The organism is Streptomyces aureus (assembly GCF_000725495.1).
In the GTDB taxonomy this organism is placed as follows: domain Bacteria; phylum Actinomycetota; class Actinomycetes; order Streptomycetales; family Streptomycetaceae; genus Streptomyces; species Streptomyces aureus_B.
Genome location: NZ_JNZD01000030.1, coordinates 113,404 through 170,158, shown reverse-complemented (window position 1 = coordinate 170,158; position 56,755 = coordinate 113,404). Strand labels below are relative to the sequence as shown.

Sequence of the window (56,755 nt, the reverse complement as noted above, 5' to 3'; positions counted from 1 at the left end):
CGCCCTCGGCGGCCCATGGCGACGGGGCACCGGCGCACGAGACGAGGACGGCGCGGCCCCGGACCTCTGACGAGCGGACTCCGGAACGAGGGGCACACCCGGCGGACGACCAGGCCCCGCGGCCCAGGCCGGCCGATCCCGTCGAGTCGTCGGCACCGGACCGGCCCGCCCGGGCCGCCGCCGAGCCCCCGCGGGCCGCGGTCCCCGCGGACGCCGGCACCGGCCGGGTGCACGGGGCGCACGGTCTGCGGACCACGGTCCCCGCGCACCCTTCCCATGTGCCCGGGGTGCGGGCCCTGGTCGCCGAGCACCTCGCCCTGCTGCGGCTTCCGGCCCATCGCCTCGACGACGCGGTGCTCGCGGCCGGGGAACTCTTCACCAACGCCCTCAGACACGGCAGCCCGGAGCGCGGGGACACCATCACCGTCGGCATCGAGTGCGGCCCGTACGAACTGCGGGTGTCCGTCGCGGACCGCTCCCCGGCGCTGCCCGCGCGGCGGACGGCGGACGGTCCCGAGGAGTCGGGACGCGGACTGACGATCGTCGCCGCGCTGACCGACGACTGGGGCGTCGCTCCGGCCGACCCCGGCACCACGGGAAAGAAGGTGTGGTTCTCGATGCTGCTGCGCGGCCTGCGCTGATCGCGGGCCCGCCGCGTCCGGCCGCGGACACCGGGTCGCGACCGGCGGACGGCCGCGCGACGACGGATGGGGCCTCCGGGGAACGTGATGTGCAGCACGCCCGGAAATACCCCGTTCGGGTGGCGCGGAAAGATAGTGGCTGGGCACGGCTTGATCACCGATCAAGAAAGGAGAAATCGCTGGCCAAGGTACGTTCGGCGCATTTGACACTTCGTTGAGGGCACAGATAGGAACGACCTCTGAAGTGGAGAGGTGGACTGTGCGCGAGCCCAACGTGGTCGGGGACTGGCAGGAGTACGACGAGCAGGCCGGCCTGCGTGTTCGGGTTCATGGGGTCGAGAAGGCGGAGCCCCCGAAGGGACGCGACGAGGCCGCCGACGAACTCACGTACTTCCGGTTTCGGGTGACCGTGGAGAACCGTTCCACGGAACACATCGGCATCCACCTCGAAGACGGCCAGATCGACATCCGCGTGGGCGCCGACGGCGAGAGCGCCTTCCTCGACTGGCGGAATTCGCAGTTCATCGAGGGTTACGACGTCTATCCGCTGCGCCGGGCCACCGCGGTCCTGTTCGCGGCCGGCCCCGAAGCGGCCCTGCACCGGATGGACATCCAGATCGCACTCAAGGTCGACGACGAGTGGACCGAGCGCTTCCTCTGGGCGGGCGGTGTCGATCACGACGCGGCCGTCGACGCGGGCGCGCGGCCCGACGCGGGCCGGGACAGTCTCGCGTGCCAGGTGAGCAACTTCCTCCGGCGCGAAGCGGAGTCCTGAGCCCCACCCCCGGTCCGGGCGACGGGAACATCTCGACCGCCCGTGCGAACCACCCGAAAGGTGACGGGGCGGACGAACGCCTGATATCGCCGCGGCGGGCTATGGTCGCCGGGTGAGTCGAACCGAAGCGCGCTCCGAAGGGGCGGGTCCCTTCACGACCCGGCTGACCTGGCGTCTCATGGACGGGCGCATCGCGGTCTGGGAATCACGCCGGGCCCGCAAGCGCGGTCTGCTCACCGTGCGCGCTCCGGGGGAGGCGGAGGCCAGTGCCCGGCGCGCGGACATCGTGTCGATCGCCCGGCTGCGCCGGCTGAACGCCGTCGCCGCCACCGCGTTCACGGTCGGCGGGCTGCTGTTCGCCCTCGGCGCCGGGTTCGCCCAGTTCGGCTCGCGGGGCGTGACCGGCGTCTGGATCTACTTCGCGGGCGGTCTGTTCTTCAACACCGGGGGCTACGCGTCGCTGCTCCAGGCGGTGAACGCCCCGCGCCGCGACAGCGAGTCCGACACGCTGGCCGGGCGGCGCTGGAGGTGGTGGAGCTTCGAACCGGGCCGGATCGACTGGCTGAGCACGCTCCTGCTGTTCGCGGGAACCCTCGTGTTCGGGGTCAACCTCGTCGACTCGCTGATGAAGGGGCTCTCGGTCCAGCAGGTGGACCGGCTGATCTGGGCCCCGGACCTGGTGGGCTGCGTCCTGTTCCTGGTCTCCGGCCATCTCGCGATCGTCGAGGTGTGCCACGGGCGTCCGCGGGTGCTCGCCGACGACCTCGGCTGGTGGATCGTCGCGGTCAACCAGTTCGGATCCGTGCTGTTCTTCGTCTCGGCGCTGGCCGCCTACACCCGGCCGGCGACCGGCAGCCTCGTGAACGTCGACATCGCGAACTGGGGCACCCTGGCCGGTGCGCTCTGCTTCGCGGCCGGCGGAGTGATCCAGTACTTCGAACGCCCCTGACCCGAGCCTCCGGCCCGCGCCGCTGATCCGCGCGCCTGTCCCCGGCTCCTGACCCGTCGCCGCTGATCCGCGCGCCCGGCTCCGGCCCCTCACCCGTCGCCGCTGATCCGAGCCCCGCCCCGCCGCCGATCCGCGCAGGGCCCCGGTGGGACTCCTACCGCTCGCTGGCCTGGTTGCCCTCCACCCACTGGATGAGCAGCTGGCGTACGTACGGATTGCCCTCCTGGGCGGCGTGCGCCAGCTTCTCGGCGCTCGCTCGGGCCGCCCGCCAGCCCGCGGGCGTGTCCTCGGTGTTGGCCTGGTCCGCGGCGGCCAGCGCGTCGGCGGCGAGGAGCCTCAGGTCCTCGGCGAGATCGTCGTCGGCGGCGGCGCGGTACGCCTCCAGCCGCAGGGCCGCGAGCGCGGAGGGGGAGGGTGCGGGCTGCGCGGGCGGCTGGGCGTAGCCGCTCACCGCTATCACCACGCAGAACGTGGCCACGTCCCGGCGGCTCTCCGACTGGCCCTTGGCGACGGCCGGCGCGAGCCACTTCGGGGCCCGCCAGTGCGAGACCGCGGTGGCGATGACGAGGGCAACTGCCAGCAGCGCGAAGGGAATCCAGCCACCGAAGAACCAGCCGAGCGGCCCGAGGACCAGGAAACAGACGGCACTGCTCATCCATATCCGGCGGCGGCCGAGTCTCAGGTGTCGTGGATCCATGTGTCTCAGTGTCGCAGGGGCGCCCGGGACGTGCCGAGGGGGCGGGCGATTCGCGTGTTCCCGCCCCGGCCGTCCCCCGCCCGGACCCGGTCCCGGGATGCGGGGGCGAGGGCGCGCGCCGGGGGAGGGCCGCCCCGTGACGGGTGTGGATGGCGCGCATCGCGGTGGACCCGGGCCGGTGACCGTGGCGGCGGGTGTGAACGGCGCGTATCGAATGGCCGGAGATGGCCCTGTCCAGCGCGACCCCCCGTACGTACGATTTCGTCGCTCCCGGCCTTCACAGCTCCTTCACAGCCAGGAGTGGACACGTGCTGCGTATTTGTCATGCGCATGCACAAATGAAGCTCAGCCTTGATCCAACGCACTGGTCCGCGACGGTTCCCCGTCCGTTCGGGGAGCCGCACCCCCCATTCATGGCGGCATGCGCCCGCGCGGTCGCCGGAACACCGACGCAACGGATTGGAGCACCATGGCCGGTGGCCTGTTCATGGGTGGCGCGATCGCCGCCCTGTTCGCCACAGCGCTTCCCCTGTCGAACTCGAACCCGGTGTTCGACAACCCGCCTCCGGACAAGATCGTCATCAGTGTCGCCACGGTCAACGGGTCCGGCTGTCCCCAGGGAACGGCGGCCGTCGCCGTGTCCCCGGACAACACCGCCTTCACCGTGACCTACAGCGACTACCTCGCCCAGGTCGGAGGCAACGCCGACCCCACCGCGTTCCGCAAGAACTGCCAGCTCAACCTGAACGTGCACGTCCCGCAGGGCTTCACCTATGCCATCGCCAGCGCGGACTACCGCGGTTTCGCCTCGCTCCAGACGGGGGCCAGCAGCACGGAGAAGGCCTCGTACTACTTCCAGGGATCCCCGAACACGGCGTCCATCACCCACCCCTTCCGCGGCCCGTACGGCGACGACTGGCAGGCCACGGACACCACGGACTGGGCCCAACTGGTCTGGGCCCCCTGCGGTGTTCAGCGCAACTTCAACATCAACACCGAACTCCGCGTCAACGCGGGCACGTCGGCGCCCGGCAGCTCCAGCTTCATGACCATGGACTCGACGGACGGCGACATCAGCACCGTCTACCACCTGGCCTGGAAGGAGTGCCCCGCCGCCTGACCCGCCTCCCGTGACGCGGGTCCTCGGCCGGCTCCGCCGCATCGGAGCCGGCCGAGCCGGCCCATGACGCCGTCCAGCGGACGTGCGTCAGGGCAGCAGCTTGTCCACGGCCGCGGAACCTTCCCGCTGGAGCTTCGCCTCGGCCCAGGCGAGGTTCTGCGGTGTGACATCGCGACCCGAGCCGAGAACGAGGTCCTCGGCCGTCACCGGGCCCTCGGTCCCGGTGTGCAGCAGCGCGTCGGGGGTCGCCCTGTCCTCGGAGGGCAGGGACGCGTCGGGCTGGCTTGTCGGCATTGGCTTCTCCCTCTTCCACCGGATGTACTCACGCTACGGGCATTCCGTACGCCCCGCGCGACACGCCCGGTGCCGGGCCCCGGCCACGCCCGCCGGAGAGGGCGAACCCCCGTTCGGGTGCGCTGGAATGTCGGCTTTTGTTCGCGGAGGTGATGGTGGAGGAGCTCGCACCACTGCGAATGAACGGAGCTTTGGAATGCGTATTCGTCTGATGGCCGCCGCCGGCCTTGCCAGTGTGGCCATGCTGGCCACCGCCGGGACCGCTGCCGCCGCCGACCCCGTACCGGTCGTCGGTGCCGCGGCGAACAGCCCCGGAGTCCTGTCCGGCAACGTCATTCAGGTCCCCATTCACATCCCCGTCAACCTCTGCGGCACCACGGTCAACGTCGTGGCGCTGCTGAACCCGGCGGCGGCGAACAGCTGCTCCAACAGCTGACGGTCCGCGGGTCGGGGCGGCATCGCCCCGACCCGCAGCGCGGCCCGAGCCCGGCGGTCCCCTCTCCCTCCCGAGTGGACCGCCGGGCTCGGCCGTGTCCGGGGAGCCGCACCCGGGACCGTGGCGGTGGCGCTCCCTCGGCGAGCGGGCGGAGCGGCAACGTTGTCACGCCTCCTTCCCGCGCGGCCCTATCGCTTCGCCCGGGGTTGAGCACACACTGATCCCGGGACCCGGGGCGGGCACCCCGGAGGGGCCGTCGACCGACGGGGGGCGTGCGGGACCCGAAAAGGCTGGGTCTAAGGTCAGAGGCAGATTCAGAGTGATGGGGGGTGGCCGACTGTGGTGCAGGACGATGCCGTGATCGGCTGCACGGGGGAACTGCTCATCGGCACCCGGGGAACCGCCGGTCCCGGCGAGATCCTGGTGCGCGTGAGGGGCGGATCCGAGACCTTCCATGCCTGGTCTCGGGAACCCCTGCCGAAGGGGGCGACCGTGCTGGTGATCGAATCCAGGGGATGTCGCGAGGTCGACGTCATCGCGTGGGTCGATCCGCTGGACGCGCTGGACGGCGACGCCGTCGGCGCCGGTTGAGAAGGAGAAGCATGTTCGGTTATCGCGTACCCGCTCCCGACGAGGCGATGTTGATCTCGGGCGGCAGGCGGGGACTGGGGGGCGCGCCGTTCCGAGTGGTGACGGGGCACGGCAAGTTCGTGCTGCCCGTCTTCCGTAAGACCCGCTTCCTGACGCTGTCCATGTGCGAGGCGGAGGTCACCGAGACCTGTGTCACCAAGCAGGGCATCTCGCTGCACGTCCGCGCCGTGATCGCTTTCAAGGTCGGCAACGACACCGAGAGCATCATCAACGCGGGTCAGCGCTTCCTGTCCGACCAGGACCAGATGTCGGTCCTGACGGGCCGGATCTTCGCGGGCCATCTGCGCGCCATCATCGGCTCGATGACGGTCGAGGAGATCGTCACCGAGCGCCAGAAGCTGGCCGCCGAGGTCCTCGACACCTCGAAGCTGGAGATGGCGAAGATCGGTCTGATCGTCGACTCGCTCCAGATCCAGTCGATCGACGACGGCGACACCGGCTACATCGACGCCATGTCCGCTCCGCACAAGGCCGCCATCCAGCGCCAGGCCCAGATCGCCCAGGCCCAGGCCACCCAGGCCTCCGTCGAGGCGGAGCAGGTCGCGGCCCGGAACCAGGCCGAGTACGCCCGGCAGACGGCGATCGTGAAGGCGGAGTACTCCGCCGAGGTCGACCGGGCGCAGGCGCAGGCCGCCCAGGCGGGTCCGCTCGCCCAGGCCCACGCCCAGCAGGAGGTGCTCGCCGCGCAGACCGAACTCGCGCAGCGCGCCGCCCAGTTGCGTCAGCAGCAGCTGGTCGCCGAGGTCGTCAAGCCGGCCGAGGCCGAGGCCGAGCGCATCAAGGTGCTGGCCATCGCCGACGCCGAGCGCATGAAGATCCAGGCCGAGGCGGCCGCCTCGCACGACCGGGTCGCGCTCGACCGGATGCTGATCGACCAGCTGCCCCTCATCGTCAAGGAGGCGGCCGGCGGTCTCGCCGGTGCGAACGTCAACGTCCTCAACGGCGCCGACGGCCTCGGCGAGATCGCCGCCGGCCTGGTCGCCCAGGGCCTGACCATCCTCGACTCCGTCCGCCAGAACCTGGGCGGACAGAACTCCGAGGGCGGTGCCGCGAAGACGAACGTCCCGCTCCAGCTCCAGGGGTACAGCCGTACGCCGGTCGACGTCGACGGGGACGAGCCGGAGGGCTCGTCGGCCAACTGACGTTCCCCGGAACGGTCCACCGCGTCCGTCGTCCCTCCCGGGGCGGCGGACGCGGCCGTTTCCGGCGCCGGCGGCGCACCCGGCGGCGCGTTCGGATCAACCGGCCCCAGGGGCACTCAAGTCCCTTACACTCGGCCCCAGTTGATCTCGAAGCGGCCGCCCCTGGAGGAGCGCATGCCCCGGACACCCTCGCGTCGTACCGCACTTCAGGGCCTTGCCGCCGCCGGCGCGGCGGTCGTCGGGTTCGATCCCTTCACCCGCAGCTGGGCCGCCGAGGCGACGTCCGCCGACGGCCGGGCGCTCGCGGGCCTGCCGCGCCTGGACGGCAGCGTCCACACCGACGACGCCTCGCTCACGGCGGACTCCGACGACTTCGGCCACATCGTCCACCGGCGTCCGGCCGCGGTCCTGCGGCCCGGCTCCGTCGGCGACGTCGTCGCCATGATCCGCTTCTGCAACAAGCACGGCGTGCCCGTCGCACCCCGCGGCCAGGGCCACGCCACCCAGGGACAGGCCCAGGTCGACGGCGGCCTGATCATCGAGACCACGCCGCTCGCCTCCATCGGCCCGGTCCGTCCCGGCGCCACCACGGTCACCGTCGGCGCCGGCGCCCGCTGGAGCCAGGTCGCCCGGGCGGCCCTGGCCCACGGACTCACCCCGCCCACCTTCACCGACTACCTCGAACTGTCCGTCGGCGGCACCCTGTCCGTCGGCGGCCTCGGCGGTCAGACCCACCGGCAGGGCGCCCAGGTCGACAACGTGACGGAACTCCAGGTCGTCACCGGCGCGGGCGACCTCGTCCGCTGCTCCCCGGCCCGCCACGCCGACCTGTTCCACGCCGTGCTCGCCGGACTCGGCCAGTGCGCGGTCATCGTCGGCGCCACCCTGCGTCTGGTGCCCGCGCCCGAGACCGTACGGCACTACCTCCTGCCCTACACGGACCTGCGCACCTTCCTGGACGACCAGCGCCGGCTCGTCCAGGAGGGCCGGTTCGGCTATGTCGAGGGCCAGGTGAACGCCGACGCCGACGGGGCCTTCCGCGGCTACGTCATCGAGGCCGTGGCCTACGGCCCGCCCGTCGGCCCCGCGCCCGACGACACGGCTCTGCTGCGCGGGCTGCGGCACGACCCCGCGGGGGTGCAGACGAGCGACCTCGGCTACTTCGACTTCCTCGACCGGCTCGCGGCCTCGGTCGCCGCCCTCAAGGAAGCGGGCCTGTGGGCCTTCGCCCACCCCTGGCTGAACCTGCTGCTCCCGGGCCGTTCGGCGGCCGCGCTCACCGAGTCCCTGCTGGCCGACCTCACCCCCGCCGACCTCGGCCCCGGTGTCGTCCTGCTGTACCCGGTGCTCCGCGAGAAACTGCACGCCCCGCTCCTGCGCACCCCCGACGACCCGGTGGCGTACCTGCTGGCCGTCCTGCGCACGACCCCGCCCGGTGACACCGCGACCGTCGACCGGCTCCTCGCCGCCAACCGGGCCGCCTACGACACCGTCCGCGCCGCGGGAGGCACCCACTACCCGGTCGGCTCGGTCCCCTTCGACGCGGCCGACTGGCGCGAGCACTTCGGCCCCGTCTACCGGCGCCTGGCGACCGCCCGCCACACGTACGACCCCCGGGGGATCCTGGTCCCCGGGCAGGGCGTCTTCTGACCGGGAAGGGCGTCGGCACCGGCACCCGGCGTACGGCCCGGTCCGCCCGCCGTCCGGCTCACCGGGGCCCGGGCCGGCGGGCGTCGCGGCCGCTCACCAGCGTCCCGGCTCGCTGCCGGTGATCGGCGCCGACGGCTCACCGTCCACCCCCCTCGGGACGTCACCGGCCAGCATCACCCGGTGCATGACCCGGGGGTGGTCGAGGTGGGCGGTGTCGCCCGGCGCCAGATGGATGGTCGCCCGGTTGTCCCAGAAGGCCACACTGCCCGGCTCCCACCGGAAGCGGACCGTGTACTCGGGCCGGGTCGCCTGCTCCAGCAGCATGTCGAGCAGCGCCCGGCTCTCCGGCCGGGACACCTCGCGGATCTGCTCGACGTAGTAGCCGTTGACGAACAGCAGTCGCTCGCCCGTCTCGGGGTGCACCCGCACCAGCGGATGTTCGGTGGCGATCTGACGGTCCAGCAGATGACGGACGTACGCGTCGTCCCCGGGCCGGCTCTGGTACCCGACCCCGAGCCGGTGCTCGGCGCGCAGGGTGTCGACGAAGGCGCGCACGGGAGCCGACAGACCCGCGTAGGCGGCCGCCAGGTTCGACCAGGTGGTGTCGCCGCCGTACGGGGGTACGGTCTCGGCGCGCAGGATCGTGGCGGCCGGAGGATCGATCCGGGCGCCGTGGTCGCAGTGCCAGCCGCGCAGCAGGGAGTGACGGCGTCTGCGCAGCCACTCGTCGTGGTCCATGCCGTAGCGCCCGCCCAGTTCCAGACGGTCGGCGGTCGTCTCGACCTCGGGGAAGTCCCCGGGGGACGCGCTGCCCCGGGACCGGAGCCGTACCGGGGTCCCGAACCGGCGGGCGAAGGCGACGTGCGCGGTGTGGTCGAGCCGCTGGCCGCGGAAGAACAGTACCTTCCAGCGCAGCAGCGCCGCCCGGATCGCGGCCACGGTCTCGTCCGTCGGCGCCTGCGCCAGGTCCACTCCCGTGATCTCGGCGCCGATGTGTCCCGCCGCCGGCCTCACGTCGAGGGGGGTGACCTGGTCCGTCATGGGGCCTCCGTGGTGCGTGGGTCCGTTCCGCCGGCTCCAGCATGACCGTTCGGCCCGGGACCGGACAGGGCGCCTCGCCCTCGGAAGCGGTTCCGGGCCCGGCGAGCGGGTGCCGGGGGAGGGGGCGCACACGGGAGGCGCGCGGCGCGCACGGGGTGTGCGCGGTGTCCCCACGCCGCCGTCCCGCACTCCCTGTCGGCGGACGTGGAGCGTGCCGACAATGGGCGCAGTGAACGGGACCCGCCCTCCATCCGCATAGGGGCGGGGCCCGTTCACTGCGTTCGGGGCCGGTCCCGGGGACCTCGCTCCCGGTGCGCCCGCAGGGGAGTTCCCCGTTCTGGTGTACGCGGGCGGAGCTGTCAGCCCCGGTGCGCCCGCAGCGCGGCGAGGGCCCGGTCGGCGTGGACGCTCATCCGCAGTTCGCTGCGGACCACCTCCAGGACGGTGCGGTCCTCCCCTATGACGAAGGTGACCCGCTTGGTGGGGGCGAGGGTGAAGCCCCGCTTCACCCCGAACCGCTCCCGGACGGTCCCGTCGGCGTCGGAGAGCAGCGGATAACCGAGCGTGTGCCGGTCGGCGAACTCCTGCTGCTTCTCGACCGCGTCACCGCTGATCCCGACCAGTCGGGCGCCGGCGGCCGTGAACTCGGTGGCCAGATCGCGGAAGTGACAGGCCTCGGCGGTGCAGCCGGCCGTCATGGCGGCGGGGTAGAAGAAGAGCACCACCGGTCCGTCGGCCAGCAGCGCGGACAGGCTCCGCGTCGCCCCGGTCTCGTCCGGCAGCGCGAAGTCCTCGACGCGGTCGCCCACGGTCACCTGAGTTGTCATGACTGTCCCTTTCCGGACCGGGCGACTCCGCGCGCCCACAGTACGAGCGGCACCTGGAGCGGGAGCCGGGCGAGGGCCGCGGCCCTGAGCGGCGCGGGGCGACGGCGCCAGTCCACGGCCATCTGGACGTTGGCGGGGAAGACCCCGACGAAGAACGCGGCGGTGGCGAGCGCGCCGACCCGGCGGGTGCGGGGGAGTGCCACCCCGGCCGCCAGGGCGAGTTCGACGGCGCCGCTCACATAGGTCCAGGTCCTCGGTGATCCGGGCAGCGCGCGCGGGACGATGGCGTCGAACTGCCGTGGTGCGGCGAAGTGGGCGACGCCCGCCGTGGCCAGCAGGCCCGCGAGCAGCAGGGGTGATCGGTCGGGCCGTGGCACGGTTCCTCCTCCAGGAAGCCTGCCGCGGATATTACTGCAGAGTAAGTGCCGGTGGTACGGGTGGGTCTCGTTGTGCGGATGTTCCGCCTGTGGCGTCCGTCCCGGAAGAGGTGTCAGGCCGTCAGGGCGGCGCGGAAGGCGCCCGGGTCCATCGCCCCGGTGCGGCTCCTTGCTCCGCTCCGGCCGTCCGTCCCGGTCCGGCTGCTCACCCGGCTCCGGTTCTCCGGCTCCGTCCGCCGGACCACGTCGTCACGGCCGGTGGCACCCGTGCGGGCCGCCGCCTGGACGGCGTACGTGGTCTTCGCGGGGTCGACGAGCGGATCACCGAGGACGATCCGGCCCGCGGCGTGCAGCGCGTCGCACTCGCCGGTGGGCAGGGCGACATAGCAGCCGCCGCGTCCCGTCGAGGGATCGAACGGAAGCCAGTAACCGTACCGGCGGCGGCCGTTCGCGTGCACGGTGAGACGGACGGGGAAGCGGCGCTGGGTGATCAGACGCAGAACCTCGGCGCCCTCGGGCCCGAGCGGCGCACGGGTGCCGGGCAGGGGCCGCAGCATGGTCACCGGCCTCCGATCGGCGCTCGCGGCACGGCACGGAGGTGCGAGGTCGGCGTCATGTGCGGGCGGCCTTTCGACGGACGGACGGGATCGTGCGGCACCGGTGCGGTGACGTTCCTGCTGATCGGCATTCTTCCGCAAACCACTGACATCGCGGGAGGGGTGATGGTCAGTCATGTCGTACGGACGTCCGCGCGCTGCCGACGACGGCCGCCCGCCCGCGGTTGGAGCGGGCGGCGAGCTGCCCCTGGACGAAGGGGTCCGTGGCGGGGTCGTAGGCACCGGCGTGATCGGCCAGGGCGTCGGTGATCCGCTCCCACTCCTCCGCCTCCGTCCGCGCGTCGGCCGCGGTGTCACCGTCGTCCGGGGCGTCCTCGGCGGCCTTCCGCGCCTCGCCGAGGGCCTCCTTCGCCTGATGGTGGTTCATCCCGGTGGCGGCGCGGCGCACCCGGTCCCACACGGTGTGCTCCCGCTCCGACGGTTCCTGTTCGGACGGTTGCGGCTCCGGGCTCAACGCTCCACCTCGATCGTTCGGAGGGACGGCTGCCTTCACCGGGACCGAGTGCCCAGGCGGCGCGCGACGACACCTGCGCGTTTCGGGGCGTCCTCGGCGGACGCCGCGTTCGGTGCGGCCCCGGACGCGTCCCCTCACCAGGGCAGGAACGCGTGGACGTCCTTGCCGTCGGGCCGCACGATCACGCTGACCTGGTCGGAGAGCGCGTGGATGAGATGCCAGCCGATGCCGCCCCCGCCCTGGGAGGGGCGGAAGCGGCGGGGCGCCGGCGGGGTGGTGCTGCTGTCGTGGAGTGTCACGTGCACACCGTCCACCGTGGGACGCAGCTGGAGCTCGAAGGGGCCGGGAGCGTACTGGATCGTGTTCGCGGCGAGTTCGGTGACCACCAGCAGGATGTCGTCCCAGTGCTCGGGCGCCGAGGGCGGAGTCGATCTCGCGAGCGCGCGCAGATAGCCGTCCGCAGCCAGCCGCGCGTCCGTCACGTTGCGCAGTTCGCCGCCGAACGCGCTGGTGAGCGTGCCGAACTCCTCCACGGACGGCTTCCTGTTCCGGCTCGGATCGATGTCCATCGTGCCCTTCGTTCGGATCTCGTCGGCGGAACGCCTCCCGCCGCGTTGCGACCCGGTCACCTGCGCCCGGACCCGGCCCTCGGTGAGGGCCCGGTGCCGCACCCGTCCCCTTCTCACTTCTCTACGCGGAGGTGCCGTGGGAGCGGCGACGGGAGCGGCGGCGTGCCAGCGCACGTCGTTCCGCCTCGCTCGTGCCGCCCCAGACACCGACGGTCTGGCCGGTGTCCAGGGCCCAGCTCAGGCATTCCTCACGGACCGGGCAGCCCGCGCAGACCGCCTTCGCCTCCTGGATCTGCAGCACCGCGGGTCCGGTACTGCCGATGGGGAAGAACAGATCGGGGTCTACGGTGCGGCAGGACGCGCCTTCGCGCCAGTTCTCCATGCGAACCTCCTGATCGGGTCGAGCGCGTTCTCCGGAATCCGGTCCCTTCCCGGGTCACCCTTGATCCGCCGTATGAAACCGGTAAGTCGTGGACATCCGGTGGACACCGGAGCTTCCGCGCGGCACACAGCCGCCTCGGGACGGTCACGCGACCGGGCCGGGCGGGTGCGCCGGTCCCTGGAGACGGGGCGGGGGGCGGTGCGGAACGGGTTCCCCGGCCCCCGGGGCGGGAGCGGTCCGGGATGGCAAGATGGAACCCCTGGTGAAGGCTGGTTTTCGTTTCGACCGATGAACGGGATGGCCCATGACGCAGGAGTCCGGCGAGGTCTGGGAGAAGTTTGCCGTCGCCCTGGCGGACATGGCGCGCGACCTGCTGGCCCAGGACTCGGTGCAGGCCACCCTGGACCGGATCGTCGAGCACGCCAAGGTGCTGATCAACGGCTGCGACGAGAGCGGCATCCTCACGGTCCGCCGCGGTGAGGTCAGCGCGCTGGCCGCGACCAGCGACATCGTGCGTATGGCCGACCGGATCCAGCAGGACCTGCGGGAGGGCCCCTGCTTCGACGCGGTGACCGACCGCGAGCAGCTCTACGCCATCGAGGACCTGCGTCGGCCGCACGCGAAGTGGGCCCGCTTCGCGCCCGAGCTGAGAAAGCTGGGCATGGGCAGCATGATGGGCTTCCTGCTGTTCACCGACGAGGACGAGCTCGGCGCCCTCAACGTGTACTCGCGCCGGCCGAACATGTTCGACGCGTCGGCCCAGAGCGCCGGCTGGGTGCTGGCCTCCCACGCCGCGGTCGCCCTGTCGGCGGCCCGTACGCACCAGCAGCTCGGCCACGCCCTGGAGACCCGGCACGAGATCGGCGAGGCGATGGGCATCCTCATGGAGCGCCACGGCCTCGGCGAGCAGGAGGCGTTCGCCGTGCTGAAGAAGGCGTCCCAGGACCACAACATCAAACTGCGGGAGGTCGCCCGCAAGGTCTGCGAGACCGGCGAGCGCCCCCGCTGACCACCCGGCCCCGGGGACCTGGCCGACGGTTCGGCCGGACGGGTCCCCGGGTGCGGCGGGCGGATCGTTCGGACCGGCCCGCGGGCGGAGCGACTAGAGGAAGCGGCGCACCGGTGCGACGGCCAGTTCCTTGGCGCGCTGAACGGGGGACCTGCGCCGCCAGCGGCCCGGATCGATGCCCACGGCCCTCTCCCGGTCCTCGTCGAAGTCCCGGTCGAGGGAGGCGGTGAACGTCTCGTCGAGGACGGCCAGCATGACCTCCTCGTCGTGCTCCATAGAGCGGCGGTTGAAGTTGGTGGAACCGATCAGCGAGGCCACCCCGTCCACCGTCATGATCTTCGTGTGGAGCATGGTCGGCTGGTACTGGCGTATCTCGACGCCCGCGGCCAGCAGCGCGGCGTAGTGGTGCTGGCCGGCCAGCTGGCAGGCGCGCTGGTCGGTGTGCGGGCCGGGCAGCAGGATCTCCACCCGGACCCCGCGGCGCGCGGTCGCGCACAGCAGGTCCACGAAGTAGGTGTCCGGGGCGAAGTACGCGGTGGCGAGCCGGAAGCGTTCCTCGGCCGAGCCGAGCATCACCCGGATGAGGGTCTGCATGTCCTGCCAGCCGAAGCTGGCCGAGCCCCGCACCACCTGCACGGTGGCCGTGCCCGGCTGGTCGTGACCGGTGAAGCGGTCCCGGTCGTCGAAGAGCTCGTCGTGGCACTCGGCCCAGTTCTGCGCGAACGCCGCGGCGATGCCGTCCACCGCGGGACCGCGCACCTGGACATGGGTGTCCCGCCACTCGGCGGGACCGCGGGCGTCGCCGCACCACTCCTCGGCGATGCCCACACCGCCGGTGAACGCGGTGTGCTCGTCGACCACGAGCGCCTTGCGGTGACAGCGGTGGTTCTGCTTCAGGGGCGAGAGCCACAGCGGCTTGCGGAACCACGCCACCTGCACCCCGGCGTCGGTCATGGCCCGGAGCAGGTCCTCCTCGATCCGCTTCGCGCCGAAGCCGTCCAGCAGCAGGCGCACGCGCAGGCCCGCGCGGGCCCGCTCCGCCAGCGCGGCCGCGAACTCGCGGGCGATCTCGCCGCGCCAGTAGACGAACGTCATCATGTCGATCGTGTGCTCGGCGGAGCGCACCGCGGCGAGCATGGCGGCGAAGATCCGGTCGCCGTTGCGCAGGGGGACCAGTTCGTTCCCCTCGGTCGCGGCGATGCCGATGAGCCGCTCCAGCCGTCTGCGGAACCGCTCTTTGCGGCGCCGGACCTCCTCCGGGTCCACCGCCTCGTCCGTCTCGGCCCGTGCCGTGATGGTCCCGGACATACGCCGCCTCCTGCCGTCCGTGTCTGCTGCCTGCCGTGTTCCGTCCCGTCGCCCCGGGCGGGCCGGGAGAGGTGCCGGGGTGGCGGCCCCGCGGGCCCCTGCCCGGCGCGAGCCGCCACCCCGGCCGCTCGACCGCGCCGGATCCGGGGTCGCCCGGCCCCGTACGACCGTCGCGGGAGCGATGTCGCCGAAGCGCCCGTGGGCGTCCGGGACGCGTGACCTTGTGCCCCCGATCCGCGCCGGCAGTCCCCCCGGTCCGAGGACTTCGACGGGCTTGCGCGGCGGGCCCGGTGAGAGGGCCGACGGGACGCGTGTGACCGCGATGTGAAGGTGGGGGAACCCGTGACATGGCCCACCGAGGTCCGGGAAGAAGGGGTGACAGCCCGCCCGGCACACCGGACCTACACGGAGGGCGCCGCAGCGCGGCGCGGGGGCGGACGTACGGCAAGGGAGGCGAAGGCATGACCACCGTCGAACCGCCCTGCGACTTCGGATCCGGCCTCGGCGCGAGGCTGGAGAGGGATCCGCAGGCCGCTGTGAACGCCCGGCGGATGGTCCGCACGTTCCTCGGCGATCTGCCGCGCACGGTGCCGCGAGAGGCCGCCGAGGCCGTCATGCTCGTGGTGTCGGAGCTGGTCACGAACGTGGTCCGGCACGCGCGCGGCCGGCTGTGCAGCCTGGATCTGAGCGACGTGGGCCACGGCGTGGGCATCTCGGTGTCCGACGACGACCCCGAGCCGCCGCGTCCCCGGCGTCTGGACCTGACCGGTCAGGGCGGCCTCGGGTGGCCGCTGGTGAGCCGGCTCTCCTCCGAGCTGACCGTGCACTCGCGCCCGGACGGCAAGACGGTCCGCGCCGTCGTCCTGTTCTGACACCTCCCGAGGCCCGGCCCGATCCGCTTCCGACGATCCCGAGGAACGAGCATCATCCGCGATTCAGCTGCGACCGCCGGCCGCGACGGGACGCTTCGTCCGCGCGGCGGGGTTCCTCTTCCCCGTGGCGCGTGCCGTCCGCCGGGCCGGGACACACCCCGTCCCGGCGCCGGGCGGGTCCGGCGGAGCCCCGGGAAGCGTGGGACGAGGCCGTGACGCACGAAGGGGACCTCGATCCGGCCGGGGCGGCGGGGCCCCGTCCCGAGGTGATCGCCCGGCGGCTGGCGGACGCCGTCGAGGCTCTGGTGGAGCTGTGGACCTCGGCCGGCCGGTCGGTCGGACCGCCGCTGTCCGCACAGCAGTTGAAGGCCCTGACGGCCGTCGCCCGGCGCCCCGCGGCCACCCTCACCGACCTGGCCGAGAGCGTCGGCATCACCTTGCCGGCGGCGAGCAGACTGTGCGACCGGCTGGAGGCCGCGGGCCTGCTGCGGCGGATCCCGCACTCCCACAGCAGGCGCTCGCTGAGCCTGCTCCTCACCCCGCAGGGCGGACGGCTGCTCGCGGAGATCGGTGCGCGGCGGACGCGGGACCTCGCGGCGGTGCTCGCGGGGATGACCCCGCTCCAGCGGACCGCGCTGGAGGAGGGCCTGCGCGCCCTCCGGACGGCCCGGCCCGCGACACCCGCCGACCGCGACCCGGACGACGAGACGGGTAAGCCGCCCTTCGGGCCCCGGAGTTGACCCCGATCCCCTCCGACCGGCCGACGAGTGGACATCGAACTCGGCGCTCCCGGCCCTGAGTTGCTGCTGAGCCAGCCCCGATCGGTGCCGTTCGGGCACGGGCATCGTCCCGCCGGCCGGCTCGGGGGTGATGCCGAACGGGTGCGCCCAGTGGCCGAGTTCGTCCGGAATCCGGGCCGTCGGGCCCTGCGTCCCTCTGGTGGAGATCGAGTGTGCTTCCCCGGGCCCTTCCACCCTCTCGGCCCGCCCGAGGGCGGCACCGCGTCGGATCGCCCGGTGGTCGAGTCCGCGCGGAACCCGGCCGCCCGGCCCGCGTCCTGCCGGTGGACGTCAGAGAGGCGGTGCCCCCTCGGGGCCGTCTCCCCGTTCCGCGTCCGTGCGGTGGACGAGCAGCAGGCACACGTCGTCGTCGCGTTGGGAGTCGTGGAGCATCGGGTCCAGGATCCGGTCCGCCGCGCCCTCCAGATCGCCCTCCAGGCCGGTCGGGTGCTCGGCGGACAGCGCCTCGGCCAGCCGCCGGATGCCCGGGTCGATGCCCTCCCGCCGCCGTTCCACCAGGCCGTCCGTGTACAGGGCGAGCGTGGATCCCGGTGGGACCCGCACCGCGTGGTCGCGGATCTCCTGGTGCAGCGGAATGCCGAGCATCGCCCCGGGCTTGGCGTCCAGGACCCGCACCTGACCGTCCGGGGTGCGCAGCACCGGCGGCGGGTGTCCGGCGGCGGCCCAGGTGACCTCGGGCTCGTCCGGGTGGAAGCGGGCGATGACCGCGGTGGCGTACAGATCGGGCTGGAGGTGGTGCAGGAACGCGTGCAGCCGGGTGAGCAGCCGCCCGGGAGTGCCGCCGTCGACGGCGTACGCCCGCAGCGCGGTGCGCAGCTGGCTCATCATGACGGCCGCGTGCAGCCCGTGGCCGGTGACGTCGCCCATGACGGCGACCAGGCCCCCGTCGGGCTGCCGGAACGCGTCGTACCAGTCACCGCCGATGTTCAGTCCGTGGGTGGCCGGGAGGTAACGCGCCGCCAGGTTCAGCCCGGGGGTGGCGGGCAGGTCGGTGAGCAGAGCGCGCTGGAGGGTCTCGGCGATGTCGCGGTTGTGCTCGAAGCGCTGCGCGTGATCGACCGCGATGCCCGCCCGGCGCGCGAGTTCGACGAGCATCACGGCGTCGTCCGGGCTCCACCGCTCCCGTGGCGGAGTCAGGGTCACGACACCGAGGGGCGTGTGCCGGCTCGGCAGCGGGATGCACAGCAGCGGCTGGTCCGGGTCCAGTGCCGAGGGCGGCAGGTCGTCGACCCCGGGCAGCCGGCTCGGATGGTCGGCGGCGTACTGGGGGCGGCCGGTGCGGGCGGCGGCGACGGCGGCGGCCGGACGGGTGGTGTGCCTGCGGGCCGGGTCGTCGGAGGCGAAGAGCCACACGTCGACGCTGCGGGCGTAGTCCGGGACGAGCAGCCGGGGCAGATGGCCGAGGATCTCCTCGTGGTTGAGCGAGGCGGAGAGGGCCGCGCTGGCGTCGGCGAGGAAGGTGAGTCTGCGCCGGGCGCTCTCGGCCTCGGTGCGGGCCCGGCGTTCGGCACCGAACAGCTCGCGCTGGACCCGGCCGGCCGCGTCGAGTTCCGCGTGCAGCGCGAGGACGCCCTGGTTGGTCTGGTGCAGTTCCTCCCGGTGGAAGGCGACCAGCTGTTCCTGTTCGGCGAGCTTGTCGAGGACCAAGGCGGCGTCCTCGTCGGCGCCGAGCAGGGCGTCGGCGAGGGCGGCCCGGCTGCGCGGCACCCGGACCGGGCGGTCCACGGCCCGGCCGCCGTCGGCCGGCCCCGGGACGCCGGCGCCCGGACCGGCGGTGGCCACGCTCGCCTGCCAGCCCACGCCGCCGTCCGTCCCGCCGGCCCCCGTGCCTTCGCCGCTCGTTCCGGCGCCGGTTCCGACGACCCGGGTTCTCCCGGTCGCTGTTGTCTCCGACCCCGTTTCGTCGGCTCCCGTCCCCTCGGCTGCCGTCGCCTCAGGTTCCTTTCCCCCGACCCCCGTTCTCCCGACGCTCGTTCTCCCGACCCTCGCTCCCGCAGGATCCGTGCCCGAGTCCCCCGTCGCCTCCGGTTCCGCGTCGAGCGTGACGGTCAGCAGGCCGCCGCGCCGCTCGCCGGTCGGTGCGGTCGTCCGCAGGGTCAGCCGCCAGCCGCCCCCTTTGACCAGGCACTGCCGCAGCTGCGCGCTCAGCGCGGCGACCAGGCGGGTGCGCTCCAGCGTGGAGACGCCGTGCGACGCGGCGATCCGGGCGGCGGCGATGCGGGCACGGGCGGCGTCGTCGACCGTGGAGATCTGCCAGGTGCGCGTCATGTCCGGTGATCCTGCGGGGCGGGGGCCAGTACGGCCACGGTGGTGTCGTCCCGCGCAGGCCGGGCGGCACTGCTGGAGTCGCGCGTGATCACGGCGGCGGTGACGGCGGGGTCCCAAGAGGTGAGCGGGGCGTGCGGCGGGGGAACCCAGCGGCTGGGCAGGCCGTCGCTGTGCATCACGAGCAGGCTGTCCGGGGTCCAGGGCAGCCGGCTCCGCGGCAGCCGGGCCGGGCGGTGGGCGCCCACGATCCCGGGGTGGGACAGCAGCGGGCTCCAGGTGTCGCCGGACCGCAGCCGGGCACCGATGTTGCCGATCCCCGCGAAGTCGAGGTGCAGGTCCACGAGATCGAGCCGGGCCACCGCGACGGCCGCCCCCCGGGTGTGACGGAGCGCCGGGTGCAGCGCGCCGAGGAGTTCGTCCGGCGGCAGATGCGCGAGCCGGTGCAGTTCGGCGACGGCGGCCCCGGAGGCCTCCGCGGCGGCGGGGCCGTGGCCGAGGCCGTCGGCGAGCAGCAGGGTGACGCGGTCCCCGGAGCGGACGCAGGCCCAGGCGTCGCCGGAGTGCTCGGCCGCGGCGAGCGGGATGTTGACGCCGCCCGCGCGGACCGGGGCGCTCGTGTCGGGGGAGCGGTGGCCCGCCCGGTCCCTGCGGGCCGCGTGGACCCGGGCCAGGGCGACGGTGCCCCGGCCGGGAACGGTGTGCACCTCGAAGTGGTCGCAGACGCGCCGGCAGGTGCCGAGCCCCGCGCCGAGCGAGGCCGTCGTCGAGAATCCGTCGCGCGAGGCGGCCGCGAGGTCGGCGATGCCGGGGCCGTGGTCGATCGCGGCCATCTGCAGGGCCGGACCGCGCCCGGTGCCGGGGAGCGCGAGGTCGGTGTGCACGGTCTCGATGAGGATCCGGCCGCCGCCGCCGTGCTTGAGCAGGTTCGTGGCCAGCTCGGTGGCGACCAGCGTGGCGGCGGCGGCCCGGTCGCGGCCGAGTCCGGTGTGCCCGGCGGCGGCCTCGGCCGCGACCCGGACGTCACGGACCCGGGTCGAGTCGTGGACGGGCACGTCCCACACGCGGGTCATCGGCTCTCCTCACGCTGCCGCGGCGCGCCCGCGGTCCAGCAGACGACGGTCACGGCCGTGCCCTCGCCGGGCCGGGAGTCGATGGAGAACTCGTGGACCAGACGGCGGGCTCCGCCGAGGCCCAGGCCCAGACCGCCGCCGGAGGTGTAGCCGTCGCCGAGGGCCCGTTCGACGTCCGGGATGCCGGGACCCTCGTCGGAGAACGTCAGGCGCAGCCCCCGGGCCGCCCCGGCCCCGAGGACGGTGGACTCGACCTGGCCGCCCCCGCCGTGCACGAGGGTGTTGCGCGCGAGTTCGCTGGCCGCGGTGACCAGCTTGGTCTGGTCCACCAGTCCGAAGCCGAGTCCGGCGGCCGCCTGGCGCACGTGCTGGCGCACCCACGCGAGATCCATGTCGGTACGGATCGGCAGTGAGGCGGTGACGCTGCCGGAGGTGTCCGTCACGGGCTCTCCTGGCGTACGGGGCTGCGGTGGAGGTGAGGGGACGCGGGGGCGAGCAGGCGCATGGCCTCTTCGGCGTCGAGCGCGGTGCGCAGCCCGGGCAGGGTGAGTCCCAGTTCGACCAGGGTGATGGCGACGGCGGGGCGCATGCCCGCGACCACCGTCTGCGCGGCGAGCAGCTTGGCGTGCGCGGCCACCTCGGCGAACACCCGCCCCAGGAAGGAGTCGACGATCTCCACCCCGGAGATGTCGATGACCACACCGGCGGCGGAGCTGGCCGCGATGGCCTCGCCGATGTTGCGCTGCAGCTCCTCCGCGGCCTCGTCGTGCAGGTCGCCCTGGAGCGTGACCAGGAGGATGTTGCCGATCTTCAGTACGGGGACGTGGGGGCCCGAGGTGCCGGGGGCCGGGGCGCTCACCGCGCGCTCGGGCCGTTGCGGTCCTGGTCGACGACGGCGATGCCCTGCCGGTGCAGGGCGTACTCGAGCGCGTCGGCCAGGCTGGCGCGGGTGACCACCGATCCCAGGTCGATGCCGAGGTGGACGATGGTCTGCGCGATCGCGGGCCGGATGCCGGAGACGACGCACTCCGCTCCCATCAGACGGGCCGCGGCCACGGTCTTCATCAGATGCTGGGCGACCAGCGAGTCGACGGTCGGCACCCCGGTGATGTCCAGGATGGCGAACCGGGCCTGCTGGCTGACGACGGCGTCCAGCAGGCTCTCCATCACCACCTGGCTGCGCGCGCTGTCGAGGGTGCCGATCAGCGGGACGGCGACCACTCCGGTCCACAGCTTGATCACCGGCGTGGCCACTTCCAGCAGCTGGAGGCGCTGCCGGTCGATGAGTTCCTGCCCGGCGCTGAGCGCCGTCTCCAGGACGACCAGGCGCAGGGTGCCCAGCAGCGCGGTGAGCGTGACGGCGCACGACTCGGCGAACGCGCGGGGGGCGTCGGCGAGATCCGCCGCGAGCAGTTCGTACGCGGCCGGGCGCAGCGCCGCCACCTCGTCGGCGATCTGGACGGAGGCGGCGCCCGTGCGGGCCCGGGAGGCCGCCATGCGCGCCAGCTGCTCGCGCACGGTGGCGAATCCGGCCGCTCCGAGGTCCTCGGCCCGGTCCGCGGCCGCCACGGAGGCGAGTGCCTCCACGACGGCCCGGCCCGCCTCCACGGCCTCGTCCCGGGAGACGGTGAACACCGTGCGGAAGAGCGCCTCGTCGGCCCAGCGCTGGGCGATCTGTTCACTGCGGCGGCGCAGGAACGCGCCGACCTCATGCGCCGGCGACTCCTGCTGCTGTACCGCTGTCCGGTGGTCCGCCACGTGGTCTCTCCTCGGTCCGTGTGCCGGGCGGGATCCGCCCCGCCACGGTTTCTTGTCGTGCGACAACTGTAATCATGGCCCCGTCGCGCGCGGCATCCGCGCTTCCCGCGGGGACCGCGGCTCGGGCCCGGCCCGCCGGCCCGGGCCGGGCCCGGGGACCCTTCCGGAGCGGCCGGTCCGGCTACGTCCCCGGGTCCTGTGGCCCGTGCCAGTCGAGACACACCACCAGGGCGTCGTCCTCGGGCCTGGGCAGGCCCCGGTGTCCGCTGAGCTCCCTCAGCACGGCGCGGGGCACCTCCGTCGCGGGCAGCAGCCGGGTGGAAGTGATCGCCATGGCGAGGGCCTTCTCCCCGTACTTCTCCCCGCCCGGGCCGGCGACGGCGTGGACGCCGTCGCTCACGAACAGGAGCCGGTCGCCGGGCTCCACCCGGAACTCCTGCACGCGGTAGTCGGTCTCCTCGAACATGCCGAGGGGCAGCTGGGCCTCGAAGTCGACGCGCTCCACGGTCCGGCCGCGCAGCCGCAGCATCTGGGGCGATCCCGCGTCGATCACCCGCATCCGGCCGGTGGCCAGCTCGAAGTCGAGCATCAGCACCGACAGATAGCGCTCTCCCCGGTACTGGGCATAGATCGCCTGGTCGGCCAGCGCCGCCTGGTCGTGCAGGGGGATGCCGGCCCGCCGCGCGTTGCGCAGCGCGTTGATGCCGAGGTTGGTCAGCAGCGACGCCTCGATGCCCTCGCCCATGCCGTTGGTGACGTAGAGGGACAGCCGGGCGGCGTCGGCCGACCAGTCGAAGTTGTCGCCGAAGATCGCGTAGGCGGGCTCCAGCTGGGCGCCGAGCTCGTACTCCGGCCGGGAGCAGGAACGGCCGGGCAGCAGCTGCCACTGCATCTCGGCGGCCAGCGTCAGCCGGTCCTTGCGGCGCGCCTGGAGGTACAGGTCGGTGTCCCGCTCGGCCACCAGGACCTCGTGGCCGAGGACCTCGGCGACCTCGGCGAGTTCGGCGACGGTCTCCTCGTCGCAGCGGGCCGAGGGCAGGGTGACGGACAGGACGCCGAGCCGGTCGCCGCGCACGGTCACCGGCAGGTGCACGCGGACGGCCTCCTGTCCGTACTCCTCGACGAAGGGTTCCTGGGCTCCGAAGGCGCGGCCCTCGGGGCTGGTGTGCACCGGGATCGGTTCCAGGGTGTGCGGAAGCACCGACACGGGCTGCAGTACGGTGAGCCCGTAGTCGGCCATGAAGAGTTCGACGGAGTCGGCCGCGTAGTGACCGCACAGCACGTCACGGACGGCGTCCAGCAACTGGTGGGGTGCCGCGGTACGCAGGGCGCGCTCCGCGGCCACGAATCTGTTCACGATGTCGGATAGGCCATTCTTCGACTAGTACGATGCCGGGTCCACGCTCCGGGTGAGCCGCCGAGGAGGCGGTTCAGCACGTGCGGGCTTCGGTATCCATTGTTTTGTCCTTGTTGTCGCTTCCGCAGGCTGACAGCGCCAGAGAAGACTGGGAGAGTTGGACGGTGACTTCTTCCAGCCCGCGTCCGCACTCCGGTGAGGTGGCTCGCGTGACCGCCGAGGCGGCCGAGCTGCTGGAGATCCTCTGGGGCCGTGCCTCGACGGCGCCGGTCTCCGCCTCGCAGCTGCGGGTCATGTTCATCCTGGAGCACGAGGAGGGGATCAACCTGCGGACCCTCGCCGACGCGCTCGGCTCCACGCCCCCCTCGACCAGCAGGCTCTGTGACCGGCTGCAGGCCGTCGGATTCGTCGAACGGACCCCGAGCGACGTCAGTCGCAGGGAGCTGCGGCTGTTCCTCAGCCCCAGGGGCCGGACCTTCCTCGCGGAACTGCGCGAGCGCCGCGAGGGTGCCGTGGAGGCGGTTCTCCAGCAGATGCCGGCCGCCGGACGGGCGGCGCTCGTCGAGGGGCTCTCGGCCTTCTGTGCCGCCGCTGCCGCACAGCTCCACGAGGGTGACGCGGTCGACGTCCGCTCGGCCTGAACGGCGCGACGGCCCGGACCGGGATCCGGTCGTCGGTGACCGGTGTGCCGCGGCCGCACGGGTGCGGCCGCTTTCGCGCACTGCGCCATCTCGGCTCCTTCCTTCGGTCCCGGGTGATCACTCTCCTTCTGTGAGGCGATCACTCTGTTGTCTCACGCTCATAGTTGTCAAATGGCAACTGTTGCCCATGCGCTTCCGGCGCCCGTGGCTTCCACGGGTCCGGCGGGCTCCTGGGTCGGTATCGGGCGTTTCGTTCGGCGGTGTACGCGGTCCCCGCGCGGGGCCGGGCCCCGGCCGATCAGTGCCGGGCCGACCCCTCGCCTATGCGCACGAGCGCCGCGTCCAGGTCGTCCACGGAAGGGATCGCGAGACTGACGCCCGTGAGATCCAGCACCCGCCGCACCACCGGCGCCGGCGCCACCAGACACACGCCGCCTCCGGCGCGTCCGGCGGTGTCGTGCGCCTTGAGCAGCGCGTTGATGCCGGAGGAGTCCATGAAGGGGACCGCCGACAGGTCGAGCAGCAGGTGCCGCCTGCCGCCGCGGACCTGGTCGGCCAGCCGGTTGTGCAGCTCGGGAGCTGTCTCGACGTCCAGCTCCCCGGCGACGGTGACCAGGGCGATGCCCTCACCGCACGCGGTCGCGTCGATGGACACAGGAGCCTCTTCGGCCGCCACGGTTACCTCCAAGGGGGAACTGGCCCGTCGGGATCGATCCGGCGCGGGGGTACGCCGGCGGGCAGGTCAACGGTTACCCCCCGAACCGAGGTGCACACCTGGAGTCCGCGCCCCGGGGGCCCGCCTTCCTTGACCCTCCCTTTCCCGAATTACCTCTGACACAGAGGTAATCTCAGGAACGTGAAGGCGGAAGCGGACCCGTTCCCCGAGACGTTGGCGGACACCCTGGCGGGCCTCCAGCGGCTGATCCGACGGCGGCTGCGGGCGGACACGCCCGGGCCGAGCCTGCGCGGTGCCGAGGTCGACCTGCTGCGGCTGGTCGTCGACCGGCCGGGCATCCGCGTGTCCGAGGCGGCCAAGGAGCTCTACCTCGCGGGGAACTCGGTCTCGACGCTGGTCAACCGGCTGGTGCGGGACGGCTATCTGATCCGCGAGACGGACCCGGCCGACCGGCGCGCCGCGCGGCTGCTGTCCACACCCGCGGCCGACGCCCGGCTGAGCGACTGGCGGCAGCGGCGCGCGGTGCTCGTACGGAGCCGGATGGCCGGCCTCGACACGGCCGACCGCGCCGCCCTGGAAGCCGCGCTTCCGGCCCTGCGGGCACTGGCGGCACAGCTGCACGAGGAGGCGGAGGAGCGATGAGACGGCGCGGTGGCACCAGGCCGGAATCCGCGGGACAGGACAGACTCGGCCCCGGCCCGGAATCCGCCGGACAGGCCGAACCCGGTCCCGGCCCGGAATCCGCCGGACAGGCCGAACCCGGCCCCGATACCCCGGTGCGGGGTGACGGCCCCGCGGACGCCGTCTCCTGTGCCGGACTCGTCTACGCCTTCGGAGAGACGACCGCTGTCGACGGCCTCGACCTCGCGGTCCGCGACGGCGAGGTGTTCGGACTGCTCGGGCCCAACGGCGCGGGCAAGACGACGGCCTTGCGGTGCATCACCACCCTGCTGCCGGTCCCGGCGGGCAGGGTAAGTGTCTTCGGGCACGACGCCACCCGTGAACGCATGGCGGTACGACGCCTGTTGGGGTACGTGCCGCAGCAACTGTCGGCCGACTCGGGGCTGACCGGCCGGGAGAACGTGACCCTGTTCGCCCGGGTCTTCGACGTGTCCCGGCGCGAGCGCGCGGCCCGGGTCGCCCAGGCACTCGACGCGGTCGGCCTCGGCGACGTGGCCGACCGGCTCGCCAAGACGTACTCCGGGGGCATGGTCCGCCGTCTCGAACTGGCCCAGGCCCTGGTCAGCGCGCCGCGGCTGCTGATCCTGGACGAGCCGACCATCGGCCTCGACCCGATCGCCCGCACCAGCGTGTGGGAGCACATCAACGCCGTACGGGCCGCGACCGGCATGACCGTCCTCGTGACGACCCACTACATGGACGAGGCCGACCAGTACTGCGACCGGGTCGCGCTGATGCACCGGGGCCGGGTCCGCGCGCTCGGCACGCCGAGGGAGTTGCGGGACGGCCTCGCGGCACGCCGCGGGAACAGCGGCGAGGGCGAACCGCCCACCCTGGAGGACGTCTTCCGTGACGTCGCCGGCAGTGGACTCGACGACCGATCAGGAGACTTCAGCGATGTCCGAAGCACCCGCCGTACCGCTTCCCGCGTCGGCTGAGAGCGTCCGCCCCGGGAGCCTCGACCTGCTCGTGGTCCCGCCGAGCGCCCGGACGGGCTGGCGGCTGCTGCCCGCCCGGGTCGCCGCCCTGTGCGCCGTCGAACTCCAGAAACTGCGCCACGACCGCACCGAGCTGTACACCCGGGCGATCCAGCCGGCCCTCTGGCTGCTGATCTTCGGTGAGACCTTCACCCGGATCCACGCGATCCCGACCGGCGGCATCCCGTACATCGACTATCTGGCCCCCGGCATCATCGCCCAGTCGGCCATGTTCATCGCCATCTTCTACGGCATCATGATCATCTGGGAGCGGGACGCCGGAATCCTCACCAAGCTCCTCGTCACCCCCACGCCCCGGTCCGCGCTCATCACCGGCAAGGCCTTCGCCGCCGGGGTCAAGGCGCTGATCCAGGCCGTGGTGGTCGTCGTGATCGCCGCGCTGCTCGGGGTGGCGATGACCTGGAACCCGCTGCGCCTGCTCGGCGTGGCCGTGGCCGTCGTGCTCGGCTCGGCGTTCTTCTCCTGCCTGTCGATGACGATCGCGGGCATCGTGCTCACCCGCGACCGGCTGATGGGCATCGGGCAGGCCATCACCATGCCCCTGTTCTTCGGCTCCAACGCCCTCTACCCGGTGGCCGTCATGCCCGGCTGGCTCCAAGCCGTCAGTCTGGTCAACCCGCTCAGCTACCAAGTCGACGCCCTGCGCGGCCTGTTGCTCGGCACGCCCGCGCACCTGCCCCTCGACTACGGCGTCCTGACCGTCGCCGCGGCCCTCGGCGTCTGGTCCGCCTCGTCGCTGCTCGGACGGCTGGCCAGGTGACCGCGCCCGGCCCGGTGATCGATTGGTGAGGCGGGGCGGGCAGGCTTAACGTCGATGGAGTGAACGTCCGCGTTCACCGCCGACCCGCGATGCAGGGCCCTCTCCCATGACGGCCGATCACGTGACATCCTCCGAGTCTGCCGAGTCCCCGCAGCGGGGCCGAGGCAGCGGTATCGCACTCCTCGTCATCGCCTCGTGCCAGCTGATGGTGGTCCTCGACATCACCATCGTGAACATCGCGCTGCCGCACATCCAGACCTCGCTCGGCTTCTCGACCGAGAACCTCTCCTGGGTGATCAACGCCTACACGCTGACCTTCGGCGGTCTGCTGCTGCTCGGCGGACGCTCCGGCGACATCCTCGGCAGACGCCGGATGTTCATGTTCGGCGTGCTGCTCTTCGTGTTCGCGTCGCTGCTCGGCGGACTGTCCCAGGAATCCTGGCAGTTGCTCGCCGCCCGCTCGTTGCAGGGCGTCGGCGGGGCCATCGCCTCACCCACCGCACTGTCGCTGATCACCACCACCTTCCGCGAAGGCCCCGAGCGCAACCGGGCCTTCGGCGTGTTCGCCGCGGTGTCCGCGGGCGGCAGCGCGATCGGGCTGCTGGCGGGCGGCATCCTCGTCGAATGGCTCGACTGGCGCTGGGTGTTCTTCGTGAACGTCCCCATCGGCCTGCTGATCGTGCTCGCCACCCCCCGTTACATCAGGGAGTCCGAGCGCCATCCCGGCCACTTCGACCTCTCCGGCGCCCTCACCTCGACACTCGGCATGGTGCTGCTGGTCTACGGCTTCATCCGGGCCTCGGAGAAGGGCTGGAGCAACCCGCTCACCCTCGCGGCCTTCGGCGCCGCGCTGGCGTTCCTGATCGCGTTCATCGCCGTCGAACGCCGGTCGAGACAGCCCATCACACCGTTGTGGATGTTCAAGGACCGCAACCGCTCCGGTGTCTACGCGATGATGCTCAGCCTGTCCGCGGCCATCTTCGGGATGTTCTTCTTCCTCACGCTCTTCGTGCAGAACATCCTCGGCTTCAGCCCGCTCAAGGCCGGGTTCGCCTTCCTCCCGGTGAGCGTGATCATCGCCATCGGCGCGGGCGTCGCGTCCAACTTCCTGCCCCGCTGGGGCCCCAAACCCTTCATGGCCGTGGGCGCGATCCTGGCCGCGCTGGGCCTCGGCTGGCTGACGCTGACCGACGTGAACAGCACTTATCTCGGCAGCATCCTCGGCCCCACCCTCGTCTTCGGCTTCGGCATGGGTCTGCAGTTCGTCTCGCTGACCCTGATGGCGGTGTCGGGCGTGCAGCCCAAGGACACGGGCGCCGCCTCCGGCATCCTCAACGCCACCCAGCAGGTGGGCGGGTCCCTCGGTCTGTCCGTCCTGGTCACGGTGTTCGGCACCGCCAGCCGCAACGAGGCGACGCACCAGGTCGCCAATTTCCTGTCGACCGCGACCCCGGCCCAAAAGCTCCAGTTCCGCAGGACGGGTCAGCTGCCGGCGCCCTGGAGCGGCCAGGTGCTGACGTCCGGCATCACGGGGGCGTTCGTGGCCGCCGCCGCCTTCGCGGTCGTCGCCGCGCTGGTCGCCCTCATCGTCATCCAGGTGCGCCCCTCCGATCTGGAGCGGCTCCAGGGCGGCGCCGCCGCGATGACGCCCGTGGACGGGGCGGGCGACGAGGCCGGCGCGTCCACGGGCGCGGGCCCTACGGGGGAGCCGGACACCCGCGACGGCGGCCCGTCCGCGCCCGGCTGACCGGGCCCGCCACGGGGACCGGCGAGGCGCTCACGGCAGCGGCTGTTCCGCCCAGATGACCTTGCCCCCGGGCGTGTACCGGGTACCCCAGCGGTCGGTGAGCCGCGCGACCAGGAACAGGCCGCGCCCGCCCTCGTCCGTCGTCGCCGCGTACCGCAGATGCGGTGAGGTGCTGCTGGCGTCGAAGACCTCGCAGATCAGCGCCCGGTCCAGCAGCAGACGGACCCTGATGGGCCCGCTGCCGTAGCGGATCGCGTTCGTCACCAGCTCGCTGAGGACCAGCTCCGTGGTGAACGTCATCTCCTCCAGCCCCCAGTGCGCCAGCTGCCGGGTGACCGCGGCACGCAGACCGCCCACCGCGGCCGGTTCCGACGGCACCTCCCAGGTCGCGATCCGGTCGGCGTCGAGGGAGTGCGTCCGTGCCACGATCAGCGCGATGTCGTCGGCCGGCCGCGCCGGCAGCAGCGCGGTGAGCACGGCCTGGCAGGTGTCCTCCGGCGAGCGGTCGGCGCCGGCCAGTGTCGTGCGCAGCAGGTCGAGGCCGACGTCGATGTCCCGTTTCCGGTCCTCGATCAGACCGTCCGTGTAGAGCACCAGCCGGCTGCCCTCCGCCAGGTCCAGCTCGGCCGTCTCGAACGGCAGACCGCCCACGCCGAGCGGGGGACCGGCCGGCACCTCCGGGAACTCGACACTGCCGTCCGGACGCACCACAACGGGCGGCGGATGACCGGCGCGGGCGACGGTGCAGCGCCGGGTCGTCGGGTCGTAGACGGCGTACACGCAGGTGGCTCCCGTGATGGCGGCGCGACCGTCGTCCCGGGACTCGTCCTGGTCGATCCGGCCGACGAGTTCGTCCAGCAGCCCGAGCAGTTCGTCGGGCGGCAGATCGAGCGCCGCGAAGTTGTGGACCGCGGTACGCAGCCGTCCCATCGTCGCCGCGGCCATCAGCCCGTGGCCGACGACGTCGCCGACGACGACCGCGACCCGGGCCCCGGGCAGCGGCAGCACGTCGAACCAGTCGCCGCCGACCCCGGCCTGCGCCGGCAGATAGCGGTACGCGAGGTCGAGGGCGCTCTGGTCGGGCAGCGAGCGCGGCAGCAGGCTGCGCTGCAGGGTCACGGCCATCGTGTGCTCGCGTGTGTAGCGGCGGGCGTTGTCGATGGAGACCGCCGCCCGGGCGACCAGTTCCTCGGCCAGGGCCAGGTCGTCCCCGTCGAAGGGGTCCGGCTTCTCGGAGCGCCAGAAGTTGACCACGCCCATGACCAGCGGTCCGACCCGCAGCGGCACGGTGATCAGGGAGTGGATCCCGTAGTCGACGACCCGGGCGGTGCGCCGCGGGTCCTGGGCCAGCCAGCCCGGGGCACCGCCGAGATCGGGCTCGACCACGGCCTCCCCGGTGCGCAGGCTGTGGGCCTGGGGCGTGGTGGGGACGAAGCCGATGTGCTCGCCGACCGGATACAGCGGCGCGTCCTCGCGGATGCCGCCGTAGGCGGTCCGGCGCAGACCGGTGCCCGCGTCCGGTTCCTGGCCGTTCAGCACGGCGTCGGCGAGGTCCACGGTCACGAAGTCCGCGAACCGGGGCACGGCGACCGACGTCAGTTCCTCGGCCGTCCTCGTGACGTCCAGACTCGTGCCGATGCGCACGCCGGCGTCGTAGAGGAGTTTGAGCCGCTCGCGGGCGATGTCCGCCCGCCCCGAGAGCGCGCGCAGCTCCGTGGAGTCACGGAGCGTGGCCACGGCCCCCGCCGGTCCGCCCCGCAGGTGGGTCGGCCGCTGGTTGACGGCCAGGAGCCGGTCCCCGACGAGGTGCACCTCGTCGGTGGCGACGCGTCCGGAGCCCAGCAGCTCGGCGGTGCCGGCGTCGAGGCCGAGTCGCTGGACGTGCTGCCCCTCGGCGTCCGGGGGCAGCCCGAGCAGGCGGTTCGCCTCGTCGTTGGCCAGGAGGAGCCGCCCGTCCGCGCCGACGATGGTCACGCCCTCCCGGACGGAGTGCAGCACGGCGTCGTGATGCTCGTACATCCGGGTCATCTCGTACGGGCCGAGGCCGTGCGTCTGGCGCAGCAGGCGTCTGCTCACCAGCGCGGTGCTCACGGTCGCCAGCGCGAGCGCGGCGGCGGCCGCGCCGAGCAGGAGCGGGAGCTGGTGGTTCGCGGCGCCGCCCACGTTCTCGGTGGTGATCCCGGCCGACACCATGCCGACGACCTTGCCGTCGGGTGCCCTGACCGGCACGGTGGCCTGCACCAGCGGTCCGAGCGTTCCGACGACCTGCTCGACGACCGGGCGACCCGCCAGGACCGGCGCGGTGGTCCCGATGAACTTCTTGCCGATCCTGTCGGGCTTCGGGTGGGTGTAGCGGATCGCGTCGGTGTTCATGACGACGATGAAGTCCACGTTCGACGCCTTGCGCGCGGCCTCCGCGCTGGGCTGGAGCAGGGCCGTCGGATGGGGGGCGTTCAGGGCCGCGCGGGTGCCGGGCGCGTTGGCGAAGGTCTCCGCGACGGCCAGCGAGCGGTTGCGGGCCTCCTGCGTGCTGTCGTGCCGCACCTGAAGCACCAGTGCGACCACCGCGGCGACGACCAGGAGCAGCACGATCACCACTTGCAGGACGAACACCTGTCCGGCGACGCTGCGCCCGCCGAGGGCGTAACGCAGCCCGTCGGACGGGCCCTGCCCGCGCTTGCCGTCGTGTTTCCCACGCTCCGGGTGCGCCGTACCGGGGCGACGGGTCGACTGAGCCCGGGTTCGACCCAATAGTCCGACCATGAGCCATGTCTACACTGCCGGGCGCCCGCTGGCGAGGGGCGTCACGGACAGTGACCGGCCGTGGTGCCGGGTGCGGGGCCGGTCGGCGCAGGGCGCGGCGCGGCCCGGGGGCGTATGGCCGCATGATGGAGACACAGTCCCCAAGACCCCCATGTGTCGCTTCGGCGCGGAGGCCCTGATGAAGAGCGTGGACCGTTACCGGCTGACCTTCACCCATCCCGGACCTGACGACCGGATGGTGACGGACGAGGTGGTCGTCGAGCGGACGACGGCCAGCGGGCCGGGCGGTCACCCGGTGTACAGCGATCCCACCGGCATCCTCCGCGCCGAGATCAGCCCGGCGGGCGAGGTCCGCATGCTGGCCAGCGGGGCCTACCAGTCGCCGATCAACCCGGTCGCCGAACCGCTCTCCTGACCGTCGCCGGGACCGGCCGGGGGAACGCCCGGGCCCCCGGCCGGCAGCTCCCTGGCGTAGGTGAGCGCCGGGAGCCCGTTCAGCTCGGTCCGTCCTGTGAGGGTGAAACCGGTGCGGTCCAGCACCTTCCGGGAGGCGGTGTTGCCGACGGTCGCGGCGGCCCGCAGGGTGCGCAGCCCGTACGGGCCCGCCGCCAGGCCGCAGACCTCCCGCACGGCGGCCGTGGCGAGTCCCCGGCCCGCCGCCCGCTCGGCGACGCGGTAGCCGAGGTCGGCCGAACCGTCCGCCACGTCGACCAGATTGAGACGGGCGAGGACCGTGCCGTCGTCGTCCACCACCAGGTGGAAGTGGGCGAGCCCCGCCCCCTGTTCGTCCAGACGCTCGCGAAGGACCGAGTCGAACCGGGTGAAGAAGGCGTCGCCGCGGTCGGGGATCGACGCCGCGAAATAGGCGCGGTTCTCCCGCTCGAACGCGAGCAGCGCGTGCGCGTGGCCGGTACGGAGACGTTCGATCCTGGGCATCCGGCCATGCTAGGGAGGCGCCCGGGCCGCGGCACGCGGTTTTCCGGGCGCTCCGGCGGGCGCCTGGAAGGCTCCGACAGGCGCCCGCCGGGGGTGCCTACGGCTGGTCGCCCTCCGGGTCGATGTGGGGCAGGATCCGGTCGAGCCAGCGCGGTGTCCACCAGGCGCGCGGACCGAGCAGGGTCATCACCGCCGGGACCATCAGGAGCCGTACGACCGTGGCGTCGATCAGCACGCTCACGGCGAGTCCGAGGCCCAGCATCTTGACGACGATATTGTCGCTCACGATGAACGCGGCGAAGACGCTCATCATGATCAGGGCCGCGCAGGTGATCACCCGCGCGGTGATCTCCAGCGCATGCGCGACGCTGGCCTTCGCGTCCCCGCTGCGCAGCCAGAACTCGTGGACCCGCGACAGCAGGAAGATCTCGTAGTCCATGCTGAGCCCGAAGATGATCGCGAACATCATCATCGGCACATAGCTCTCGATGGGCACCTTGCCCGAGACGCCGAGCGCGGGCCCGCCCCAGCCCCACTGGAAGACGGCGACGACGACACCGTAGGAGGCGGCGATGGACAGCACGTTGAGGATCGCCGCCTTGAGCGCGACGAGAATGCCGCGGAACACGATCAGGATGATGATGAAGGCGAGCCCGACCACCACCGCGATGATGAGGGGCAGTCGGTCCGCGACGATGTTGCGGAAGTCGACCTGCGCGGCCGTCGTGCCCGTGACATAGCCCTTGGCGGAGTAACCGGCCACGGCCTTGGGCAGGGTGTCGTCCACCAGACGGTTCGTCAGGTCCGTGGTGTCCTGGTTCTGCGGAGACACCTTGGAGTAGACGGTGCCCACCAGCACGTCCCCGTCCTTGGTGGCCGTCAGCGGGGTGACCGCGGCCGCACCCGACACACCGGCGACCGTCTTCTGCGCCTGTGACGCCAGTGCGGAGCGCTTGTCCGACGGGACGTCCGTCTGGTCGACGACGACCGTCAGCGGGCCGTTGGAGCCGGGCCCGAAGGAGTCCGACATGATGTCGAACGCCCGCCGGTCCGTGAAGGAGGTGGGGTCGGCACCGTCGCCGATGTGCCCGAGCTGGATGGTGAACACCGGGATGGCCAGGATGCACACCGTCAGGAGGCCGCCGGCCAGGAACCACCAGGGGCGCCGCTCGACGCGCTGCGCGTAGCGGTGCCAGGTGCCGGTGACGGGCGCCCCGGGTTCGGCGTTCGTCTCCGCGATCGGCGTGCGCACGTGGTAGCGGTCGATGCGCCTGCCGATGAGCCCGAGGAGGGCGGGGACGAGGGTCAGCGCGCCGATCACCGCCGAGACGACCGTGATGGCCGCCGCGAGGCCGAGCTTGCTGATGAACGAGACTCCGGAGACGGAGAGTCCGGCCAGCGCGATGATGACGGTGCAGCCCGAGACCAGGACGGCCCGCCCGCTGGTGGTGGTGGCCCGGCCCGCCGCGTGCACCGGGTCGGCGCCGTTGATGAGGTTCTGCCGGTGACGGGTGAGGAGGAAGAGGGCGTAGTCGATGCCGACGCCCAGCCCGATCATCGTGGCGAGCGTCGGTGACACGGTCGCGAAGGTCGTCGCGGCCGCGACCAGGCCGAGGATGGCGAGCCCGCCCACGACGCTGACCAGGGCGGTCACCAGCGGCAGCCCCGCCGCGATGACGCTGCCGAACCCGACGAGCAGGACCACGATCGCCACCGCGAACCCGATCAGCTCGCTGATCCTGTCGTTCGCCTCGGGTCTGGCCAGTTCGCCCAGCGGCCCGCCGTACTCGACGTCGACACCCGCGGAGCGGAGCGGCTGGACGGCGCTGTCCACGCCGTGGAGGTAGTCGTCGCCGAGGGTCGAGGGCTGGACGTCGAAGCGGACCGTGATGTAGCCCGTCTTCCCGTCGCTGGACAGCGGGCCCACGTTCGGCTGCTGGGACTGGCTCGAGGACGGATTGGACCCGGGCGGCGGCAGCGGGTTCTGCGCCGACAGGACATGCGGCAGCTTCTCCAGCGAGCTGACGGTCTGGCTCATCTGGGAACTCAGATCGGTCAACGGCTTCTGCGTGTCCCGCATGACGATCTGGCTGCTGTAGCCGCCCGCCGCCGGGTCGTGCGCCTTGAGTACGTCCAGTCCCTCGGTCGACTGCACTCCTGGGAGTTGGAAGTTGTCGGAGTACTGACCGCCGAACGAGTGGTTCAGCCCCTGGAGCACGCCGAGCGCGACGAGCCACGCCACGATGACGATCACGAAATGGCGGGCGCACCACTCACCCAGCCGCTGCAGTACCCCGGGCCTGGTCGGCCCGCTGGCTGAAGGGGCTTGTGTCGCCGACATGGGCAGCTCCTGCTCGAGGACGACTCCTCCGACTCCGTCATTAAACGATGTGACGATCATCGCGGCCCGCCGAGCGCCACCTCCTCCCCGCAGTCCGGTGGACCCGGCCGACGGCCGTGCCGTTCGGGGTCCGCCCCGTTCGGGGTCCGGCCCGTCCGAGGTCCGTGCCGTCCGGCGGAGGATCTGTCGATCCGGCCGGTCCCCGTTCGTTCGGTGGGTGGGACACCGGCGCCGGGCCGGTGGGAGGCGAAGGCTGTGATGAGGATGCGCGATGTGCGGACGCTGCTCGAGGGACGCGGACTGCTGGAGTCGCCCCGCTGGCACGGGGACCGGCTCTTCCTCTCCGACTGGAGCGCGGGCGAGGTCCTCGCGCTGGATCCGGCGACGGGCCGGGCGGAGGTGGTCGCGCGGGTGGCGTCGCTGCCGCTGTGCACCGACCGGCACCCCGACGGCGGGATGCTGATCGTCTCCTCGGCGGACGGCCTGCTGCTCCGCCGCGCGTTCGACGGCTCCCTCGTCCCGTACGCGGACCTGGGGCGGCCGGGCTGGAACGACATCGTGGTCGACGGACGCGGGAACGCCTACGTCAACCGGGCCGGGTTCGACCCCCTGGCGGGCGAGGAGTTCTCGCCCGGCTCCGTCTCGCTCGTCACCCCGGACGGCTCGGTGCGCGAGGTGGCGGACGACATCGCCTTCCCCAACGGGATGGCCGTGACGCCCGACGGCTCCACCCTGATCGTCGCCGACTCGTACCGGCACGCCCTGGTCGCCTTCGGCATCGCCCCGGACGGCACCCTGTCGGACCGCCGTGTCTGGGCCGACCTGGGGGAGGGCACCCCGGACGGCATCTGTGCCGACGCGCGGAACGCGGTCTGGTACGCCGACGTGCCGGGCCGGTGCTGTGTCCGTGTCGCCGAGGGCGGCGCCGTGCTCGACCGGGTGGACCTCGACCGCGGCGGGTTCGCCTGCGCGCTCGGCGGCCGGGACCGGCGGACCCTGTTCGTCGTCGCCGCCGTCTGGCGCGGCATGACGGAGCCGGGACTGGTGGAACCCGGCTCCGGCCGGGTGTTCGCCACCCGGGTCGAGGTGCCGGGAGCGGGCCGGCCCTGACGCGCGGGCGTCCGCCCCCGGCGCCGGTACCGGGCGGGCGCCGTCAGGGATCCGCGCAGCGGTCGTACAGCCCTCGCACAGCGGTCGCACAGGTTCCTGCGGGGGGCCGCGGTGACCCGCGCGCATGCCCCGTCCTCCGCAAACGCCGCACGTGGAAAGGGGTTTCGGGGCGGGGGCGTAGGGATAACCCTCGATCGCCATCAAGCCCATGTCATGGCTAGGTCAAAAGTGCAATCCTTCCCACACCTGTGGGACAGGTCGTCCATGGCCTGCCCACAGTCGCGTTCCCGCGCGCCCCTGCTCAGCTCTTCCCGGACAGCACATCCCGTCTGCCCGGTCTGTCACCGGCCGCCGACCGCGGCCGAAGCAGTAGGAGTACGAGTGAGACGTTTCCCCCGTCAGGCGACCGCGGCCGGAGCCCTCGTGGCCACCGCCGCGTTCCTGGCCGTCGGCATACAGACGGTCCCGGCTGTCGCCAAACCCTCCCCCCACGCAACCCCCCTGCGCACGGGGGGACTCGAGGCCAAGCTCACTCCGGCCCAGCACCTGGCGCTGCTGACGAAGGCATCGAAGCAGACCAAGGCCACCGCCGGAACCCTGGGCCTCGGGTCGAAGGAGAAGCTGGTCGTCAAGGATGTCGTCAAGGACAACGACGGCACCCTGCACACCCGTTACGAGCGCACCTACGCCGGCCTCCCGGTGCTCGGCGGCGACCTCGTGGTCCACACCCCGCCGGCCTCGCAGGCGACGGGCACGGTGAGCACGACCTTCGCCAACAAGCACACCATCAAGGTCGCGAGCACCACCGCCGCCGTCACCAAGGCGGCCGCCGGAGCCCAGGCCCTCAAGACGGCCAAGTCGCTCAAGGCGGAGAAGCCCGCGACGGACAGCGCCCGCAAGGTCATCTGGGCCGGCACCGGTACCCCCAGGCTCGCCTGGGAGACCGTGGTCAGCGGTGTCCAGGACGACGGCACGCCGAGCAAGCTGCACGTCGTCACCGATGCCACCACCGGCAAGGAGATCACCCGCTACGAGGGCATCCAGACCGGTACCGGCAACACCCAGTACAGCGGCTCGGTCACGCTCAACACCACGCTGTCGGGATCGACGTACCAGCTGACGGACTCCACCCGCGGCGGCCACAAGACGTACTCGCTGAACAACGGCACGTCCGGCACCGGCACGCTGATGACGGACGCCGACGACGTCTGGGGCACCGGCGCGGGTTCCAACACCCAGACCGCCGGCGCGGACGCCGCCTACGGCGCCCAGATGACCTGGGACTTCTACAAGAACACCTTCGGGCGCAGCGGCATCAAGAACAACGGTGTCGCCGCCTACTCGCGCGTCCACTACAGCACGGCGTACGTCAACGCCTTCTGGGACGACAGCTGCTTCTGCATGACCTACGGCGACGGCACCAGCAGCACCCACGCGCTGACCTCGCTGGACGTCGCGGGCCACGAGATGAGCCACGGCGTCACCTCCAACACCGCGGGCCTGAACGGCACCGGCGTGGAGTTCTACGCCAACAACTCGACCGACGTGGGCGACTACCTCATCGGCGAGAAGATCGACATCAACGGCGACGGCACCCCGCTGCGTTACATGGACAAGCCGTCCAAGGACGGTTCGTCCGCCGACTCCTGGTACTCCGGCGTCGGCAACCTGGACGTCCACTACTCCTCGGGCCCGGCGAACCACATGTTCTACCTGCTCTCCGAGGGCAGCGGCTCCAAGACCATCAACGGCGTCACGTACAACAGCTCGACCTCCGACGGTGTCGCCGTCGCGGGCATCGGCCGCGCCGCCGCGCTGCAGATCTGGTACAAGGCGCTGACGACGTACATGACGTCGACCACCAACTACGCGGGCGCCCGCACCGCCGCGCTGAACGCCGCGACCGCGCTGTACGGCGCGAGCTCCACCCAGTACGCGGGTGTGGCGAACGCCTTCGCGGGGATCGCCGTCGGCGGTCACGTCACCCCGCCGACCAGCGGTGTGACCGTCACCAACCCGGGCAGCCAGTCCTCCACCGTCGGCACCGCGGTGAGCCTGCAGATCGCGGCCAGCAGCACCAACAGCGGTTCGCTCAGCTACTCCGCGAGCGGCCTGCCCACCGGCCTGTCGATCAGCAGCTCCACCGGCGCGATCACCGGGACCCCGACCACCGCCGGAACGTACAGCACCACGGTGACCGTCACGGACAGCACCGGGGCGACCGGCACCGCGTCGTTCACCTGGACCGTCAGCTCCTCCGGTGGCGGCGGTACCTGCACCTCGGCGCAGCTGCTGGGCAACCCGGGCTTCGAGTCCGGCAACACCACCTGGACCGCGAGCAGCGGAGTCATCACCACGGACTCGGGCGAGGCGTCCCACGGCGGCTCGTACAAGGCCTGGCTGGACGGTTACGGCTCCACGCACACCGACACGCTCTCGCAGTCGGTGACCATCCCCAGCGGCTGCAAGGCCTCGTTCACCTTCTGGCTCCACATCGACACCGCCGAGACCACCACCAGCTCGCAGTACGACAAGCTGACGGTCACCGCCGGATCGACCACGCTGGCCACGTACTCCAACCTCAACAAGGCCACCGGGTACAGCCAGAAGACCTTCGACCTGTCCTCGTTCGCCGGCTCCACCGTCACCCTGAAGTTCAGCGGTGTCGAGGACTCCTCGTTGCAGACCAGCTTCGTCGTGGACGACACGGCCGTGACGACCAGCTGACCCCCGGTACAGGGAATCCCCCCACGACGGCGACGTGGGTCCTCCGCGAGGAGGCCCGCGTCGCCCGCCGTCGTCCGGGGCTACTCGAACCGGGAGGGGTCACCCGCCCCGAGGCGCACGAGTTCGGCCCCGCCGCCGGAGAAGTCGACGACGGTCGTCGGCTCGGTGCCGCAGTCGCCGGAGTCGATGACGGCGTCCACCACGTGGTCGAGCCGGTCCTTGATCTCCCAGCCCTGCGTCAGCGGCTTGTCCTCGTCCGGCAGGAGCAGGGTGCTCGACAGCAGCGGCTCGCCCAGTTCGGCGAGGATCGCCTGCGCCACGACATGGTCGGGGATACGCGCCCCGACGGTCTTCTTGCGCGGGTGCAGCAACCTGCGCGGCGCCTCCTTCGTCGCGGGCAGGATGAAGGTGTAGCTGCCGGGCGTGGCCGCCTTGACCGAGCGGAAGACCGCGTTGTCGATCCGTACGAAGTGCCCGAGCTGGGCGAAGTCCTCGCACATCAGCGTGAAGTGGTGGCGCTCGTCGAGCTGCCGGATCGAGCGGATGCGGTCGATCCCGTCCCGGTTGCCGAGCGCGCAGCCGAGGGCGAAGCAGGAGTCCGTCGGGTAGACGATCAGCCCGCCGCTACGGACGATCTCCACCACCTGCGAGATGACGCGCCGCTGTGGGTTCTCCGGGTGAACGTCGAAGTACTTGGCCATGTTTCGAGCCTAAGGGCTGTTCCCGGCGGCACCCGCCCGGACAGCACCGGCCGCCCGTGGAAGGGGCCCCCGCCCCGGGCGTCCGGCCGGTGACACCGGCTCCGGCCGCGTGCCGGAAATATCCCGGTCACGGCTATGGGAACATCGAGGCCCGCTCGCTACCCTCCGCCGCATGATTTCCACGGTGGTCTGGGGTACCGGCAATGTCGGCCGCGCGGCCATCCGCGCCGTCGACGCCCATCCGAAACTGAAACTCGCGGCCGTTCTCGTCCACGACCCCGGCAAGGCCGGCCGTGACGCGGGCGACCTCGCGGGACTGGAACACGGCCTCGGCGTGGCGGCGACCGACGACATCGACGCCGTCCTGGCCTCGGGCCCCGGGGCCGTGGTCTACGCGGCCACCGGTGACATCCGCCCCGACGAGGCCCTCGCCGACATCGCGCGGGCGGTCCGGGCCGGCGCGGTGGTCGTCACGCCCGCCCTCTACCCGCTCTACGACCAGCGCAGCGCACCGCCCGAGTTCCGGGACCCGGTGCTCTCCGCGATCGCCGACGGCGGCGGCTCCCTGTTCGTCTCCGGGGTGGATCCGGGCTGGGGCAACGATGTCCTGCCCCTGCTGATCAGCGGCCTCGGCACCACCGTCGACGCCGTCCGCTGCCAGGAGATCTTCGACTACTCCACGTACGAACAGGAGGAGTCCGTACGGTACTTGGTCGGCATGGGGCAGCCGATGGACTACGAGCCGCTGATGCTCGCCCCCTCCGTGCCGACCATGGTCTGGGGCGGCCAGATCCGGCTCATGGCACGGGCCCTGGGCGTCGAACTCGACGACATCCGCGAGACGATGGAGCGGCGCCCGCTGACCGACACCGTGAGCACCCGCACCATGGGCGAGTTCGCGGCCGGCACCCAGGGCGCCATCCGCTTCGAGGTCCAGGGGATCGTCGCCGGGGAGCCCCGGATCGTCATCGAGCACATCACCCGGATCCACGCCTCCGCTGCGCCGGACTGGCCGTCGCCGCCCGACGGGGACGGCGCCCACCGCGTGATCATCGAGGGGCGCCCGCGGATCGAGGTGACCGTCACCGCCACGGACGAGGGCGAGAACCGCTCCGCAGGCGGGAACGCCACCGCGGTCGGCCGTCTGGTCGGCGCGATCGACTGGCTGGTGGACGCGGAACCAGGGCTGTACGACGCACTCGACGTCCCGCTGCGCCCCGCGGCCGGCCGACTCGGAAGGAAGTGACCCATGACCCTGCGCATCGACATCCCCGAGGGACAGGAACCGATCGGATACGTCTGGGGCGACCTGGTGCCCGGCATCGGCATGGCGGCCGCGAACTTCTCGCTGTCGGTGTACGAGCACACGACGCTGGGCCTGCGCGAGTTCGAGGCCGCCCGGCTGCGCATCGCGCAGATCAACGGATGTCTGTTCTGCCTCGACTGGCGCACGGAGCGGGACGGCGACAAGGTCGAGGAGGAGTTCGCGGACGCGGTGACCCAGTGGCGCACCACCGACGCCTTCGACGACCGGACACGGCTGGCCGCGGAGTACGCCGAGCGGTACGCCCTGGATCACCACGGCCTGGACGAGGAGTTCTGGGCCCGGATGACGGCGCTTTACAGCCAGCGGGAGATCGTGGAGCTGACCATGAGCGTCGGCTCCTGGCTGGCGTTCGGCCGGCTCAACCACGTCCTGGGTCTGGACGCCGTCTGCGTGCTGCCGACCCATTGAGCACCCCGGGCCCGTCCCCCGGGACGGGTCCCGGGCCGGTCCGGCGATCCCTAGAGGTCCACGGCGATGATGTTCTCGATGTTGCGTTCGGCGAGGGCGGTAATGGTGACGAACGGATTGACGCTGGTGTTGCCGGGGATCAGCGCTCCGTCGATGACGTACAGGCCCGAATAGCCTTGCAGGCGGCCGTAGTTGTCGGTGGCCTTGCCGAGCACGGCGCCGCCGAGCGGATGGTACGTGAGGTGGTCGCCCCAGATCTTGTACACGCCGAACAGATCGGTCCGGTAGATCGTTCCCTCCTTCGCGTTGATCTTGTCGAAGATCGTCTTGGCCATGTCGATGGCGGGCTGCTTCCAGGCCGTCTGCCAGTTGAGGTCGACGGCTCCGGTGGAGGCGTTCCAGGTGAACCGGGCGCGGTTGGGGTTCTTGGTGATGGACAGATAGAACGAGGCCCAGGTCTCGATGCCGGTCGGCAGCGGCGCCACTTCGGCGAAGGCGCCGCCCGCGGCCCAGTTGTCGATGCCGCCGCAGGGGATGCTGGCCTGGAGCGAGCCGGTCGGATCCCAGATCTGGTTCGCACGGCCGCACATGACGTTGCCGTTGTCGCCCCAGCCCTGGCCGATCTCGCCGTTGAGCGCGGGCAGGGCGCCGGTGGCCTTCAGCTTGACCAGGAGCTTGCTGGTCCCGACGCTTCCCGCCGCGAAGAACACCCGGTCCGCGGTCACCGTCTTGGTGGCCGTGGTGTCACCGGTGGTGTTGATCTGGTCGATCAGGACGGTGTAGCCGCCGCCGGCCGCGGGCGCGACCGAAGTGACCTTGTGCAGCGGTGAGATGGTGACCCGTCCGGTGGCCCTGGCCTGGGCGAGATACGTCTTCTGGAGCGACTTCTTGCCGTAGTTGTTGCCGTAGAGGATCTCCCCGGCGAGGGCCGACTTGGGGACAGTGCCCGCGGCCTCCTGCTTCATGTAGTCCCAGTCGTACACGTCCGGTACGAACACGAACGGGAAGCCGGAGCGCTGGGCCTGCTTCCGGCCGACCCGGGCGTACTGGTAGCAGTCGGTCGTGTCGAACCACGCGGGGTCGACGAGGCCCGTGCCGAGGGTGGCGTTGGCGCGCGGGTAGTAGGTCGCGTACATCTCGTCGGCGTTCACCGACGGGAGGATGGCGCCGAAGTTCTCCCGCTTGGGTGTGACCGCCATGCCTCCGTTGACCAGGGAGCCGCCGCCCACGCCCCGGCCCTGGTACACGATGATCTGGCCCATCTCCTCGGCGTCCAGGATTCCCGTGTAGCGGGGGATGTCCTTGTCGATCGGGAAGCCGAGGAAGTTGCTGAGGGGCTGCTTCGTCCTCGTGCGCAGCCAGTACGAACGCTGGTCGGGGCTGGTCGTGTTGGCGAAGATCTTGCCGTCCGAACCGGGGGTGTCCCAGGCCATGCCCATCTCGACCATCTGGACGTCGACGCCCGCCTGGGCGAGGCGCAGGGCCGCGACCGAGCCGCCGTATCCGGTGCCGATGACGAGGACCGGAACATGCGCTCCGGAAGGGATCGCCGTGGCCGCCGAGGCGATCCGGGCGGGGGCCGCGACGGCGCGGCCGGCGAGACTCACTGTCCCAATAATAGAACCTGTTCCAGCCATGAATCGTCGGCGCGAAACACCCCTGGAATCGTTGGTCCGCTGGTTGTTGTCACCCACGTGACACTCCTCACTCTCGACGAGTGGGAACAGGTTCTACTGTTACCGGCTTGTCAAGTCACTACATACCGGTTGGTAACTTCTGTCCGATCTTGGGGTGATCGGCGACCTCTGGCCGACTTGCCCTTGACTTCACAAGACCCTCGCGCGACATTCCTGACGCCGCATCAGAACCCGTACGGCGGGGGCCGGCCGCGCCCCCGGAGCAACGGAACGCCTCCCCTTTCCCCCGCCCCGCTGGAGTGCCCTGCCATGTCCCCGAGCGCGGATCCCGACGGACGCACCGACCCCCTCCCGGCTCCCGGCCCTACCCGGCGCAGTGTGCTCGGCACGGCCGCAGGAACGGCCCTCGCGCTCGCCGCGGGCACCGCCGGTGCCACCGGCTCGGCCGCCGCGGCGGACCTGCCCCTGCTCGGAACGTACGACGTGGTCGTGGCCGGCTCGGGAGCCGCGGGGATGACCGCGGCGCTCACCGCCGCGAAACGAGGGCTGAGCTGTCTGGTCGTGGAGAAGGCGGCCACGTTCGGGGGCTCGGCGGCCCGCTCGGGCGCGGGCATCTGGATCCCCAACAACCCGGTGATCCTCGCCGCCGGCGTCCCCGACACCCCGGCGAAGGCCGCCGCCTACCTCGCGGCCGTGGTCGGCCCGGACGTCTCCGCCGACCGGCAGCGCGCCTTCCTCGCCCACGGACCGGCCATGATCTCCTTCGTCCTGGCCAACAGCCCGCTGCGCTTCCGCTGGATGGAGGGATACAGCGACTACTACCCGGAACTCCCCGGCGGCCTCGCGGGCGGGCGCTCCATGGAGCCCGACCAGCTCGACGGCACCCTCCTCGGAGCCGAACTGGCCCGTCTGAACCCGCCGTACATGGCCGTCCCGGCCGGCATGGTCGTCTTCAGCGCCGACTACAAGTGGCTGACCCTCGCCGCCGTGAGCGCCAAGGGCGCGGCCGTCGCCACCGAGTGCCTGGCCCGCGGGACCACCGCGGCCCTGCTCGGCCAGAAGCCGCTGACCATGGGCCAGGCGCTGGCGGCCGGGCTGCGCGCGGGCCTGCTCGCCGCCCAGGTCCCGGTGTGGCTGAACACCCCGCTGTCCGACCTGCTCGTCGAGAACGGCGCCGTCACCGGCGTGCTGGTCACCCGCGACGGCACGCCCGGTCTGGTCAGGGCCCGGCGCGGGGTCGTCGTCGGCTCCGGCGGGTTCGAGCACAACGCCGCAATGCGCGCCGAGTTCCAGCGGCAGCCCATCGGGACCGCCTGGACGGTGGGCGCCAAGGAGAACACCGGCGACGGCATCCAGGCCGGCCGGCGCGCCGGGGCCGCGCTCGACCTCATGGACGACGCGTGGTGGGGCCCGGCCGTCCCGCTGCCCGACCAGCCCTACTTCTGCCTCGCCGAACGCACCCTGCCCGGCGGGCTCCTCGTCAACGCCGCCGGCGCCCGCTTCGTCAACGAGGCCGGCCCCTACAGCGACGTCGTGCACACCATGTACGACCGGAACCCCACCGCGCCGGACATCCCGGCCTGGCTGGTCACCGACCAGAACTACCGCAACCGCTACCTGTTCAAGGACGTGGCCCCGACGCTCCCGTTCCCCGACTCCTGGTACACCTCGGGCGCCGCCTGCAAGGAGTGGACCCTCGACGCCCTCGCCGGCCGGATCGGTGTCCCCGCCGCCGCCCTGCGCACCACCGTCAGCCGCTTCAACGGCCTGGCCCTCGCCGGCAAGGACCCCGACTTCCACCGCGGCGACAGCGCCTACGACCACTACTACACGGACCCCGCGGTCCTCCCGAACTCGGCCCTCGCCCCGCTGTGGCTGCCTCCGTTCCACGCGTTCAGGATCGTCCCCGGCGACCTCGGCACCAAGGGCGGTCTGCGCACCGACGCCCGCGCCCGCGTCCTGCGCCCGGACGGCACGGTGATCCCCGGCCTGTACGCGGCGGGCAACGCGAGCGCGGCCGTCATGGGCCACAGCTACGCGGGAGCGGGGTCGACGATCGGCCCCGCGATGACCTTCGGCTACATCGCCGCCCTCGACCTCGCGGCGACCTGACGGAGCGCGGCCCTCAGGCTCCGCCGCCCCGGCCCCTCGCCTCCGGGGCCGCCTCGTCGCTCCCGCCCCGCTCCTCGGGGAGCCCCGGGGACAGGACCAGGACGGAGACGTCGTCGCGGATGGACGGGCAGAACCGTACGAGGTCCTCCCACAGGTGCTCGACGAGCGCGTCGGAGGACTGCTCGGCGAACCCGGCCAGCCGGTCCGGCAGCGGATAGAAGGCGCCGGTGTCGTCCCGGCTCTCGCTCACGCCGTCCGACGCCATGAACAGCCGGTCGCCCGGCTCCAGCTCGACGGTGCGCCCCCGCGGCGGGGACAGCTCGAAGAACCCCAGCCCCAGCGGGGGCCCCGGCCGGCTGTCGAGCTCCAGGACCTTCCCGTCGCGCAGCAGCAGCGGGGCGGGATGCCCGCAGGACACCAGCCGCACCGTGCCGGCGCCGGGCGGGAACTCCAGGAGCAGCGCGGTGGCGAAGAGTTCGGCGTGGTCGACCGACGAGGAGTCCACCACCAGCCTGCGGTCGAGCCGCGCCGCGGCCGCCTCCAGGTCGCCCTGGTCCAGCACCGTCTCCCGGAACGCCCCGAGCAGCGAAACGACCGTCCCCACGGCCGACAGCCCGTGTCCCTGCACGTCGCCCATCACGGCCCGGACCCCGAAGGGGCCGTCCCGCACGTCGAAGAAGTCGCCGCCGACCAGGGTCTCCTGCTGCGCGGGCCGGTACAGCCCCGCGCACCCGACCGCGCCGACGCGGTCGGGCAGCGGCGGCAGCACGGCGAGCTGAGCGGCCTCCGCCACCGAGCGCACGGTGACCAGATGCGCGTCGCGGCGGCTGCGGACCAGGGCCACGAACACGCTCAGCACGGCGATGAAGCTGATGGTGAGGAGGTCCGCGTTGCCCGGATGGTTGAGCTGGAGCGCCGGGATGTTCAGCAGGACGACCACGACGGCACCGAAGACGGCCGTCGCCACGGGCCCGTAGGAAAGGACGGCCAGGGAGGGGATCGCGCCCAGCAGGAACCCGATGTCGAGTGGCTCGCTGCTGACCAGCTCCGCCACGCACACGCCGACCAGGAGGAGCGGCGGGAGCAGCCGGACCCAGCGCGGAGGGGGTGAGCCGCGCAGCCAGCCCCGGTGGTCGTCCCGCTTCCCGGGCGCGGCCTTCGTGGCCATGGCACTCCTTCCTTCGCCACCACGCTCCTCCCTTCCCCGGCGTCGCGCACGTTGATCGGTTCGCGGACGGGGGCGGGGCCGGAGAGGGACCGACGGGGCGAGGGGGGGCGGAGCGGCGGGGCGTGGGCGGGGCCCAAGGGGGGATGGGCCCGCGTGGGCGGAGCCCGAGGGGGCCCAGGTAGCCCGCGGGCGGCAAGGAGCCCCGCCATCACGGGGATGAGATGACGGGGCTCCTCGGACCGGGTGCCCCGCCGCATGAGTTTCATCCCCCGTCCCTGTCCTCGTTCTCGTCTCCGCGGGGAGGCCCGGATCTCCGTCCCGGGGCATGGTGGAGGGGTGACAGGACTGGCCGTGCTGTTCGCGCTCCTCGGGGCCGCCAGCAACGCGATGGGAACGGCGTTCCAGCGCAAGGCGGCCTCCCGTGTCACCGAGGGCGGCGGGCTGCGGTTCATCCTTCGCCTCGCCCGGCAGCCGCCCTGGCTGATCGGCATCGGCGGCGTGATCGGGGCGGCACTCTTCCAGGCCCTCGCGCTGGCGAACGGGCCGCTGTCCCTCGTACAGCCCCTGTTCATCCTGGAACTGCCCTTCGCCTTGATGATCGCCGTGCCGCTGCTGCACCGCCGCCTGTCGCCCGCGGCCTGGCAGGCGGTCGCCGCCGTCGTGGCCGGGCTCGGGCTCGTCCTCCTGTCGGCCGCGCCCTCGGGGGCACGCTCGTACGCCTCCATGGAGCGCTGGATCCCGGTGCTGGTCCTGTGCCTGGGAGCGGTGGCGGTCGCGGTCGTCGCCGCCCGTCCGGGCCGCCCGCCGCTGTTCCGGGCCGCCGTCCTCGGATCGGCGTCGGCGATCAGCAACGCGCTCACCGCCGCGCTCCTCAAGTCGGCCATGGGCACACTCGACGACGACGGCTTCACCGCCTTCCTCGGCGCGTGGCAGACCTACGGATTCGTCGTCACCGGCATCACCGCCGTCCTGCTGCTGGAGAACGCCCTCCAGGCCGGCCCCCTGGCCGCCTCGCAGCCCGCGCTGACGATCGGCGACGCGGCGCTCAGCCTGGTGCTCGGAGTCACCCTCTTCGGCGAGACGATCCGCACGGGCTGGTGGCTGCTGCCCGAGCTGCTCGGCGCCGCGCTGGTCCTGTGGGGCGTCCTGCGGCTGACCCGGGTCGTTCCGCACCTCGCGGACATGGCCCACTGACCCCGTCCGGGCCGGTCCGGGACGGGCGATTCGGACCCGGAACCGGGGGAGAGGCAAGGGGGTCCGGCCGAATCACATCGACTGGCCCGCCGTCGCCCGCTTAGTGACGGCCGGGACGGGACAGATCAATGTGGTGACGAGTCGGATCGAAAATGTTCGGGAACTGATCGCGCGGACCCGGTATGTCGTCTTCGGCTTCGACGGTCCGCTGTGCCAGCTGTTCTCCGGGCCCTCGGCGACGGCCGTCGTCCGGGCCCAGCGGGACTGGCTGACGGAACAGGGCCTCGCCGCGGTGCTCACCGAGGAGGAGCACGGGCACGCGGACCCCTACCGCGCCCTGGCGGCACTGACCGGACGGCATCCCGGGAGCGAGGCGGCCGCCCGCCTCGACGCGTGGCTCGGCCGGACCGAGCAAGAGGCGGTGCGCACCGCGATGCCGACGGCGTACGCGGACCCGCTGGTCCGCACCTGGGTCGCGGTCGGGGCACGGCTCGCCGTCGCGACCGACACCTCGGCGCGGAGCGTCACCTCGTATCTGAACGCGCGGGACCTCACCCCCTGCTTCGCCCCGCACATATTCGGCCGTACCCCGGACCCGGACACCCGGGCGCCGCGCCCCGGGGTCCTGGAACTCGCCCTCGACACCATGGCGGCCGAACCGGAGACCTCGCTCGTGATCGGCGGCACGCCCGCGGAACACGCGGCGGCCCACCGGGCAGGCGTTCCGTTCCTCGGATACGCCCGCCATCCCGTCCGCGCGAAGGCGCTGCACGAGGCGGGTGTGCCCCCGCAGAGCGTCACGGCGTCCCTGGAACCGCTGCTGCACGCCCTGCGGCGGCGGCCCTGATCCGGCCGCTCGGCCATACGAGGGGAAAACCCGCCCGAAACTCGTGTGCATGCATCCCGGGAAGCCGGGCACCAGCATCCTGAGACAGCTCGGGAAGCTACCCCCCTGGCGAAGCCCGAGCTGCACGGCCCCGCAGGCAGCCACTCCCCCCGGCTGCCGGCGGGGCCGCACTCGTACCGCGGGGTCCGCCCCGCCGCCCGCGCGGCCGGGTGGACCCCGCGGCCGGGCGCCCTCCCGCCCTACTCGACCCGGATGCCGACGATGCAGGTGTCGTCGTCGGTGTCGGACCTGCTGTAGGTCAGGAGCCGGTCCAGCTGCTGGTCCAGCGTCCCGGAGGTCGTCCGGGCCGCGGTGAGCAGCTGCCGCAGCGACACCTCCACCGAGCGGTCGCGCCGCTCGATCAGACCGTCCGTGTACATCAACAGCGTGTCGTGGACCTCCAGCTGGACCTCGTCCTCCTCGAACGTCGCCTCGGGGACGGCACCGAGCAGGATGCCCTTGAGGAGCGGCAGCGGGCTCGCGTCCGCGTCCCGGACCAGGACGGGCGGGAGATGTCCGGCCCGCGCCCAGCGCAGCACACGGCGCTCGGGGTCGTAGATCCCGCAGACCGCGGTGGCGGTGACCCCGCCCGTCAGGTGGTGCGCCACGATGTTGAGCCAGGACAGCAGCTGCCCCGGCCCCGCGCCCGTCACGGCCAGTCCGCGCAGCGCGTTGCGCAGCACCACCATGCTCGTCGCCGCCTCTATGCCGTGACCGGCCACGTCGCCGACGCACAGCAGGACCAGCCCCGAGGACAGCACGACGGCGTCGTACCAGTCGCCCCCGACGAGCTGTTCGGTCTCCGCCGGCCGGTAGCGCACCGCCACGTCGAGCCCCGGGGCCCGCAGCGGCGCCTGGGTCGGCGGCATGATCGCGTGCTGCAGCTGAAGGGTCAGCCGGTTGCGCTCATGGGCCTGCTGCTCGGTGTGCGCCAGCTGGTCGCGGGTGACCGCCAGCGCCACCTCGGTCCAGTGCTGCGCCGAGATGTCCTGGTAGGCCCCGCGCACCGCGAACAGCCGGCCCTCGGCGTCGAGCACCGGCTCGGCCACCACCCGGATGTGCCGGGTCACGCCGTCGGGACGCTGCAGCCGGAACGCGGCGGTGGCGGGCCGGCGATGGTGCAGCACCGTGCGCAGGAATCGGCCGATGCCGACGGCGTCGTCGGCATGGGCGTGCGCGGCCAGCTCCTCCAGCGGGACGGGCGCGCCCGCGGGGGAGCGGCCGTACAGATCGAAGAGCGTCTCGTTCCAGATGGTCTCGCCGGTCAGCAGGTTCTCCTCGAACCCGCCGATCCGGCCGAGCCGCTGCGCGTGCTGGAGCAGACTCGCAAGGCGTGCCGTCTCGTCCTCTATGCGCCAGATGAGCAGCACGGTCCCGCCGTGCCGGCTGACGTTGATGTCCGCCACGGCCGACAGCGGCACCTGGTCGACCAGCGCGGTCAGATCCATGCGGCGGGCCCGGAACGGCTCCCCGGTCGCGTAGACCCGCTCGACGCAGGCGAACAGGCCGCTCTGTCCGGCGGCCAGCGGATAGGCCTCCAGCAGCAGCGCCCCCTGGACGGTGCCGCGCGGCCGGCCGGCCGGGTCGAGGAAACGCCCGTTCACATGGCGGATGCGGAAGTCGGCGAGCCGTCCCTCGTCGTCGAGCTGGGGCACGAGGACCAGGGCGGGATCGTGCAGTCCGTCCACCAGGTCGATGAGTTCGCAGACGTCGGCGGTGCCCCGTACGTCCTGGCAGTCGCCCGGCAGCGCGTGGGTCTCCAGGGTGTGCGAGCACAGTTCGGCCAGCGCCTCGACCTGACGGACGACCTGTGGCGGCTGCGGCCCGAGGACCGAGGGCCAGGCGATCTCCAGGACGCCGTGGATGCGGCCCCCGGAACCGGCCGGCACCGCGACCCGGCCGCCGTCCGGATGCTCCGTGTGCCCGATGGTCGGCAGTCCGGTGCCCGCCAGCGAGGGCACCCACCGCGCCGCACGGTCGGACAGGGCGCGGCGCGCCACCGTCGCCACCCCCGGAGGAACGTAACGCCAGCGCCGGGCCTCCGCCGCCGAGAACCCCGCGCTGCCCGCCAGGGACAGCGAACCGTCCGCGTCCGCCGCCCAGATGGCCACGGCGACCGCCCCGAGCGGGGTGAGCGCGTGCTGGAGCAGGGAGTCGGCCACCGCCTGGGTGTCTCCTGCCGCCAGGGCGCCGCTCTCGGCCGCGCGCAGTCGCACGGCGGGAGCGTCGTCCCGCGACGGCCGCTCACCCGTCGCGGACAGGAAGGTGCTGGTCACCTCCGAGAGCCGGTCGTGCGCCGCCTGGTTGATGATCTCGACCGCGAGCTGGAGCTGCGGCACACGGGCCTGGGCGGCCAGCTCGGTGAGCTGACGGGCGGCCTGTGCCGGTCCGCATCCCAGCCGTTCGACCAGGATGCCCTTGGCCAGCTCGATCAGGGCGCGCCCGTCGGCCTCGGCCTGGGCGGCCCGCACCTCGTGGCGCAGCCGCTCGACGGTGGCCGCGAGCCGGCCCACCGGGGACGTCCTGGGCGTGCGCGTGAGATCGCCGGTGGGCCCGGCGTCCAGTGCGTCGTCCGGGGGACCGGGGGCGTCCGCGTCCGCGCCGGTCGTCTCGGGACTGTTCATCGTGCGGCCGCTCCTGGGCGGGGGAGGGGCGGCCGCGGCGGGAGTCCCGCCGGGCGGCCGCGGCGGGCGGTGCCGGGTGTCATGTCACTCCCCGAGCCAGCGCCGGACACACGCGATGAGGTCCTCGGTGTCCACCGGCTTGGTGACATGGTCGCTGGCACCCGACAGCAGGCTCTTCTCCCGGTCGCCGGGCATGGCCTTCGCCGTCACCGCGATGATCGGCAGGTCGGCGTACTCCGGCATCCTGCGGATCTCGGCGGTCGCGGTGTACCCGTCCATCTCGGGCATCATCACGTCCATCAGGATCAGCGCGACCTCGGGCCGGCCGAGCAGGGTCTCGATGCCCTTCCTGCCGTTCTCCGCGTGCAGCACCTGGAAGCCGTGCAGCTCCAGGATCCCGCTGAGCGCGAACAGATTGCGGGCGTCGTCGTCGACGACGAGGACCGTACGGCCCTGGGAGGCGCCGTCGACCGGCCCCGCGGGCAGATGCCTCGCCTCCTCCGCGCGGACCAGCGGCACCACGTCGCCCGGCTGCTCCGCGGACAGGTGCAGCGCGATCCGCTCGCGCAGCTCGTCCAGGCTGGACAGGAACTCCAGCGAGCGGGCGCCCGAGCGCGACTGGAGCGCACGCTCCTGCGCGAGGTCGACCCGGCTGCCGTTGTGGACGAGCACAGGCACCGTCGCCAGAGCCGAGTCGCCCTTGGCGGCTTCGAGGAACCGGGCCGTCTCGCCCTCCGGCATGCCGAGTTCGAGCACGACGCAGTGCCACGGCTCCGCCGCCAGCGCGCCGGCGGCCTCCTGCGCCCCGACGACGGTGACGACGTCCACGCTCTCCCGGGCGTCCCCCTCGTCACGGCTGCGGGCCACGTCCCCGACCGCGCTCTCGGCCACCAGCGTCAGCAGACCCCGCGGCCGCTCCTCCACGACCAGCAGCCGGCGGCGCCGCTGGCGGGGCAGGCTGATCGTGCCGGAAGCGGAGTGCCGGGGTTCGGTGTGCGCCGCGGAGTCCTCCTGCGGGGCCGGCTCCGCGGTGCGGACACCCGCCAGCAGCTCCTCGAACTCGGGCCGGGCGACCGGCAGGAAGAGCGTGAACGTGCTGCCCTGGCCGGGCGTGCTGTCCACGGTGACCGCTCCGCCGAGCAGATGGGCGATCTCACGGGTGATGGACAGACCGAGACCGGTGCCGCCGTACTTGCGGCTCGTGGTGCCGTCGGCCTGCTGGAAGGCGCCGAAGATCGTCTCCAGCTGCTGCTCCGGGATGCCGATGCCGGTGTCCTTGACCCGGAACGCGGCGATCGTGCCGCCCCGCCGGACGCCCGCGGGGATCTCCTGGTCGGCCGCCGGTTCGATGCGCAGCTCGACCCGGCCCTGCTCGGTGAACTTCACCGCGTTCGACAGCAGGTTGCGCAGCACCTGCCGCAGCCGGGAGTCGTCGGTGAGCAGGTCCACCGGGGCCCCGGGAGCCGTGCTGACGGTGAAGTCCAGGCTCTTCTGCGAGGTCATCGGGCGGAAGGTGGCCTCGACGTACTCGAGCAGCTGTCGCAGCGGGACCCGCTCGGGGGTCACGTCCATCTTGCCGGCCTCGACCTTCGACAGGTCGAGGATGTCGTTGATCAGCTGGAGCAGGTCGGAGCCCGCGGAGTGGATGATGCCCGCGTACTCGACCTGCTTGGGCGTGAGATTGCGGGACGGGTTCTGCGCCAGCAGCTGGGCCAGGATGAGGAGGCTGTTGAGCGGGGTCCGCAGCTCGTGGCTCATGTTGGCGAGGAACTCGGACTTGTACTTGGACGCCAGCGACAACTGCTGCGCCCGGGCCTCCAGTTCCTGCCGGGCCTGCTCGATCTGGAGGTTCTTCGCCTCGATGTCGCGGTTCTGCGTCGCGAGCAGGGACGCCTTGTCCTCCAGCTCGGCGTTGGAGCGCTGGAGCTCGTCCTGCTGGACCTGCAACTCCTCGGAGCGTGCCTGGAGTTCGGCGGTCAGCCGCTGCGACTCGCCCAGCAGCTCGTCGGTACGGGCGTTGGCCACGATGGTGCTGACGTTGACCCCGATCGTCTCCATCAGCTGTTCCAGGAAGGTCCGGTGACCCTGGGTGAAACGGGTCACCGAGGCGAGCTCGATCACTCCGAGGACCTGTTCCTCGACGACGATCGGCAGCACCACCAGCGCGGTGGGCGCGGTCCGTCCGAGGCCCGAGGAGATGGTGACGTAGCCCGGCGGCACCTCGTCCACGGTGATCGCCCGCCGGCTGCGCGCGGCCTGTCCGACGAGCGAGCGGCCCAGCGGGATGCGTGTGGGTCGCCCGTCCTCGTCCGGGTAGCCGTAGGACCCGACGAGCCTGAGCTCGGTGCCCTTCGTGGTCTCCTCGGCGAGGTAGAAGGCCCCGTACTGCGCGGCGACCAGCGGGGTGAGCTCGTCCATGATGAGGTCGGCCACCACGTCCAGGTCGCGGTATCCCTGCATCAGACCGGAGATACGGGCCAGGTTGGTCTTGAGCCAGTCCTGTTCCTGGTTGGCGCGGGTCGTCTCCCGCAGCGACTCCACCATGGAGTTGATGTTGTCCTTCAGGTCGGCGACCTCGCCCGAGGCCTCCACCGTGATGGACCGGGTCAGGTCGCCCTCGGCCACCGCTCCGGTGACCTCGGCGATCGCGCGGACCTGGCGCGTGAGGTTGCCGGCCAGCTCGTTCACGTTCTCGGTCAGCCGCTTCCAGGTGCCCGAGACGCCCTCCACCTCGGCCTGGCCGCCGAGCCTGCCCTCGCTGCCGACCTCGCGCGCCACGCGGGTGACCTCGGCGGCGAAGGCGGAGAGCTGGTCGACCATGGTGTTGATGGTCGTCTTGAGTTCGAGGATCTCGCCGCGCGCGTCGACGTCGATCTTCTTGGAAAGGTCGCCCTTGGCCACCGCCGTCGTCACCAGGGCGATGTTGCGCACCTGTCCGGTGAGGTTGTTGGCCATCGAGTTGACGTTGTCCGTGAGGTCCTTCCAGGTGCCGGCCACGTTGGGCACGTGCGCCTGGCCGCCGAGGCGTCCCTCGGTGCCGACCTCGCGGGCGACGCGGGTGACCTCGTCGGCGAACGCGGACAGCGTGTCGACCATCGTGTTGATGACGTCGGCCAGCGCCGCGACCTCGCCCTTCGCCTCCACGGTGATCTTCTGCGACAGGTCGCCGCGGGCGACCGCGGTGGCCACCTGGGCGATGGAGCGGACCTGGCCGGTCAGGTTCGACGCCATCACGTTGACGTTGTCGGTGAGGTCCTTCCAGGTGCCCGACACACCCCGCACGGTGGCCTGCCCGCCCAGGTTGCCCGCCGTGCCGACCTCGCGGGCGACGCGGGTGACCTCGTCGGCGAACGCGGAGAGCTGCTCGACCATCGTGTTGATGGTCTCCTTGAGTTCGAGGATCTCGCCGCGCGCGTCGACGGTGATCTTCTGCGACAGGTCGCCCTTGGCGACCGCGGTGGCCACCTGCGCGATGGAGCGGACCTGGGCGGTGAGGTTGCCCGCCATGAAGTTCACGGAGTCGGTCAGGTCGCGCCAGGTGCCCTTGACGCCCTTCACGTCGGCCTGGCCGCCGAGGCGTCCGTCGGTGCCGACCTCGCGGGCGACGCGGGTGACCTCGTCGGCGAACGCGGACAACTGGTCGACCATCGTGTTGATGGTGTTCTTGAGCTCCAGGATCTCGCCCCGGGCATCAACGGTGATCTTCTGGGACAGATCTCCCTGGGCCACCGCCGTGGTGACCTGGGCCACGTTGCGGACCTGGGCCGTGAGGTTGCCGGCCATGAAGTTCACCGAGTCGGTGAGGTCGCGCCAGACGCCGCCGACGCCGGGAACCTGCGCCTGCCCGCCGAGGCGTCCGTCGGTGCCGACCTCGCGGGCGACGCGGGTGACCTCGTCGGCGAACGCGGACAGCTGGTCGACCATCGTGTTGACGGTCTCCTTCAGCTGCAGGATCTCGCCCCGGGCGGGAACGTCGATCTTCTGCGAGAGATCGCCCTTGGCGACCGCCGTGGCCACCTGCGCGATGTCGCGGACCTGTGTCGTGAGGTTGCCCGCCATCGCGTTGACGGAGTCGGTGAGGTCGGCCCAGGTGCCCGAGACGCCCGGCACCTCCGCCTGGCCGCCGAGCGTGCCCTCGGTACCGACCTCGCGCGCCACCCGGGTCACCTCCGAGGTGAACACGGACAACTGGTCGACCATGCCGTTGAACACCGTGGCGATGTCGCCCAGCAGACCTCCGGCCTCGTCCGGGAGCCGGGTGCCGAAGTCGCCGTCGCGCACGGCGGTCAGGCCGGCCAGCAGTTGCCGCAGCTCCTGCTCACCCGGTGTCCGTACGGACGTCCCGCTCGCTGCCCTGGTCATGGCCACCCTCGTTCCGCTCCCCAGGAGTCCCGTGTCACGGAACTCGGAACCGCGCCGGGCCCACGGACGGCCCCCCGCCTGTCCGTGGGGTTCCCGCAGATCACGGGTCATCCCGTCAAGAAAATACGCCGCAGGCTAACCCAGATCACAGGACCGGAACAAAGCGTGCGGGGGAATTCCTCGACGGCCCGGGAATGTGGCCGGTGACAGGAATAACTCGCGGCGAACGGGATAGACAGGACCCTCTCGTTCCCGGTCACCGGGGCCGGGCGCGCGAAACGCCGTCGGCCCGCCCCGGGACCGGAGTCCGGGGCGGGCCGACGGGATGGCCTCAGAGGCGCTGACCTGCGCGGGCGTCAGGCGACCGCGGGATCGAGCAGCCCGGCGCGCAGCCGCTTGATGATGCGGGTGATCAGCCGGGAGACGTGCATCTGGGAGATGCCGAGTTCCTCACCGATCTGCGCCTGGGTGCGCTCCTCGACGAAACGCAGATGAATGATCCGGCGCTGCCGCTCGTCGAGCTGGGCGATCAGCGGGGCCAGCGAGTTGAAGTCCTCCACCAGTTCCAGCGAGGGGTCCTCCTCGCCGATGAAGTCCGCGAGGACCGCCTCGCCGTCCGCACCGCCGTCGGCCGTCAGCGCCGCGTCGAGGGACGAGGAGTTGTAGCCGTTGGACGCCTTGCGCGCCTCGATGACCTCTTCCTCGGACAGGCACATCAGCTCGGACAGCTCACGGGTCGTCGGCGTACGGCCGAGGCGGGTGCGCAGCTCCTCCGTCGCCTTCGCCAGCTCGACGCGAGCCTCCTGCAGCCGGCGCGGCACGTGCACGGCCCAGCTCGTGTCACGGAAGAAGCGCTTGATCTCACCCACGATGTAAGGCACCGCGAAGGAGGTGAACTCGACCTCGCGGGTCAGCTCGAAACGGTCGATGGCCTTGATGAGCCCGATCGTGCCGACCTGGACGATGTCCTCCATCTCGCCCTGGCTGCGGCTGCGGAAGCGCGCGGCGGCGTACCGCACGAGCGAGAGGTTCATCTCGATCAGGGTGTTGCGCGCGTACTGGTGTTCGTGCGTGCCCTCCTCCAGAACGGCGAGCCGGTCGAAGAACTGACGCGACAGCTCCCGCGCGTCCTTCGGGCTGATCTTCAGCGGCTCGTCGATCAGCGGAAGAACCCCGTCCGCGGTCGTCGCTGCCTGCTGCGCCGTGTCCGTTGCCCTCGCTGCCGTCACGGCTGCCATGCCGCCCACCCCACATCGTCCTAAGGAATTGATGACAGGGCCCGTCTGCCCTGCATCACACCGCTCATGCCAACCGATTCCGGAATTCCGCGAGACGCGTAGGTCCCGCCCCGCGCGGACGCCGGATCGGGGGTTGCTTCCGGCCGGGGACACCGTTCGGATGCAGCGACGTAAAATGCTTCACGGGGTGAGTCCGTGGGCAGCTACGTGGGCATCGGGTGGGGAGTCGGCCGGGCGCAGGCGCGCCGCTCCGTGGCGTGCGCCCGCACGGGACCGTTCGCAGGGCGCGGGCCCCGGGGCGCGGTGGTCGCGGCATGACGACGCAGACCTTCGACGGCGATCCCTTCGTCCACCCCGCGCTCATCTACTGCGACGACCACGAGTACGTGCAACGCACGACGCGCTTCGTCTCCGAGGGCGTGGCCGCGGGCGAGCCGGTGGCCGTCGCCGTTCCCGCCGCCCGCCTCGAACTCATCCGGGACGCGCTGGGGCCGGTCGGTGCCGAGGTCCGCTGGATCGACATGGGCCTGGCCGGCCGGAACCCGGGCCGGATCATCCCCTCCGTCCTGCGGGCGTTCACCGACGCCCACGAAGGGGTCCGCGTCCGCATCATCGGCGAACCCGTCTGGCACGGCCGCACCGCGGCCGAGTACC

51 protein-coding genes (2 of these 51 running past the window's edge) are annotated in these 56,755 nt (G+C 72.3%); 25 read left to right on the top strand and 26 right to left on the bottom strand.

Going from position 1 to position 56,755, the window contains the following annotated elements:
• From IO36_RS45045 to IO36_RS30755, 3 genes are all read left to right on the top strand, one after another.
• A protein-coding gene (locus tag IO36_RS45045) for an ATP-binding protein (RefSeq protein ID WP_078943543.1) crosses the window boundary here: on the top strand, positions 1 to 641 show its 3' portion. The gene continues 34 nt to the left of window position 1, outside the view; the window shows 641 of its 675 coding nt (coding positions 35-675); its start codon lies beyond the left edge, outside the window; its stop codon occupies positions 639 to 641.
• A 259-nt stretch (positions 642 to 900) separates the two neighbouring features.
• The gene (locus tag IO36_RS30760) at positions 901 to 1,416 is read left to right on the top strand and encodes a hypothetical protein (RefSeq protein ID WP_037624410.1); all 516 of its coding nucleotides are present in this window, start codon (positions 901 to 903) and stop codon (positions 1,414 to 1,416) included.
• A 112-nt stretch (positions 1,417 to 1,528) separates the two neighbouring features.
• Positions 1,529 to 2,365: a hypothetical protein gene (locus tag IO36_RS30755; protein ID WP_037624408.1), complete on the top strand. Its 837-nt coding sequence runs from the start codon at positions 1,529 to 1,531 to the stop codon at positions 2,363 to 2,365.
• A gap of 154 nt (positions 2,366 to 2,519) precedes the next feature.
• Here IO36_RS30755 and IO36_RS30750 read toward each other — a convergent pair whose 3' ends face one another.
• Complete coding sequence (locus tag IO36_RS30750; protein ID WP_158997600.1) at positions 2,520 to 3,062, bottom strand: hypothetical protein; 543 nt, start codon at positions 3,060 to 3,062, stop codon at positions 2,520 to 2,522.
• Between the two features lie 469 nt (positions 3,063 to 3,531).
• Between IO36_RS30750 and IO36_RS30745 the strand changes: the two genes are divergently transcribed.
• A complete protein-coding gene (locus tag IO36_RS30745; protein WP_037624404.1) occupies positions 3,532 to 4,182 on the top strand; it encodes a DUF4360 domain-containing protein in 651 nt (216 codons plus the stop codon).
• 87 nt (positions 4,183 to 4,269) lie between these two features.
• On the opposite strand, the gene IO36_RS30740 is transcribed toward IO36_RS30745, so the two are convergent.
• Positions 4,270 to 4,476 carry a hypothetical protein gene (locus tag IO36_RS30740; RefSeq protein ID WP_037624402.1) on the bottom strand — a complete coding sequence of 69 codons (207 nt, stop codon included), beginning with the start codon at positions 4,474 to 4,476 and terminating at the stop codon, positions 4,270 to 4,272.
• Between the two features lie 196 nt (positions 4,477 to 4,672).
• On the opposite strand from IO36_RS30740, the gene IO36_RS30735 reads away from it, so the two are divergent.
• From IO36_RS30735 to IO36_RS30720, 4 genes are all read left to right on the top strand, one after another.
• Complete coding sequence (locus IO36_RS30735; protein WP_037624400.1) at positions 4,673 to 4,912, top strand: chaplin; 240 nt, start codon at positions 4,673 to 4,675, stop codon at positions 4,910 to 4,912.
• 339 nt (positions 4,913 to 5,251) lie between these two features.
• Positions 5,252 to 5,503, top strand: coding sequence for a hypothetical protein (locus tag IO36_RS30730; protein ID WP_037624399.1), 252 nt, complete (start codon positions 5,252 to 5,254; stop codon positions 5,501 to 5,503).
• 11 nt (positions 5,504 to 5,514) lie between these two features.
• Positions 5,515 to 6,705 (top strand): SPFH domain-containing protein, encoded by a 1,191-nt coding sequence (locus IO36_RS30725; RefSeq protein WP_078943542.1) that lies wholly within the window; start codon positions 5,515 to 5,517, stop codon positions 6,703 to 6,705.
• Between the two features lie 174 nt (positions 6,706 to 6,879).
• Positions 6,880 to 8,355: an FAD-binding protein gene (locus IO36_RS30720; protein WP_037624398.1), complete on the top strand. Its 1,476-nt coding sequence runs from the start codon at positions 6,880 to 6,882 to the stop codon at positions 8,353 to 8,355.
• 93 nt (positions 8,356 to 8,448) lie between these two features.
• On the opposite strand, the gene IO36_RS30715 is transcribed toward IO36_RS30720, so the two are convergent.
• The 7 genes from IO36_RS30715 to IO36_RS30685 all read right to left on the bottom strand — a co-directional run bounded on the left by IO36_RS30715 (position 8,449) and on the right by IO36_RS30685 (position 12,622).
• Positions 8,449 to 9,396: a TauD/TfdA dioxygenase family protein gene (locus IO36_RS30715; RefSeq protein WP_037624397.1), complete on the bottom strand. Its 948-nt coding sequence runs from the start codon at positions 9,394 to 9,396 to the stop codon at positions 8,449 to 8,451.
• Positions 9,397 to 9,755: 359 nt separating this feature from the next.
• On the bottom strand, positions 9,756 to 10,223 hold the full coding sequence (locus tag IO36_RS30710) for a peroxiredoxin (RefSeq protein WP_037624394.1): 468 nt from the start codon (positions 10,221 to 10,223) through the stop codon (positions 9,756 to 9,758).
• Positions 10,220 to 10,600, bottom strand: a complete 381-nt coding sequence (locus IO36_RS30705; protein ID WP_037624392.1) for a DoxX family protein — start codon at positions 10,598 to 10,600, stop codon at positions 10,220 to 10,222. The genes IO36_RS30710 and IO36_RS30705 overlap by 4 nt, the downstream gene beginning before the upstream one ends.
• A gap of 113 nt (positions 10,601 to 10,713) precedes the next feature.
• Positions 10,714 to 11,157, bottom strand: a complete 444-nt coding sequence (locus IO36_RS49230; RefSeq protein WP_342455134.1) for a hypothetical protein — start codon at positions 11,155 to 11,157, stop codon at positions 10,714 to 10,716.
• A gap of 169 nt (positions 11,158 to 11,326) precedes the next feature.
• Entirely contained in the window at positions 11,327 to 11,671 is a 345-nt protein-coding gene (locus IO36_RS30695; RefSeq protein ID WP_051901074.1) for a hypothetical protein, read from the bottom strand.
• Positions 11,672 to 11,805: 134 nt separating this feature from the next.
• Entirely contained in the window at positions 11,806 to 12,240 is a 435-nt protein-coding gene (locus IO36_RS30690; protein ID WP_037624513.1) for an ATP-binding protein, read from the bottom strand.
• 121 nt (positions 12,241 to 12,361) lie between these two features.
• Positions 12,362 to 12,622, bottom strand: a complete 261-nt coding sequence (locus IO36_RS30685; RefSeq protein ID WP_037624391.1) for a WhiB family transcriptional regulator — start codon at positions 12,620 to 12,622, stop codon at positions 12,362 to 12,364.
• A gap of 304 nt (positions 12,623 to 12,926) precedes the next feature.
• Between IO36_RS30685 and IO36_RS30680 the strand changes: the two genes are divergently transcribed.
• A complete protein-coding gene (locus tag IO36_RS30680) occupies positions 12,927 to 13,631 on the top strand; it encodes a GAF and ANTAR domain-containing protein (protein WP_037624389.1) in 705 nt (234 codons plus the stop codon).
• A 93-nt stretch (positions 13,632 to 13,724) separates the two neighbouring features.
• Here the strand turns inward: IO36_RS30680 and IO36_RS30675 are convergent, their stop codons facing one another.
• Positions 13,725 to 14,939, bottom strand: a complete 1,215-nt coding sequence (locus IO36_RS30675) for a phospholipase D-like domain-containing protein (RefSeq protein ID WP_078943541.1) — start codon at positions 14,937 to 14,939, stop codon at positions 13,725 to 13,727.
• Positions 14,940 to 15,400: 461 nt separating this feature from the next.
• On the opposite strand from IO36_RS30675, the gene IO36_RS30670 reads away from it, so the two are divergent.
• Positions 15,401 to 15,811, top strand: coding sequence for an ATP-binding protein (locus tag IO36_RS30670; protein ID WP_051901073.1), 411 nt, complete (start codon positions 15,401 to 15,403; stop codon positions 15,809 to 15,811).
• A 212-nt stretch (positions 15,812 to 16,023) separates the two neighbouring features.
• A complete protein-coding gene (locus IO36_RS30665; RefSeq protein ID WP_063764922.1) occupies positions 16,024 to 16,551 on the top strand; it encodes a MarR family winged helix-turn-helix transcriptional regulator in 528 nt (175 codons plus the stop codon).
• Between the two features lie 330 nt (positions 16,552 to 16,881).
• On the opposite strand, the gene IO36_RS30660 is transcribed toward IO36_RS30665, so the two are convergent.
• From IO36_RS30660 to IO36_RS30635, 6 genes are all read right to left on the bottom strand, one after another.
• The gene (locus IO36_RS30660) at positions 16,882 to 18,879 is read right to left on the bottom strand and encodes a PP2C family protein-serine/threonine phosphatase (protein ID WP_051901072.1); all 1,998 of its coding nucleotides are present in this window, start codon (positions 18,877 to 18,879) and stop codon (positions 16,882 to 16,884) included.
• Complete coding sequence (locus tag IO36_RS30655) at positions 18,876 to 19,949, bottom strand: ATP-binding SpoIIE family protein phosphatase (protein WP_037624388.1); 1,074 nt, start codon at positions 19,947 to 19,949, stop codon at positions 18,876 to 18,878. The genes IO36_RS30660 and IO36_RS30655 overlap by 4 nt, the downstream gene beginning before the upstream one ends.
• Positions 19,946 to 20,341, bottom strand: a complete 396-nt coding sequence (locus IO36_RS30650; protein WP_051901086.1) for an anti-sigma regulatory factor — start codon at positions 20,339 to 20,341, stop codon at positions 19,946 to 19,948. Before IO36_RS30650 ends, IO36_RS30655 begins: the two co-directional genes overlap by 4 nt.
• Positions 20,342 to 20,388: 47 nt before the next feature.
• On the bottom strand, positions 20,389 to 20,808 hold the full coding sequence (locus IO36_RS30645) for an STAS domain-containing protein (protein ID WP_037624386.1): 420 nt from the start codon (positions 20,806 to 20,808) through the stop codon (positions 20,389 to 20,391).
• Positions 20,805 to 21,707, bottom strand: coding sequence for an STAS domain-containing protein (locus IO36_RS30640; RefSeq protein WP_037624385.1), 903 nt, complete (start codon positions 21,705 to 21,707; stop codon positions 20,805 to 20,807). Before IO36_RS30640 ends, IO36_RS30645 begins: the two co-directional genes overlap by 4 nt.
• Positions 21,708 to 21,888: 181 nt before the next feature.
• The gene (locus tag IO36_RS30635) at positions 21,889 to 23,064 is read right to left on the bottom strand and encodes a PP2C family protein-serine/threonine phosphatase (protein WP_209441291.1); all 1,176 of its coding nucleotides are present in this window, start codon (positions 23,062 to 23,064) and stop codon (positions 21,889 to 21,891) included.
• A 209-nt stretch (positions 23,065 to 23,273) separates the two neighbouring features.
• Between IO36_RS30635 and IO36_RS30630 the strand changes: the two genes are divergently transcribed.
• On the top strand, positions 23,274 to 23,705 hold the full coding sequence (locus IO36_RS30630; protein ID WP_037624383.1) for a MarR family winged helix-turn-helix transcriptional regulator: 432 nt from the start codon (positions 23,274 to 23,276) through the stop codon (positions 23,703 to 23,705).
• A gap of 298 nt (positions 23,706 to 24,003) precedes the next feature.
• Here the strand turns inward: IO36_RS30630 and IO36_RS30625 are convergent, their stop codons facing one another.
• Positions 24,004 to 24,360, bottom strand: a complete 357-nt coding sequence (locus IO36_RS30625) for an STAS domain-containing protein (RefSeq protein WP_245173547.1) — start codon at positions 24,358 to 24,360, stop codon at positions 24,004 to 24,006.
• Between the two features lie 201 nt (positions 24,361 to 24,561).
• Here IO36_RS30625 and IO36_RS30620 point away from each other — a divergent pair, with 201 nt between their 5' ends.
• The 4 genes from IO36_RS30620 to IO36_RS30605 all read left to right on the top strand — a co-directional run bounded on the left by IO36_RS30620 (position 24,562) and on the right by IO36_RS30605 (position 28,567).
• Complete coding sequence (locus IO36_RS30620; RefSeq protein WP_037624381.1) at positions 24,562 to 25,023, top strand: MarR family winged helix-turn-helix transcriptional regulator; 462 nt, start codon at positions 24,562 to 24,564, stop codon at positions 25,021 to 25,023.
• A 134-nt stretch (positions 25,024 to 25,157) separates the two neighbouring features.
• A complete protein-coding gene (locus tag IO36_RS30615; RefSeq protein ID WP_037624501.1) occupies positions 25,158 to 26,000 on the top strand; it encodes an ABC transporter ATP-binding protein in 843 nt (280 codons plus the stop codon).
• Positions 25,960 to 26,820, top strand: a complete 861-nt coding sequence (locus IO36_RS30610) for an ABC transporter permease (protein ID WP_037624380.1) — start codon at positions 25,960 to 25,962, stop codon at positions 26,818 to 26,820. Before IO36_RS30615 ends, IO36_RS30610 begins: the two co-directional genes overlap by 41 nt.
• Before the next feature lie 106 nt (positions 26,821 to 26,926).
• Entirely contained in the window at positions 26,927 to 28,567 is a 1,641-nt protein-coding gene (locus tag IO36_RS30605) for an MFS transporter (RefSeq protein WP_037624379.1), read from the top strand.
• 30 nt (positions 28,568 to 28,597) lie between these two features.
• Here the strand turns inward: IO36_RS30605 and IO36_RS30600 are convergent, their stop codons facing one another.
• A complete protein-coding gene (locus IO36_RS30600) occupies positions 28,598 to 31,330 on the bottom strand; it encodes a SpoIIE family protein phosphatase (RefSeq protein ID WP_078943539.1) in 2,733 nt (910 codons plus the stop codon).
• A gap of 178 nt (positions 31,331 to 31,508) precedes the next feature.
• Between IO36_RS30600 and IO36_RS30595 the strand changes: the two genes are divergently transcribed.
• Positions 31,509 to 31,745: a DUF6296 family protein gene (locus IO36_RS30595; RefSeq protein ID WP_037624498.1), complete on the top strand. Its 237-nt coding sequence runs from the start codon at positions 31,509 to 31,511 to the stop codon at positions 31,743 to 31,745.
• Here the strand turns inward: IO36_RS30595 and IO36_RS30590 are convergent.
• Together IO36_RS30590 and IO36_RS30585 are read right to left on the bottom strand one after the other, a co-directional pair.
• Positions 31,703 to 32,266, bottom strand: a complete 564-nt coding sequence (locus tag IO36_RS30590) for a GNAT family N-acetyltransferase (protein ID WP_063764921.1) — start codon at positions 32,264 to 32,266, stop codon at positions 31,703 to 31,705. The genes IO36_RS30595 and IO36_RS30590 overlap by 43 nt on opposite strands.
• A gap of 97 nt (positions 32,267 to 32,363) precedes the next feature.
• On the bottom strand, positions 32,364 to 34,607 hold the full coding sequence (locus IO36_RS30585) for an MMPL family transporter (protein WP_037624377.1): 2,244 nt from the start codon (positions 34,605 to 34,607) through the stop codon (positions 32,364 to 32,366).
• Positions 34,608 to 34,880: 273 nt separating this feature from the next.
• Between IO36_RS30585 and IO36_RS30580 the strand changes: the two genes are divergently transcribed.
• Together IO36_RS30580 and IO36_RS30575 are read left to right on the top strand one after the other, a co-directional pair.
• Complete coding sequence (locus IO36_RS30580; protein ID WP_245173546.1) at positions 34,881 to 35,717, top strand: SMP-30/gluconolactonase/LRE family protein; 837 nt, start codon at positions 34,881 to 34,883, stop codon at positions 35,715 to 35,717.
• 381 nt (positions 35,718 to 36,098) lie between these two features.
• Positions 36,099 to 38,444 carry a M4 family metallopeptidase gene (locus IO36_RS30575; RefSeq protein ID WP_245173545.1) on the top strand — a complete coding sequence of 782 codons (2,346 nt, stop codon included), beginning with the start codon at positions 36,099 to 36,101 and terminating at the stop codon, positions 38,442 to 38,444.
• 80 nt (positions 38,445 to 38,524) lie between these two features.
• Here IO36_RS30575 and IO36_RS30570 read toward each other — a convergent pair whose 3' ends face one another.
• On the bottom strand, positions 38,525 to 39,145 hold the full coding sequence (locus IO36_RS30570) for an L-threonylcarbamoyladenylate synthase (protein WP_037624375.1): 621 nt from the start codon (positions 39,143 to 39,145) through the stop codon (positions 38,525 to 38,527).
• A gap of 172 nt (positions 39,146 to 39,317) precedes the next feature.
• Here IO36_RS30570 and IO36_RS30565 point away from each other — a divergent pair, with 172 nt between their 5' ends.
• Both IO36_RS30565 and IO36_RS30560 read left to right on the top strand, forming a co-directional pair.
• Complete coding sequence (locus IO36_RS30565) at positions 39,318 to 40,391, top strand: NAD(P)H-dependent amine dehydrogenase family protein (protein ID WP_037624374.1); 1,074 nt, start codon at positions 39,318 to 39,320, stop codon at positions 40,389 to 40,391.
• 9 nt (positions 40,392 to 40,400) lie between these two features.
• On the top strand, positions 40,401 to 40,880 hold the full coding sequence (locus IO36_RS30560) for a carboxymuconolactone decarboxylase family protein (RefSeq protein WP_037624492.1): 480 nt from the start codon (positions 40,401 to 40,403) through the stop codon (positions 40,878 to 40,880).
• Between the two features lie 50 nt (positions 40,881 to 40,930).
• Here the strand turns inward: IO36_RS30560 and IO36_RS30555 are convergent, their stop codons facing one another.
• Positions 40,931 to 42,517 (bottom strand): GMC oxidoreductase, encoded by a 1,587-nt coding sequence (locus tag IO36_RS30555; RefSeq protein WP_051901071.1) that lies wholly within the window; start codon positions 42,515 to 42,517, stop codon positions 40,931 to 40,933.
• A gap of 309 nt (positions 42,518 to 42,826) precedes the next feature.
• Between IO36_RS30555 and kstD the strand changes: the two genes are divergently transcribed.
• A complete protein-coding gene (gene kstD / locus IO36_RS30550) occupies positions 42,827 to 44,629 on the top strand; it encodes a 3-oxosteroid 1-dehydrogenase (RefSeq protein WP_037624372.1) in 1,803 nt (600 codons plus the stop codon).
• Between the two features lie 13 nt (positions 44,630 to 44,642).
• On the opposite strand, the gene IO36_RS30545 is transcribed toward kstD, so the two are convergent.
• Positions 44,643 to 45,797 (bottom strand): PP2C family protein-serine/threonine phosphatase, encoded by a 1,155-nt coding sequence (locus tag IO36_RS30545; RefSeq protein WP_051901070.1) that lies wholly within the window; start codon positions 45,795 to 45,797, stop codon positions 44,643 to 44,645.
• 387 nt (positions 45,798 to 46,184) lie between these two features.
• Here IO36_RS30545 and IO36_RS30540 point away from each other — a divergent pair, with 387 nt between their 5' ends.
• Positions 46,185 to 46,991, top strand: a complete 807-nt coding sequence (locus IO36_RS30540; protein ID WP_051901085.1) for a DMT family transporter — start codon at positions 46,185 to 46,187, stop codon at positions 46,989 to 46,991.
• Between the two features lie 133 nt (positions 46,992 to 47,124).
• Positions 47,125 to 47,838 (top strand): HAD family hydrolase, encoded by a 714-nt coding sequence (locus IO36_RS30535; RefSeq protein WP_051901084.1) that lies wholly within the window; start codon positions 47,125 to 47,127, stop codon positions 47,836 to 47,838.
• 239 nt (positions 47,839 to 48,077) lie between these two features.
• Here IO36_RS30535 and IO36_RS30530 read toward each other — a convergent pair whose 3' ends face one another.
• The 3 genes from IO36_RS30530 to IO36_RS30520 all read right to left on the bottom strand — a co-directional run bounded on the left by IO36_RS30530 (position 48,078) and on the right by IO36_RS30520 (position 56,101).
• On the bottom strand, positions 48,078 to 50,501 hold the full coding sequence (locus IO36_RS30530) for a SpoIIE family protein phosphatase (protein ID WP_078943537.1): 2,424 nt from the start codon (positions 50,499 to 50,501) through the stop codon (positions 48,078 to 48,080).
• An 84-nt stretch (positions 50,502 to 50,585) separates the two neighbouring features.
• On the bottom strand, positions 50,586 to 54,863 hold the full coding sequence (locus tag IO36_RS30525; RefSeq protein WP_037624370.1) for a HAMP domain-containing protein: 4,278 nt from the start codon (positions 54,861 to 54,863) through the stop codon (positions 50,586 to 50,588).
• Positions 54,864 to 55,219: 356 nt separating this feature from the next.
• The gene (locus tag IO36_RS30520; RefSeq protein ID WP_051901082.1) at positions 55,220 to 56,101 is read right to left on the bottom strand and encodes an RNA polymerase sigma factor SigF; all 882 of its coding nucleotides are present in this window, start codon (positions 56,099 to 56,101) and stop codon (positions 55,220 to 55,222) included.
• Between the two features lie 314 nt (positions 56,102 to 56,415).
• On the opposite strand from IO36_RS30520, the gene IO36_RS30515 reads away from it, so the two are divergent.
• Positions 56,416 to 56,755 carry the 5' end (the start) of a sensor histidine kinase gene (locus IO36_RS30515; RefSeq protein ID WP_037624369.1) on the top strand. It continues 596 nt past the right edge of the window, so only the first 340 of its 936 coding nucleotides appear in the window; its start codon is at positions 56,416 to 56,418; its stop codon lies beyond the right edge, outside the window.

Excerpts from the sequence above, each read along its gene's own strand:
- IO36_RS30520 (WP_051901082.1), bottom strand. The coding sequence starts at position 56,101 with ATGGCAGCCGTGACGGCAGCGAGGGCAACGGACACGGCGCAGCAGGCA.
- kstD (WP_037624372.1), top strand. The coding sequence starts at position 42,827 with ATGTCCCCGAGCGCGGATCCCGACGGACGCACCGACCCCCTCCCGGCT.
- IO36_RS30740 (WP_037624402.1), bottom strand. The coding sequence starts at position 4,476 with ATGCCGACAAGCCAGCCCGACGCGTCCCTGCCCTCCGAGGACAGGGCG.
- IO36_RS30655 (WP_037624388.1), bottom strand. The coding sequence starts at position 19,949 with ATGACCCGCGTGTGGGACGTGCCCGTCCACGACTCGACCCGGGTCCGT.
- IO36_RS30585 (WP_037624377.1), bottom strand. The coding sequence starts at position 34,607 with ATGTCGGCGACACAAGCCCCTTCAGCCAGCGGGCCGACCAGGCCCGGG.
- IO36_RS30710 (WP_037624394.1), bottom strand. The coding sequence starts at position 10,223 with ATGACAACTCAGGTGACCGTGGGCGACCGCGTCGAGGACTTCGCGCTG.
- IO36_RS30540 (WP_051901085.1), top strand. The coding sequence starts at position 46,185 with ATGGGAACGGCGTTCCAGCGCAAGGCGGCCTCCCGTGTCACCGAGGGC.
- IO36_RS30595 (WP_037624498.1), top strand. The coding sequence starts at position 31,509 with ATGAAGAGCGTGGACCGTTACCGGCTGACCTTCACCCATCCCGGACCT.
- IO36_RS30685 (WP_037624391.1), bottom strand. The coding sequence starts at position 12,622 with ATGGAGAACTGGCGCGAAGGCGCGTCCTGCCGCACCGTAGACCCCGAT.
- IO36_RS30735 (WP_037624400.1), top strand. The coding sequence starts at position 4,673 with ATGCGTATTCGTCTGATGGCCGCCGCCGGCCTTGCCAGTGTGGCCATG.
- IO36_RS30530 (WP_078943537.1), bottom strand. The coding sequence starts at position 50,501 with ATGAACAGTCCCGAGACGACCGGCGCGGACGCGGACGCCCCCGGTCCC.
- IO36_RS30570 (WP_037624375.1), bottom strand. The coding sequence starts at position 39,145 with ATGGCCAAGTACTTCGACGTTCACCCGGAGAACCCACAGCGGCGCGTC.
- IO36_RS30725 (WP_078943542.1), top strand. The coding sequence starts at position 5,515 with ATGTTCGGTTATCGCGTACCCGCTCCCGACGAGGCGATGTTGATCTCG.
- IO36_RS30650 (WP_051901086.1), bottom strand. The coding sequence starts at position 20,341 with ATGGATCTCGCGTGGGTGCGCCAGCACGTGCGCCAGGCGGCCGCCGGA.
- IO36_RS30610 (WP_037624380.1), top strand. The coding sequence starts at position 25,960 with ATGTCCGAAGCACCCGCCGTACCGCTTCCCGCGTCGGCTGAGAGCGTC.
- IO36_RS30680 (WP_037624389.1), top strand. The coding sequence starts at position 12,927 with ATGACGCAGGAGTCCGGCGAGGTCTGGGAGAAGTTTGCCGTCGCCCTG.
- IO36_RS30715 (WP_037624397.1), bottom strand. The coding sequence starts at position 9,396 with ATGACGGACCAGGTCACCCCCCTCGACGTGAGGCCGGCGGCGGGACAC.
- IO36_RS30750 (WP_158997600.1), bottom strand. The coding sequence starts at position 3,062 with ATGGATCCACGACACCTGAGACTCGGCCGCCGCCGGATATGGATGAGC.
- IO36_RS30605 (WP_037624379.1), top strand. The coding sequence starts at position 26,927 with ATGACGGCCGATCACGTGACATCCTCCGAGTCTGCCGAGTCCCCGCAG.
- IO36_RS49230 (WP_342455134.1), bottom strand. The coding sequence starts at position 11,157 with ATGCTGCGGCCCCTGCCCGGCACCCGTGCGCCGCTCGGGCCCGAGGGC.
- IO36_RS30660 (WP_051901072.1), bottom strand. The coding sequence starts at position 18,879 with ATGACGCGCACCTGGCAGATCTCCACGGTCGACGACGCCGCCCGTGCC.
- IO36_RS30675 (WP_078943541.1), bottom strand. The coding sequence starts at position 14,939 with ATGTCCGGGACCATCACGGCACGGGCCGAGACGGACGAGGCGGTGGAC.
- IO36_RS30565 (WP_037624374.1), top strand. The coding sequence starts at position 39,318 with ATGATTTCCACGGTGGTCTGGGGTACCGGCAATGTCGGCCGCGCGGCC.
- IO36_RS30555 (WP_051901071.1), bottom strand. The coding sequence starts at position 42,517 with ATGGCTGGAACAGGTTCTATTATTGGGACAGTGAGTCTCGCCGGCCGC.
- IO36_RS30600 (WP_078943539.1), bottom strand. The coding sequence starts at position 31,330 with ATGGTCGGACTATTGGGTCGAACCCGGGCTCAGTCGACCCGTCGCCCC.
- IO36_RS30745 (WP_037624404.1), top strand. The coding sequence starts at position 3,532 with ATGGCCGGTGGCCTGTTCATGGGTGGCGCGATCGCCGCCCTGTTCGCC.
- IO36_RS30590 (WP_063764921.1), bottom strand. The coding sequence starts at position 32,266 with ATGCCCAGGATCGAACGTCTCCGTACCGGCCACGCGCACGCGCTGCTC.
- IO36_RS30545 (WP_051901070.1), bottom strand. The coding sequence starts at position 45,797 with ATGGCCACGAAGGCCGCGCCCGGGAAGCGGGACGACCACCGGGGCTGG.
- IO36_RS30525 (WP_037624370.1), bottom strand. The coding sequence starts at position 54,863 with ATGACCAGGGCAGCGAGCGGGACGTCCGTACGGACACCGGGTGAGCAG.
- IO36_RS30690 (WP_037624513.1), bottom strand. The coding sequence starts at position 12,240 with ATGGACATCGATCCGAGCCGGAACAGGAAGCCGTCCGTGGAGGAGTTC.
- IO36_RS30670 (WP_051901073.1), top strand. The coding sequence starts at position 15,401 with ATGACCACCGTCGAACCGCCCTGCGACTTCGGATCCGGCCTCGGCGCG.
- IO36_RS30720 (WP_037624398.1), top strand. The coding sequence starts at position 6,880 with ATGCCCCGGACACCCTCGCGTCGTACCGCACTTCAGGGCCTTGCCGCC.